The 57,671-nt window shown below is 42.4% G+C and carries 53 protein-coding genes, 4 tRNA genes and 1 other annotated feature (2 of these 58 running past the window's edge); of the genes, 37 read left to right on the top strand and 20 right to left on the bottom strand.

Annotation, left to right across the window (positions count from 1 at the left end; all coding sequences use genetic code 11):
• Positions 1–896, top strand: partial view of a YkvI family membrane protein gene (locus AKG37_RS11615; RefSeq protein WP_077233715.1) — the 3' portion only. Its footprint begins 160 nt before the window's first position; the window shows 896 of its 1,056 coding nt (coding positions 161–1,056); its start codon lies off the left edge, out of view; its stop codon occupies positions 894–896.
• Between the two features lie 25 nt (positions 897–921).
• On the opposite strand, the gene AKG37_RS11610 is transcribed toward AKG37_RS11615, so the two are convergent.
• Both AKG37_RS11610 and AKG37_RS11605 read right to left on the bottom strand, forming a co-directional pair.
• Positions 922–1,332, bottom strand: coding sequence for a hypothetical protein (locus AKG37_RS11610; protein WP_060698949.1), 411 nt, complete (start codon positions 1,330–1,332; stop codon positions 922–924).
• Positions 1,333–1,347: 15 nt separating this feature from the next.
• Positions 1,348–2,667, bottom strand: coding sequence for a hypothetical protein (locus AKG37_RS11605; RefSeq protein WP_060698948.1), 1,320 nt, complete (start codon positions 2,665–2,667; stop codon positions 1,348–1,350).
• A 293-nt stretch (positions 2,668–2,960) separates the two neighbouring features.
• Between AKG37_RS11605 and AKG37_RS11600 the strand changes: the two genes are divergently transcribed.
• The 8 genes from AKG37_RS11600 to wrbA all read left to right on the top strand — a co-directional run bounded on the left by AKG37_RS11600 (position 2,961) and on the right by wrbA (position 8,416).
• Entirely contained in the window at positions 2,961–3,167 is a 207-nt protein-coding gene (locus tag AKG37_RS11600) for a DUF951 domain-containing protein (RefSeq protein WP_060698947.1), read from the top strand.
• Between the two features lie 216 nt (positions 3,168–3,383).
• Positions 3,384–4,484 carry a redox-regulated ATPase YchF gene (gene ychF / locus AKG37_RS11595; protein WP_060698946.1) on the top strand — a complete coding sequence of 367 codons (1,101 nt, stop codon included), beginning with the start codon at positions 3,384–3,386 and terminating at the stop codon, positions 4,482–4,484.
• Between the two features lie 108 nt (positions 4,485–4,592).
• A complete protein-coding gene (gene rpsF / locus AKG37_RS11590; RefSeq protein WP_024424058.1) occupies positions 4,593–4,880 on the top strand; it encodes a 30S ribosomal protein S6 in 288 nt (95 codons plus the stop codon).
• A 36-nt stretch (positions 4,881–4,916) separates the two neighbouring features.
• Positions 4,917–5,459, top strand: a complete 543-nt coding sequence (ssbA, locus tag AKG37_RS11585) for a single-stranded DNA-binding protein SsbA (RefSeq protein WP_007497456.1) — start codon at positions 4,917–4,919, stop codon at positions 5,457–5,459.
• A 40-nt stretch (positions 5,460–5,499) separates the two neighbouring features.
• Positions 5,500–5,739, top strand: a complete 240-nt coding sequence (gene rpsR / locus AKG37_RS11580; protein WP_008359105.1) for a 30S ribosomal protein S18 — start codon at positions 5,500–5,502, stop codon at positions 5,737–5,739.
• A gap of 434 nt (positions 5,740–6,173) precedes the next feature.
• Complete coding sequence (locus tag AKG37_RS11575) at positions 6,174–7,124, top strand: ring-cleaving dioxygenase (RefSeq protein WP_060698945.1); 951 nt, start codon at positions 6,174–6,176, stop codon at positions 7,122–7,124.
• The gene (locus tag AKG37_RS11570; protein ID WP_060698944.1) at positions 7,124–7,729 is read left to right on the top strand and encodes an alpha/beta hydrolase; all 606 of its coding nucleotides are present in this window, start codon (positions 7,124–7,126) and stop codon (positions 7,727–7,729) included. Before AKG37_RS11575 ends, AKG37_RS11570 begins: the two co-directional genes overlap by 1 nt.
• A 72-nt stretch (positions 7,730–7,801) precedes the next feature.
• The gene (wrbA, locus tag AKG37_RS11565) at positions 7,802–8,416 is read left to right on the top strand and encodes an NAD(P)H:quinone oxidoreductase (RefSeq protein ID WP_193391711.1); all 615 of its coding nucleotides are present in this window, start codon (positions 7,802–7,804) and stop codon (positions 8,414–8,416) included.
• A gap of 48 nt (positions 8,417–8,464) precedes the next feature.
• Here wrbA and katX read toward each other — a convergent pair whose 3' ends face one another.
• Positions 8,465–10,075 carry a catalase KatX gene (gene katX, locus AKG37_RS11560; protein WP_420805464.1) on the bottom strand — a complete coding sequence of 537 codons (1,611 nt, stop codon included), beginning with the start codon at positions 10,073–10,075 and terminating at the stop codon, positions 8,465–8,467.
• Between the two features lie 84 nt (positions 10,076–10,159).
• On the opposite strand from katX, the gene AKG37_RS11555 reads away from it, so the two are divergent.
• From AKG37_RS11555 to rsiV, 3 genes are all read left to right on the top strand, one after another.
• The gene (locus tag AKG37_RS11555) at positions 10,160–10,816 is read left to right on the top strand and encodes a hypothetical protein (RefSeq protein ID WP_060698942.1); all 657 of its coding nucleotides are present in this window, start codon (positions 10,160–10,162) and stop codon (positions 10,814–10,816) included.
• Between the two features lie 149 nt (positions 10,817–10,965).
• A complete protein-coding gene (locus tag AKG37_RS11550) occupies positions 10,966–11,460 on the top strand; it encodes an RNA polymerase sigma factor (protein WP_060698941.1) in 495 nt (164 codons plus the stop codon).
• A complete protein-coding gene (rsiV, locus tag AKG37_RS11545; protein ID WP_060698940.1) occupies positions 11,461–12,318 on the top strand; it encodes an anti-sigma-V factor RsiV in 858 nt (285 codons plus the stop codon).
• 40 nt (positions 12,319–12,358) lie between these two features.
• Here the strand turns inward: rsiV and AKG37_RS11540 are convergent, their stop codons facing one another.
• Complete coding sequence (locus AKG37_RS11540; protein ID WP_060698939.1) at positions 12,359–13,285, bottom strand: manganese-dependent inorganic pyrophosphatase; 927 nt, start codon at positions 13,283–13,285, stop codon at positions 12,359–12,361.
• Between the two features lie 224 nt (positions 13,286–13,509).
• Here AKG37_RS11540 and AKG37_RS11535 point away from each other — a divergent pair, with 224 nt between their 5' ends.
• The 3 genes from AKG37_RS11535 to rplI are packed head-to-tail and all read left to right on the top strand — an operon-like array spanning position 13,510 to position 16,981.
• Positions 13,510–14,535: a YybS family protein gene (locus tag AKG37_RS11535; protein WP_237697728.1), complete on the top strand. Its 1,026-nt coding sequence runs from the start codon at positions 13,510–13,512 to the stop codon at positions 14,533–14,535.
• Positions 14,536–14,555: 20 nt separating this feature from the next.
• Positions 14,556–16,535, top strand: a complete 1,980-nt coding sequence (locus tag AKG37_RS11530; RefSeq protein WP_060698938.1) for a DHH family phosphoesterase — start codon at positions 14,556–14,558, stop codon at positions 16,533–16,535.
• Positions 16,532–16,981, top strand: coding sequence for a 50S ribosomal protein L9 (rplI, locus tag AKG37_RS11525; protein WP_060698937.1), 450 nt, complete (start codon positions 16,532–16,534; stop codon positions 16,979–16,981). Before AKG37_RS11530 ends, rplI begins: the two co-directional genes overlap by 4 nt.
• Before the next feature lie 41 nt (positions 16,982–17,022).
• Here rplI and AKG37_RS11520 read toward each other — a convergent pair whose 3' ends face one another.
• The 12 genes from AKG37_RS11520 to AKG37_RS11470 all read right to left on the bottom strand — a co-directional run bounded on the left by AKG37_RS11520 (position 17,023) and on the right by AKG37_RS11470 (position 34,979).
• On the bottom strand, positions 17,023–18,237 hold the full coding sequence (locus tag AKG37_RS11520; protein WP_060698936.1) for a CynX/NimT family MFS transporter: 1,215 nt from the start codon (positions 18,235–18,237) through the stop codon (positions 17,023–17,025).
• Positions 18,238–18,259: 22 nt separating this feature from the next.
• Positions 18,260–18,403 (bottom strand): YycC family protein, encoded by a 144-nt coding sequence (locus tag AKG37_RS18570; protein ID WP_008347524.1) that lies wholly within the window; start codon positions 18,401–18,403, stop codon positions 18,260–18,262.
• A 71-nt stretch (positions 18,404–18,474) separates the two neighbouring features.
• Positions 18,475–19,209, bottom strand: coding sequence for an alpha/beta hydrolase (locus AKG37_RS11515; protein ID WP_060698935.1), 735 nt, complete (start codon positions 19,207–19,209; stop codon positions 18,475–18,477).
• A gap of 97 nt (positions 19,210–19,306) precedes the next feature.
• The gene (locus tag AKG37_RS11510) at positions 19,307–20,272 is read right to left on the bottom strand and encodes an iron-hydroxamate ABC transporter substrate-binding protein (RefSeq protein ID WP_060698934.1); all 966 of its coding nucleotides are present in this window, start codon (positions 20,270–20,272) and stop codon (positions 19,307–19,309) included.
• A gap of 98 nt (positions 20,273–20,370) precedes the next feature.
• A complete protein-coding gene (locus AKG37_RS11505; protein WP_060698933.1) occupies positions 20,371–21,996 on the bottom strand; it encodes an ABC transporter substrate-binding protein in 1,626 nt (541 codons plus the stop codon).
• A 123-nt stretch (positions 21,997–22,119) separates the two neighbouring features.
• Positions 22,120–22,341 (bottom strand): MbtH family protein, encoded by a 222-nt coding sequence (locus AKG37_RS11500; protein WP_060698932.1) that lies wholly within the window; start codon positions 22,339–22,341, stop codon positions 22,120–22,122.
• Positions 22,342–22,361: 20 nt separating this feature from the next.
• On the bottom strand, positions 22,362–29,510 hold the full coding sequence (locus tag AKG37_RS11495) for an amino acid adenylation domain-containing protein (RefSeq protein ID WP_060698931.1): 7,149 nt from the start codon (positions 29,508–29,510) through the stop codon (positions 22,362–22,364).
• Between the two features lie 15 nt (positions 29,511–29,525).
• The gene (locus AKG37_RS11490; RefSeq protein ID WP_060698930.1) at positions 29,526–30,434 is read right to left on the bottom strand and encodes an isochorismatase family protein; all 909 of its coding nucleotides are present in this window, start codon (positions 30,432–30,434) and stop codon (positions 29,526–29,528) included.
• Positions 30,435–30,452: 18 nt separating this feature from the next.
• A complete protein-coding gene (locus tag AKG37_RS11485; protein ID WP_060698929.1) occupies positions 30,453–32,072 on the bottom strand; it encodes a (2,3-dihydroxybenzoyl)adenylate synthase in 1,620 nt (539 codons plus the stop codon).
• A 24-nt stretch (positions 32,073–32,096) separates the two neighbouring features.
• On the bottom strand, positions 32,097–33,278 hold the full coding sequence (gene dhbC / locus AKG37_RS11480) for an isochorismate synthase DhbC (RefSeq protein WP_060698928.1): 1,182 nt from the start codon (positions 33,276–33,278) through the stop codon (positions 32,097–32,099).
• Positions 33,279–33,304: 26 nt separating this feature from the next.
• Positions 33,305–34,090, bottom strand: coding sequence for a 2,3-dihydro-2,3-dihydroxybenzoate dehydrogenase (locus AKG37_RS11475; RefSeq protein WP_060698927.1), 786 nt, complete (start codon positions 34,088–34,090; stop codon positions 33,305–33,307).
• A 4-nt stretch (positions 34,091–34,094) separates the two neighbouring features.
• Complete coding sequence (locus tag AKG37_RS11470; protein WP_060698926.1) at positions 34,095–34,979, bottom strand: alpha/beta hydrolase; 885 nt, start codon at positions 34,977–34,979, stop codon at positions 34,095–34,097.
• A 503-nt stretch (positions 34,980–35,482) separates the two neighbouring features.
• Between AKG37_RS11470 and AKG37_RS11465 the strand changes: the two genes are divergently transcribed.
• Positions 35,483–35,725, top strand: coding sequence for a hypothetical protein (locus AKG37_RS11465; protein ID WP_060698925.1), 243 nt, complete (start codon positions 35,483–35,485; stop codon positions 35,723–35,725).
• A gap of 151 nt (positions 35,726–35,876) precedes the next feature.
• Here AKG37_RS11465 and AKG37_RS11460 read toward each other — a convergent pair whose 3' ends face one another.
• On the bottom strand, positions 35,877–36,734 hold the full coding sequence (locus tag AKG37_RS11460; RefSeq protein WP_060698924.1) for a hypothetical protein: 858 nt from the start codon (positions 36,732–36,734) through the stop codon (positions 35,877–35,879).
• Positions 36,735–36,843: 109 nt separating this feature from the next.
• Between AKG37_RS11460 and AKG37_RS11455 the strand changes: the two genes are divergently transcribed.
• From AKG37_RS11455 to AKG37_RS11430, 6 genes are all read left to right on the top strand, one after another.
• Positions 36,844–37,800 carry a DUF4885 family protein gene (locus AKG37_RS11455; protein WP_060698923.1) on the top strand — a complete coding sequence of 319 codons (957 nt, stop codon included), beginning with the start codon at positions 36,844–36,846 and terminating at the stop codon, positions 37,798–37,800.
• A 219-nt stretch (positions 37,801–38,019) separates the two neighbouring features.
• The gene (gene dnaB / locus AKG37_RS11450; protein ID WP_003214779.1) at positions 38,020–39,384 is read left to right on the top strand and encodes a replicative DNA helicase; all 1,365 of its coding nucleotides are present in this window, start codon (positions 38,020–38,022) and stop codon (positions 39,382–39,384) included.
• 129 nt (positions 39,385–39,513) lie between these two features.
• Complete coding sequence (locus AKG37_RS11445; RefSeq protein WP_060698922.1) at positions 39,514–39,927, top strand: VOC family protein; 414 nt, start codon at positions 39,514–39,516, stop codon at positions 39,925–39,927.
• Between the two features lie 271 nt (positions 39,928–40,198).
• The gene (locus tag AKG37_RS11440) at positions 40,199–41,488 is read left to right on the top strand and encodes an adenylosuccinate synthase (protein ID WP_060698921.1); all 1,290 of its coding nucleotides are present in this window, start codon (positions 40,199–40,201) and stop codon (positions 41,486–41,488) included.
• Positions 41,489–41,624: 136 nt separating this feature from the next.
• Positions 41,625–42,758 carry a DUF418 domain-containing protein gene (locus tag AKG37_RS11435; RefSeq protein ID WP_060698920.1) on the top strand — a complete coding sequence of 378 codons (1,134 nt, stop codon included), beginning with the start codon at positions 41,625–41,627 and terminating at the stop codon, positions 42,756–42,758.
• A gap of 15 nt (positions 42,759–42,773) precedes the next feature.
• Complete coding sequence (locus AKG37_RS11430) at positions 42,774–42,983, top strand: hypothetical protein (protein WP_060698919.1); 210 nt, start codon at positions 42,774–42,776, stop codon at positions 42,981–42,983.
• Positions 42,984–43,013: 30 nt separating this feature from the next.
• Here the strand turns inward: AKG37_RS11430 and AKG37_RS11425 are convergent, their stop codons facing one another.
• On the bottom strand, positions 43,014–43,538 hold the full coding sequence (locus AKG37_RS11425; protein ID WP_060698918.1) for a peroxiredoxin family protein: 525 nt from the start codon (positions 43,536–43,538) through the stop codon (positions 43,014–43,016).
• A 343-nt stretch (positions 43,539–43,881) separates the two neighbouring features.
• On the opposite strand from AKG37_RS11425, the gene AKG37_RS11420 reads away from it, so the two are divergent.
• From AKG37_RS11420 to AKG37_RS11370, 11 genes are all read left to right on the top strand, one after another.
• Positions 43,882–43,957, top strand: a tRNA-Lys gene (locus AKG37_RS11420).
• 6 nt (positions 43,958–43,963) lie between these two features.
• Positions 43,964–44,035 (top strand) — tRNA-Glu (locus AKG37_RS11415).
• Positions 44,036–44,116: 81 nt separating this feature from the next.
• A tRNA-Asp gene (locus AKG37_RS11410) sits at positions 44,117–44,193 on the top strand.
• A gap of 27 nt (positions 44,194–44,220) precedes the next feature.
• A tRNA-Phe gene (locus tag AKG37_RS11405) sits at positions 44,221–44,293 on the top strand.
• 347 nt (positions 44,294–44,640) lie between these two features.
• Entirely contained in the window at positions 44,641–45,348 is a 708-nt protein-coding gene (gene yycF / locus AKG37_RS11400; RefSeq protein WP_060698917.1) for a response regulator YycF, read from the top strand.
• A gap of 7 nt (positions 45,349–45,355) precedes the next feature.
• Positions 45,356–47,194 (top strand): cell wall metabolism sensor histidine kinase WalK, encoded by a 1,839-nt coding sequence (walK, locus tag AKG37_RS11395; RefSeq protein WP_060698916.1) that lies wholly within the window; start codon positions 45,356–45,358, stop codon positions 47,192–47,194.
• On the top strand, positions 47,184–48,569 hold the full coding sequence (gene yycH / locus AKG37_RS11390) for a two-component system activity regulator YycH (protein ID WP_060698915.1): 1,386 nt from the start codon (positions 47,184–47,186) through the stop codon (positions 48,567–48,569). The genes walK and yycH overlap by 11 nt, the downstream gene beginning before the upstream one ends.
• Entirely contained in the window at positions 48,556–49,419 is an 864-nt protein-coding gene (locus AKG37_RS11385) for a two-component system regulatory protein YycI (protein WP_060698914.1), read from the top strand. Before yycH ends, AKG37_RS11385 begins: the two co-directional genes overlap by 14 nt.
• Positions 49,420–49,425: 6 nt before the next feature.
• Positions 49,426–50,220 carry an MBL fold metallo-hydrolase gene (locus AKG37_RS11380; protein ID WP_060698913.1) on the top strand — a complete coding sequence of 265 codons (795 nt, stop codon included), beginning with the start codon at positions 49,426–49,428 and terminating at the stop codon, positions 50,218–50,220.
• Between the two features lie 78 nt (positions 50,221–50,298).
• The gene (locus AKG37_RS11375; protein WP_420805463.1) at positions 50,299–51,489 is read left to right on the top strand and encodes a S1C family serine protease; all 1,191 of its coding nucleotides are present in this window, start codon (positions 50,299–50,301) and stop codon (positions 51,487–51,489) included.
• A gap of 68 nt (positions 51,490–51,557) precedes the next feature.
• Positions 51,558–52,022: a GNAT family N-acetyltransferase gene (locus AKG37_RS11370; RefSeq protein ID WP_078061010.1), complete on the top strand. Its 465-nt coding sequence runs from the start codon at positions 51,558–51,560 to the stop codon at positions 52,020–52,022.
• Between the two features lie 39 nt (positions 52,023–52,061).
• On the opposite strand, the gene AKG37_RS11365 is transcribed toward AKG37_RS11370, so the two are convergent.
• Both AKG37_RS11365 and AKG37_RS11360 read right to left on the bottom strand, forming a co-directional pair.
• Complete coding sequence (locus AKG37_RS11365) at positions 52,062–52,943, bottom strand: ABC transporter ATP-binding protein (protein ID WP_060698911.1); 882 nt, start codon at positions 52,941–52,943, stop codon at positions 52,062–52,064.
• Complete coding sequence (locus AKG37_RS11360; RefSeq protein WP_060698910.1) at positions 52,944–53,633, bottom strand: ABC transporter permease subunit; 690 nt, start codon at positions 53,631–53,633, stop codon at positions 52,944–52,946.
• A gap of 189 nt (positions 53,634–53,822) precedes the next feature.
• Positions 53,823–54,093: a binding site (T-box leader), on the top strand.
• Between the two features lie 112 nt (positions 54,094–54,205).
• Here AKG37_RS11360 and AKG37_RS11355 point away from each other — a divergent pair.
• The 4 genes in view from AKG37_RS11355 to AKG37_RS11340 are tightly spaced (at most 19 nt apart) and all read left to right on the top strand, a layout consistent with a single transcriptional unit that may run on beyond the window.
• Positions 54,206–55,066 (top strand): SAM hydrolase/SAM-dependent halogenase family protein, encoded by an 861-nt coding sequence (locus AKG37_RS11355; protein WP_060698909.1) that lies wholly within the window; start codon positions 54,206–54,208, stop codon positions 55,064–55,066.
• Positions 55,067–55,080: 14 nt separating this feature from the next.
• Complete coding sequence (locus AKG37_RS11350; protein ID WP_060698908.1) at positions 55,081–55,638, top strand: ECF-type riboflavin transporter substrate-binding protein; 558 nt, start codon at positions 55,081–55,083, stop codon at positions 55,636–55,638.
• Positions 55,639–55,657: 19 nt separating this feature from the next.
• Positions 55,658–57,373, top strand: coding sequence for an ABC transporter ATP-binding protein (locus AKG37_RS11345; RefSeq protein ID WP_060698907.1), 1,716 nt, complete (start codon positions 55,658–55,660; stop codon positions 57,371–57,373).
• Positions 57,364–57,671, top strand: partial view of an energy-coupling factor transporter transmembrane component T family protein gene (locus tag AKG37_RS11340; protein WP_034621942.1) — the start only. Its footprint extends 523 nt past the window's final position; 308 of the gene's 831 nt are visible here — the first part of the coding sequence; its start codon is at positions 57,364–57,366; its stop codon lies beyond the right edge, outside the window. The genes AKG37_RS11345 and AKG37_RS11340 overlap by 10 nt, the downstream gene beginning before the upstream one ends.

Below are 57,671 nucleotides of genomic sequence, written 5' to 3'. Positions count from 1 at the left end.
TGGTGTTAAAAATTAGTTATGAGGTGCGTGCTGATCACTTTGTTCCAGTGCTGGAGCGGCTTGTCGGTCCATGGCTGGCTAAGGTGTATGATGTTTTAATTGTCCTTTATTTATTCACGACAACGACGGTCATGATTGCGGGAGGCGGGGTGACTCTTGAGATGTATCATGTACCTTTTTGGTTCGGCATCGGTGCGTTTTGTTTGTTTTCATTTATGATTTTTTTCTGGGATGTGAAAGGGCTTTTATCTGTGAATGCTTTCATTATACCAATTTTGGTGGCGGGGCTCATCTATGCGTTTGTTTTTTATTATATGAACCATGATCATATGTGGCGGATTGATTTTGGGCAGCAGTACAACTGGCCAGCCAGCATTGTCTTTGCTTCTTTGAATATATTATCTGTTGTGGCTGTACTGTCTTCGGTTGGGAAAGAAATGAAAGGACTCGGTGAAGCCAAAGTGGCGAGTATATTAAGCGGTCTCATTTTTGGTGTCATCTCGTACGTGTATAACGAAATACTGGTTGATATTTCTGGAAGCCTTTCAGCAGAAGGAATTCCTTTGTTTACAGTATTAGAAGGGGCGCCGACGTCTCTGTTTGTGTTTATGACCGTTGTTCTTTGTTTAGCGATTTATACGACGACAGCCGCAGGGTTATTTGGATTATCCAGCCGGATGCTTTCTTTAGTACGGATGCCTCGCTGGCTGGTTGTATTGGTGATGCTGCTTTTGATGGCGCCTTTAACATCTCTTGGATTTGCAGATTTGATTGCTTTCTTGTATCCAATTTATAGTTTGTTAAACCTTTATTTGCTCGTCTGCTTAATGCTCTATCCGATTCTAAGTAAAAAGATATTTTCTCGCTCTAAAAATTATATTGATAAAATAAAATAAGCACACCTCTCTTTAAGAGCTGTGCTTATTTTATTTGAATGGAATCAATAGCATCTTTAATATCATCATAGACGGGCAGTTGCTTGAGACGTTGGAGGCGATCTTCTAATTCTGATATGGCCTGTCCTTTTAAATGCTGGGAGATGTGTTGTTTGACAATGGTCGTCTGGTTTATCAGGTCTTCTGTTTTAGACAATTGATACTCCAAGTGCACGCGTGTGTTTGCTAATTCGTCATGCAGCCGCATTTTGAGCAGCCGTTTGAGATCCTTGCGTTGTCCTTCTCTACGCATGGCCTGTATGGCGGCTATTTCTTCAGGAGACTGCGTTTGTGTATGTGGTGCCGATTGATTTTCGAATACAGACATGGAGCGGCGGGCACTCACATTTTGCAAGAAACGCTGGGCGTCACTAGGAGGTTTATTGTGATTGATCATGCGGTGACTCCTTTCTTAATGAATTCCCATTTGCATCGCAAGTCGTTTATCTGCCTTGGCGTAGTCATTCCCCATTGTGTACATATGTCTTGAAAGGGTAGAAAGCTCTTGTTCGTAATCTCTCAGGGTGTACAAGGCATTTAGTTGTTTCTCGTGTGAATAAAAGGAGGAGTGCGCTTGTTCCATCCTCACTTCTTCTATCAGAGCTTCTACATCACTATGACTTAATAAATCATAGTGGCCAAAACCAACGAGTCCTTTGAGCTCTTGTTTCACATGATGGACGGCGTCTTTTACGCTTTCATCGATTCCATCGATTTTTTCGAATATAGTGTGTACTTCGTGTTCAATCATACTTTCCAGATCATAAGAAGAATTTTTAAGTAAATGGGATTTTATGATAATTTCAAGTCCGTTTTGTGCATAGGCACGTCCTGAATGAATTTCTTGCAGCAGCATGGCTGTAAAACTTGTATTATGATCAAGCTGTTCATCTAAAATACGGGCAGATCCATTCGAGTGGAATGAATATCCATTTACTTTAAATTCTCCAGAAACAAGCGCTAAAAAAGCATTTGTATCAAAGGATTCGTTCCATTCTATATTCATAGATGCAAAAGCTGATTTTAAAAAGGTGTCAATTTCTCTTTTTTTGTATTTAACGGATTCTTGGACTGAGCCTTGATTCCGTGGCGGTACGGTGTACTTGACTTGACCTACTCCGTGATCATGACGATTGATTAAACCGACATAATGACTAGGCTGGATATATTCAGTCAACATGCGTGTATATTGACCTTGCTGCGCCTTCTGCTGAATAGAAGGCGATAGGCTGCTCCATATATTCGGGCTATCAAAGGTGACAGCTTTTTTAACAGCTGGCTGCTCTGTGACAACATAAGCACAAACAGCACCGGCAAGGGCTTGTCCAGTGAGATAGATACCTGCATTTGGATGCTTTTGACTGACTTGCTCTATGTATTCCTTCCCTTTAAAAAAGACATGATCTTGATTGCTGTCAAGGGACTTTCTTTCAATTGGAAAGGCATAATCCGTTTTGAGCAATGACTGTGCTGCGTTTTGTACATCTTGTGGTGATGTCACCGTCATTTGATCTGGCAGCGGACAGTGAAAAGCAACGATAAATTCGTCTGATTGCTCAGGCCGCATCGTTAAACCATATAATTTATGATCGATTTTTAGAAAATCGTGGACAGTGAGCGTTTGCTGACCTACTTCTATCGTATGGTGCTGCTGGTAGTTGTCTATGTTTCCAGCATGATCGGATATGATTTTATATTCTTGATCAGTTAATCTATCCTTTCGATTGACCATCGTACCTGCTCCTCACATAACATTTATGCAGATATCATAAATCAAAAAATATGGAAAAACCACATCGTTCTACCAATAAAAACCTTTTGACCTACAGTGTTTGTGACAATATTGAAAAAAAGCGGATTTTAAGTAACTATTGGTCACAAATAAAATGATCTAAAAGAAGGGTTTTTTCTATATAAAAGAAATGGGTGAATGATTGAAAGAGGCTCTTTGTTTTGTACATTGCCCTCCATCGAAGTTTTTTTGTACAATAGATGCAATGAAGTGAGCAAGAGAGGTGAAGGCTGATGGCGGACAAAGCGTTCGGGTTACATGATGTCGTTGAAATGAAAAAGCCCCATCCATGTGGTGCCAATCGGTGGAAGATCATTCGTTTGGGCATGGATATCCGTATTAAATGTGAAGGATGCGGGCACAGCGTGATGATTCCAAGAAGAGATTTTGAACGAAAAATGAAGAAAATTCTCGTCAAGCATGAGGAGCCAACTGCTTAAGTAGGCCTCATGCTTTTTTTATTAAATTTGTCTTTTCTACAGCAGAGCCAGGTGCAATTTCTCGTTTTAAAGCATTGATTTAATCTTTTTGACGATGTTTCTTCTATTGAAAATGCATGATGGTTAGCTTGTCTTTTCATGTAAACCTACTTATAATTGCTCTAGGTTCATATTACGCAGTATAACGAGCACGTTTGATATAGAGGAGATGAAAGAATGGCTTTAACAGCTGGTATTGTTGGCTTACCTAACGTCGGGAAGTCAACGCTATTTAATGCAATTACACAGGCTGGAGCGGAGTCTGCTAACTATCCGTTTTGTACCATTGATCCAAACGTTGGTATTGTAGAAGTTCCAGACGAACGTTTACAAAAACTTACAGAATTAGTGCAGCCGAAAAAGACAGTTCCAACTGCTTTTGAATTCACTGATATTGCGGGTATTGTCAAAGGTGCATCTAAAGGTGAAGGATTAGGAAATAAATTCCTTTCTCACATTCGTCAAGTAGATGCGATTTGTCACGTGGTGAGAGCTTTTGCTGATGACAACATTACACACGTAGCTGGTAAGGTTGATCCTGTGGCAGATATTGAAACGATTAATCTCGAATTGATTTTGGCTGATTTAGAAACAGTTGAAAAGCGTTTAGCTCGTGTGAGTAAACTTGCAAAACAAAAGGACAAGGAAGCAGTAGCTGAATTTGAGATTTTGTCGAAGCTAATGAACGCATTTGAAGCTGGGAAATCGGCAAGATCTGTAGAATTTACTGATGAGCAGCAAAAGCTTGTGAAACAGCTTCATTTACTCACATCTAAACCAGTTCTTTATGTAGCAAATGTGAGTGAGGATGAAGTAGCAGATCATGACGGCAACGAATATGTGAAGCAAATCCGTGAGTTTGCTTCTGGTGAAAATGCTGAAGTCATCGTCGTTTGTGCGAAGATCGAGTCTGAAATTGCAGAGCTTGAAGGAGAAGAGAAGCAAATGTTCCTTGAAGAGCTTGGTATTAATGAGTCAGGGCTTGATCAGCTAATTAGAGCATCTTATTCGCTTCTAGGATTAGCTACGTATTTCACAGCAGGTGAGCAAGAGGTACGCGCTTGGACATTTAAAAAAGGAATGAAAGCGCCAGAGTGTGCTGGAATCATCCATACAGACTTCGAACGTGGATTTATTCGTGCTGAAACGGTTGCGTATGAAGATTTACTAGCTGGCGGAAGTATGTCTGCTGCAAAAGAAGCAGGAAAAGTTCGTCTAGAAGGTAAAGAATATATAGTGAAAGATGGAGACGTCATTCATTTCCGTTTTAACGTATAGGTTCTTGTCATAGGCCAAGTGATTTGTTATAATATACAATTGTGAGTAATATAATTTATTGCTCCTTGCCCGTTTAGGGCCGCTTAGACCAAAAGGAGGTGCAATCAGATGAGAAAGTACGAAGTTATGTACATCATCCGCCCAACAGTTGACGATGAGGCTAAAAAAGCAGTTATCGAGCGTTTCAATAACGTGTTAACTTCTAATGGTGCGGAGATCACTGGAACAAAGGATTGGGGTAAACGTCGTCTTGCATACGAAATCAACGATTTCCGTGACGGTTTCTACCAAATCGTAAACGTTCAATCTGACGCTGCAGCAGTTCAAGAATTTGACCGCTTAGCTAAGATCAGTGACGATATCATTCGCCACATTGTTGTTAAAGAAGAAGTATAAATCATTGAAATATATATTTAAAGGTGGTCTTTCAATATGCTAAACCGTGTTGTATTGGTCGGAAGACTAACAAAAGACCCTGAGCTTCGCTACACGCCTAATGGTGCGGCTGTAGCCACGTTTACTCTAGCTGTGAATCGTACGTTTACGAATCAATCTGGAGAGCGTGAAGCCGATTTCATTAACTGTGTTACTTGGAGAAGACAAGCCGAGAACGTGGCTAATTTCTTGAAAAAAGGAAGTCTTGCCGGTGTAGACGGTCGTTTGCAGACAAGAAACTATGAAAACCAGCAAGGACAGCGTGTCTTCGTGACAGAGGTTCAAGCTGAAAGTGTTCAATTTCTTGAACCTAAGAGCGGCGGTGCTGGTTCAGGTGGATACAGCGGCGGTGGCAATAGCGGAGGCCAGTATTATGGCGGTAGCCAAAATGATCAGAATCCATTTGGAAATGAACCAAGTCAAAATCCATATGGCAATCAAAACAACCAAAATCGTAATCAGGGAAATAGCTTCAATGATGACCCATTTGCGAACGATGGTAAACCGATTGACATCTCCGATGATGATTTGCCATTCTAATTGATCTGAAAAAATGACTAAAGGAAAGGTGTGAAAACAAATGGCAGGTGGACGCAGAGGCGGTCGTGCGAAACGTCGTAAAGTATGTTTCTTTACTTCTAACGGCATCACGCACATCGATTACAAAGATGTTGATCTTCTTAGAAAGTTTGTTTCTGAGCGTGGTAAAATTTTACCTCGTCGTGTAACAGGAACTAGCGCTAAGTATCAACGTAAATTAACTTTAGCGATCAAAAGATCACGTCAAATGGCATTACTTCCATACGTTACTGGTGAGTAAGTCGTTGACTTAAAAAGCGGAGAGCCTTGAGCTCTTCGCTTTTTTTAGTAGATATTAAAAGTTTAAACTGATCAAGTGAATATATTAATGATGTTTCCCATATCAGCATTTTTGCTTTATATTTAGGGTTTTCTATATTTTTTTATATCTGTCAATGTAAAGGAGAAGGATGCATTTCAGATGGCAAAAGCCTATTAAAAAAAGAAAAAATTGCTGCAATAATCAAGGTAAGCAGAGCTGTTTATGGAAAAGCGGCTCTGCTTTTTTAAAAAGAAAAACAAAAATCGTTGACATTTATTTAAAAACATCATATCCTTAATTCGAGATAAATATATTTTTTTGGTTTAATATCTCGAATTCGAGATAATATAAAGGCGTCAGTAAAGACATAATGAATATAGGCTTGTTACTTCATGATTAGGAGGTCATTAGAAGTGAAAAAAACAGAAGGAATTCATCATATTACAGCTATTGTGGGTCATCCTCAGGAGAACGTTGATTTTTATGCAGGTGTTTTAGGGCTTCGTCTCGTGAAGAAGACCGTAAATTTCGATGATCCAGGCACATACCATTTATATTTTGGAGATGAAGGCGGCTCTCCAGGGACGATTATTACATTTTTCCCTTGGCCAGGTGCACAAAAAGGACAAATTGGCGCAGGTCAAGTAGGTGTGACAACATATGTTGTACCGACAGGCGCTTTCTCATTCTGGAAGGGACGTCTTGAGCAGTTTGATATCTCTTATGAAGAAGTTGAACGCTTTGGTGAAGCTTTTCTCTCATTTGAAGATCCACATGGCTTGTTGATTGAGCTTGTAGAGCGTGCGGAAGGAAAGCAAAATGAGTGGGTATTTAACGGTGTCACACCAGATGTAGCGATTAAAGGGTTTGGCGGAGCGGTTTTATTAACTTCGCAGCCGGAGCAAACAATGCAGCTGCTAGAGCAAACGATGGGACTTGAACGAGTCGGTGAAGAAGGAGACTATGTGAGATTCCGTTCGTTTGGTGAAATAGGCAATGTCATTGATGTGAACATCACACCTGTTCCAAGAGGACGTATGGGTGTTGGAGTTGTGCACCATATTGCATGGAGAGCAACAGATGATCAGGATCAATTAGATTGGCAAAGACATATTGCACAAAGCGGGTATCAAGTGACACCTGTACAAGATCGAAATTATTTTAATGCCATTTATTTTAGAGAGCTTGGGGGCATATTATTTGAGATTGCTACTGATCCTCCAGGGTTTGCACACGATGAATCAGTGGAAACAATGGGTGAAGCATTGAAACTTCCACCGCAATATGAGGCGCAGCGCCGTCAGATTGAACAAATTGTGCTGCCAATTGAAGTGAGAGAAATTAAAGGGAAAGGAGATTCGTGATGAAGCATCTTTTTCGAAAAGGAAAGAATGAACAAAGACCTGTCCTGTTATTACTGCATGGAACTGGCGGAACGGAAGAAGATTTATTGCCGCTTGCAGATTTAGTAGATTCTGATGCATCTGTTCTTAGTGTGAGAGGAAATGTGTTAGAAAACGGCATGCCGCGTTTCTTTAGACGTTTGGCAGAGGGTGTATTTGATGAGCAGGATTTAATTGAGCGTACAGAGGAGCTGTATTCATTTATCGGAGAAGCAGCCGATGAATATGGGTTTGATCGTCACAATGTGGTGGCTATCGGATATTCTAATGGGGCGAACATTGCTGGAAGCTTGTTATTCCATTATGGGGATGCTCTAAAAGGAGCCATCCTGCATCATCCAATGGTTCCAAGACGCGGGGTTTCATTGCCTTCATTAGAGGGGAAACAAGTCTTTATAGCAGCTGGTGAAAATGACCCAATGTGTCGTCCAGAGGAATCGCAGGAGCTGGAGCAATTGCTGCAGGGTGCGGGTGCTTCAGTTACACTTCATTGGGAAAATCGCGGACATCAGTTAACAAGAGAAGAAGTCGATGCTGCAGCTTTATGGTATCGTCGTCAATTTTAAATAAGGTGGGGAATACAGGTGGGATTTTTACAGAAGCTTTTTGGGCAAACTAAACCAAAGGAGATGGAACAAATGGAAAACGTAAAACTAGCGATTATTTATTATAGTTCAACAGGTACAAACTATCAGATGGCAAAATGGGCTGAGGCAGGAGCGAAAGCAGCTGGTGCTGAAGTTAAAGTATTAAAAGTTGCGGAATTGGCACCAGAAGCAGTTGTTGCATCAAATCCAGCATGGAAAGCACACTTAGATGAAACAAAGGATGTTCCAGAGGTTCAATTGAGTGATTTAGAGTGGGCAGATGCCATCATCTTTAGCATGCCGACACGCTTCGGTAACCTGCCAGCTCAAATGAAGCAGTTCTTAGATACGACAGGCGGCTTGTGGTTCCAAGGTAAATTGGCAAACAAAGCAGTAAGTGCGATGACTTCTGCTCAAAATGCAAATGGCGGACAAGAGCAGACGGTTCTCAGCCTTTATACGACGATGTTCCACTGGGGAGCTATTATTGCCGCTCCTGGATATACAGATGACTCCTTATACGGTGCAGGGGGCAACCCTTACGGCGTAAGTGTCACTGTTGACCAAAATGGAAAAATCCAAGAGGATGCAGAAGCAGCTGTAAAACATCAGGCAAAACGTACAGTCAATGTGGCAGAATGGATCAAAAAAGGTCAAAACGCTTAATAGATATATACAAAAAGAATGCAGCCAATCAGCTGCATTCTTTTTGTATTAATAAGGATCTGATGGTGTGCTGTTGTTGATGGCATCGTCTACGGCTTGTGCTGCGCCTGTAGAGCCTATAGGTCCGCTCGGCTGTTCTTGTTTAAAGGCTTTTAAGCCGTCAGCGACACGCTTTCCGTAATCAGGGTCTGCTTTTGTAAAGTTTTCGATCATCTGGTCTTGAATGTCCTTTTGACAGGTGGCAAGGGTGTTGACTAAGTTCTTAATCAGTTCTTCGCGCTCCCAATCATTGAAGCTGCGATACGTTTCTCCCGCTTGTCCAAAATTGTTCGGCCGGTCAATGGCTTCTCTTTTGACTTCACCCTCTACAAAAGGTGTATGATCCTGTCCATCTTGCTTCGCTTCTTTTAATCCGCCGAGGATGGATGGTTCATAATTCACATGGGGGTTTTGCCCTTTGCCTTGATCGACATGGTATTCCATTTGCCCATCTCGCTGGTTGGTAGCGACATGCTTTTTCGGTGCATTGATCGGCAGCTGTAAATAGTTTGGTCCGACACGATATCGCTGCGTGTCAGAGTAGGAGAAGGTGCGGCCTTGAAGCAATTTATCATCTGAGAAATCCAATCCGTCTACAAGAACCCCAGTCCCAAAGGCAACCTGCTCAACTTCTGCAAAATAATTTTCTGGATTTTTGTTTAACACCATTCGTCCGATTGGTTTCCATGGATAGTCATCCTTGTACCATAGCTTTGTCGGGTCAAGCGGGTCGAAGTCGAGGTGAGGGTGGGCATCATCCTCCATAATCTGTGCATATACCTCCCATTCAGGATAATCCCCTTGCTCAATGGCTTCATATAAATCCTGTGTGGCATGATTAAAGTTTTCACCTTGAATCGCTTGAGCCTGTTCCTGGGTTAGGTTGCGAATCCCTTGCTTCGGTTCAAAATGATATTTCACCAGCACTGCTTTTCCCTCATGATTGACCCATTTGTACGCATGAACACCTGAGCCTTGCATGTGACGGTATGTCGCTGGAATGCCCCAAGGTGAGAAAAGAAATGTCACCATGTGTGTCGCTTCAGGTGATTGCGAGACGAAGTCAAATATGCGCTCGCCATCCTGACGATTTGTGACAGGATCAGGCTTGAAGGCATGAACCAAATCTGGGAATTTCAACGCATCTCGGATAAAGAAAATTTTTAAGTTGTTCCCAACGAGATCCCAGTTGCCTTCTTCTGTGTAAAATTTAATCGCAAACCCTCTTGGATCACGCAATGTTTCTGGCGAATGACCGCCATGAATGACGGAAGAAAAACGAACGAAGACAGGCGTCTTTTTCCCTTTTTCCTGAAATAATTTCGCTCTTGTATAGGTGGAGATCGGTTCATCTCCAAATGTGCCGTAGGCTTCAAAATAACCGTGAGCTCCAGCTCCGCGTGCATGAACGACACGTTCAGGGATGCGTTCACGATCAAAATGACTGATTTTCTCTAGGAAATCGTAGTTTTCTAGCGTAGTGGGTCCTCTATTTCCCACAGTTCTCATATTTTGATTGTCTGTGACGGGATGACCTTGCCGATTCGTTAACGTATCTTCAGACTCTGAAGATGATTTAGGCTGTTGATCTTCTTTCAATTCGAATCCCTCCTTCAATATCTCTCTAACAATATGGTCATGTTGCTCCCTATTTCATACAAGGATTGATATAATGAGTAAAAACTTTCACGAGGAGCGACCCAGATGATTCGATTACACTGCCTTCATGCCCATCCGTCCAATATTCCTTACATCGAAGACGCTTTTCCCGGGAAATCATTTGACGTGCATCACATAGTCGATTCATCATTTATGGAACGAGCCAAACAAGATCCCGCATTTGACCTTCATCATCAGCAAGCCTATGCTATCGATCGACTGATGCAAGAAAGAGAGGCTGATCTGATCTTATTAACGTGTACACAATACATTGCGGCATTAGGAGATCAGCAGCATCTTTTTCAACAACCGATTGTGCCGATAGATGAGCCTTTATTTGAGCAGATTTGTGAGAGAAAGGGGCCGCTTCAGCTAGTGTTTTCAAACCCTGACACAGTCGAAGGAACGATGCATCGTTTGTATGCATATGCACAAGAACGGGGAAAGCAGGTTGAGGCAGAAATACTTGTGCTAGAGGATGTCTTTCATCTTTGTTTAAACGGTGAGATGGAAGCCTATCATGAGCGTATCATGGTGCAGCTGAGACGATCTGTGAAGCAGCATAGGGAAATTTGTGTGATGCAGCTCTCGATGGTACATGCTGCACAACAGGTGGAGAAGGAGACAGGCGTGCCTATCATACATCCGCTGTCCTCCCTAAAATCCTTTGTCCATCAAAAAATAGTGGCTGCGAAAGAGTGAACCCATCAGGTTCACTCTTTTTGTATAGAACCGTAAATACAATGACATGTTAAAAAAATAAGCGAGCACAAACTATTTTCAGAAGATGCGCGTCTATCCAATGTAAGAAATAACAGATGCGCATTTAAGATAAAGGAGCTCTTTGTAAAATGAAGAAACAAAAGATTGATGATCAATTTGCGGATTACGTAATGGAGCATAAACACAGTTTTTATCGATTGTCCTATAGCTATGTCAAAAACCCAGAGGATGCCATGGATGTTGTCCAAGAGGCCATTCATAAAGCACTCAAATCTGTTCACCGATTAGAGGATGCAAGTAAGATGCATAGCTGGTTTTATAAAATCGTGGTGAACGCTGCGCTAGACTTTTTACGAAAGAAGAAACGGGTGCAAGTGACAGACGATGACACACTTGAATTCTTATCAAAGGGAGAGTCAGATGTCTATGAGGATCAAGACGTCAGACGGGCTATAGAGGACTTGCCGGAGATGTATCGGACGATCATTATATTGAGATTTTTTGAGGATTTAAAACTGGAGGATATCGCCCAGATACTCGAAGAAAATGAAAACACCATTAAAACAAGATTATACAAGGCGTTGAGGCTTTTAAAAGTAGAATTATCGCAGGAGGAAGTTTAAATGGATAAGCATTTGGAACAGTTAAAAGAGGAATATTTAGAAATTCCAATTCCGCCAGAATATGATGCTATGGTTGAACGGACGTTAAAACGAAAAAATAGAAAACCTCATTTTCAGCAATGGACCATCGGACTTGTTGCTGCAGCTGCTCTTTTTGTCACGACTGTTAATGTCAGTCCACAAGCAGCAAGAGCGATTTCAGAGGTACCTGTCATTGGCGAGCTGGTGAAAGTTGTGACGTTTACAGAATTTAAAAAGAGCGATCAAGGAACGGATATTGATCTCAAAACACCACATGTTTCAGGGCTTGGGGATAGAGCATTACAAGACAGTCTGAATCAAAAATATTTAGCTGAAAACAAAAAGTTGTATCAAGATTTTGAAAAGGAAACAAAGGGTTATAAAAATGGTCATTTAAGTGTTGAGAGCGGTTATGAAGTGAGAACGAACAATGATCAAATCCTTTCACTAGGTCGATACAAGGTGACGACTCAGGCTTCTGCTTCAGAGGAAATGACATATGATACGGTTGATAAGAAAAACCATGTCCTTATTACATTACCAAGCCTATTTAAAGATGATCGTTATATTGATGTGATTAGTGAAAATATTAAAGAACAAATGAAGAAACAGATGAAAGAGGATTCAAACAAGATCTACTGGATTACCAAGCAAGATACGGTTGATCCATTTAAGAAAATTCAGCCGGATCAAAACTTCTATATCAATTCAAAAGGGAAGCTTGTGATTTCTTTTAACGAATATGCTGTGGCGCCTGGTTACATGGGTGTTGTTGAATTTACGATTCCAACAAGTGTGCTGAAGGATATTCTCGTTAGTGATATGTATATTCATTAAAAAAAGACTGCTGAGTGATTCAGCAGTCTTTTCGTGTAGATTAAGAAAGTGCGTCTGTTAGTGCAGGTACGACCTGTTTCTTTCTTGATACAACACCTTTTAGTAAAGCTGTGTTGTTTTCAAGAGTGACGTTAAATGCTTTTTCAACTTTTGCTGCTTCGGCACCGAGTGCAAGAGCAAGTGAGTCGTTTTCTAAAATGTCTGTGATGACTAGAACAAATAGATCAAGACCTTTTGCTGCAATGACTTCATTGATTTTCGCTTCAATGTCAGCCTGTCTTGCTGTTACTTCTGCGATATCTACTGTATTGACTTGCGCAATTTCCACTTTGCTATTGCCTAGCGCAAATTCTTTTGCATCAATGGTAATTAATTCTTGAACTGTTTTTTGGCTTAGGTCAGCGCCTGCTTTCAGCATATCTAGGCCATAAACTTCTGGGTCTACCCCAGCGATTTTAGCAAGCTCATGCGCAGCATCAATGTCTTGCTGTGTGCATGTTGGGGATTTGAATAGTAAGGAATCAGAAATGATCGCAGATAAAAGCAAACCAGCGATTTCTTTTTCAATTGTCACTTGGTTTTCTTTGTACATTTTGTTTAAGATCGTTGCTGTACATCCTACAGGCTCAGCACGATAGTAAAGAGGTTCACTTGTTTCAAAGTTGGCAATACGGTGGTGGTCAATGACCTCAGTCACTTGTACTTGATCAATATCGCTTACACTTTGCTGGAATTCGTTATGATCGACAAGAATGACTTGTTTTGTTTCATTTGCAGCCGTTTCAATGAAACGAGGTGCTTCTTGTTTAAAGAAATCTAATGCGTATTGTGTTTCTCCATTGATTTCTCCAAGTCTGACGGCCTCTGCCTGAACGCCGATTTTGTTTTTTAGATCAGCGTAAGCAATAGCAGAGCAAATCGTGTCTGTGTCAGGATTTTTGTGTCCGAATACGAGTGTTTTTCCCATGTGAATTCTCCTTCTTACATTTATTGATGATGCTTCTATTCTAACAGCTTTTGACCTTGAATTCAGGGTTTATAGCTAAGAATTATCTTAAAAATTGTAACATGCTGTTTAAAAACTTGCATGTGCGATTTCATATTGGTGTTCCACGTGAAACGTTCCCAGGATAGCCTGCATTTTACTTGCGATTTGCCGCTATGGTAAAATAAAGGTTGGGGCAAGACATGATGGAGCTTACATCATACGTATACATAGAAGTACACATTGAGCAAGATATAGAAAAAGGATTGGATAGAGGTGAAGGTGTGAAACAAACAAAAGCGTTAGTAGAGGGCGCAATCATGATCAGTATTTTCTCGGTCATGACGCTGTTTTATCTGTACGTGCCGCTATTATCGATTATTTTCTTTCTAGCTGCTCCGATTCCAATCATCCTCTATACAATTAGACACGGCTTGAAAAAAGGAGTTGCTGCTGGCGCTATTGGCATAGTGATCAGCTTTTTAATTGGGTCTATAAATGGTCTCATGACTGCGCCAATATTGATTGCTGTCGGATTAGGTATGGGTGTTTTTTACAGAAGACGGCAGCCTGGGAATGCCATCATAACAGGTGCGCTGATTTATTTATTCAGTTTTCTCATCTCCTTTGTTGTCAGTGTTCAGCTCTTTCAGATCGATATCATGAATATGGCGAAAGAGTCGATTGAGCAAATGATGCCGATGGTAGAGAGTACCTTAAAGCAATCCGGTGCGTCTGAGAAGGACATTGCAAAGCAGCTGAAGCAGTTCAGAGAGATTCAGGATACGGCATTAAGTGCTTTACCTGTAGCGCTATTAATTTGTGTCACAATGATGTCATTTGTGAATCACTGGTTCGTTCGGCCCTTAATCAAACGGTTCGTTCCAGACATGCCAGTCTTGAAGAAATTTAAGGATATGCGGCTGCCAAAAAGCATGGTATGGTATTATTTACTCACGTTGCTTTTGATGTTGATTCAGACGGAAAAAGGCAGCTTTTTATGGCTCGTTCAAACGAGTGCGTTTCAAATTTTATTTATACTGGTGCTTATTCAGGGACTTTCTTTTATCTTCTATTATTGCCACGAAAAAAATATCTCAAAAGTGGTACCGATATTCGCTGTTGTGTTAGCGGTTCTCTATCCGCCAATCGGTACGATTGTGCGTATTATAGGAATTGCTGACATAGGCTTTGATTTAAGAGAAAAAGTAAAAACAAATAATTCACTCTGAATGTTGAGGAGTTGATATCAGTGCCAAGCTTCTATAGAAAACCTGTCATCAAGTATCCGATCATCGCATTAATTGTCCTTGCGGTGGTCACAGTCCTCCTCAACCTTTATTTTAATTGGATCATAGGAGCGGTTGGTCTTTTCGTTCTTGCGGGTGTGCTCTACTTCTTAAAGTGGGCAGACAGGCAAGTGCAAAAAGAAATTGATTCGTATATTTCAACATTATCCTATCGAGTCAAAAAGGTTGGAGAAGAAGCATTAATGGAGATGCCAATTGGTATTATGCTGTTTAATGACCAGTATTATATCGAATGGACGAATCCATTTCTCGCTTCGTGCTTTCATGAAAGCACGCTTGTCGGCAGATCCTTGTACGATACATTCGAGTCCATTGTGCCGCTTATTAAACAAGAGGTCGAAACAGAAAATGTGACGCTGAATGATCGGAAATTCAAAGTCATTATTAAACGGTCAGAGCGCCTTTTATATTTCTTTGATGTCACGGAACAGGTGCAGATTGAAAGACAGTACGAAAATGAACGAACGGTATTATCTTATATCTTTCTAGACAATTATGACGATGTCACGCAGGGCCTTGACGATCAAGTGCGCAGCGCGATTAATAGTGAAGTGACGTCTCTTTTAAACAATTGGGCACAAGAATACGGTATTTTCCTGAAGAGAATTTCGTCTGAACGATTTATGGCGGTTCTAAATGAAAGCATCTTAGCCGAGCTTGAAGCGTCGAAATTCTCCATATTAGACGAGGTTCGTGAGAAAACAGGGGCACATAGTGCGACGCTTACTCTGAGTATCGGAATTGGTGCATCCGTTCCTTCTTTAAAAGAGCTTGGAGTACTTGCACAGTCGAGTCTTGACCTTGCCCTCGGACGAGGCGGAGATCAGGTAGCCATTAAACAGCCGAATGGTAAAGTGAAATTCTACGGCGGAAAAACGAATCCAATGGAGAAACGGACACGCGTACGCGCACGGGTCATTTCTCATGCTTTAAAAGAAATTGTATCTGAAAGCGGTAATGTCATGATCATGGGACATAGATTCCCAGACATGGACTCAATCGGTGCATCCATCGGGATTTTAAAGGTCGCCCAGGCCAATGGAAAAGAAGGCTATATTGTTATTGATGCCAACCAAATTGGAGACAGTGTTCAACGCTTAATTAGTGAAATTAAAAACTATGAAGAGCTTTGGTCACGTTTTATCACGCCAGAGGAAGCTATGGAGCTTGCAAAGGATGACACACTGCTTGTGGTCGTAGATACACATAAACCGTCCCTTGTCATGGAGGAACGACTGCTGAATAAGATTGAAAACGTCGTGGTCATTGACCATCATAGACGAGGCGAGGAATTTATCCGTGATCCTTTACTTGTTTATATGGAACCGTATGCTTCATCTACAGCAGAACTTGTGACAGAGCTCTTAGAGTATCAGCCGAAGAAATTGCGGATTAATATGATTGAGGCTACGGCGCTTCTTGCTGGGATCATCGTTGATACGAAGAGTTTCTCCCTCAGAACGGGGTCAAGAACGTTCGATGCAGCATCCTACCTTCGTGCGAAGGGAGCAGATCCTGTCCTTGTGCAAAAGTTCTTAAAAGAAACAGTCGATCATTACATCAAACGGGCAAAACTCATTCAGCATACTGAGCTGTATCAAGATCAGGTAGCAATCGCTTCATTGCCGTCAGACAGCTCTGAGTATTATGATCAAATTACGATTGCACAGACGGCTGATTCCTTGCTATCGATGAGTGAGGTAGAAGCGTCATTTGCTGTCGCTAGACGAGATGACGATACGGTATGCATTAGTGCAAGATCATTAGGGGATATCAACGTTCAAATTATCATGGAAGCGTTAGATGGCGGCGGTCATTTGACTAACGCTGCAACCCAGATTTATGGTATAACCATTGAAGAAGCGGTAGAGAAGTTAAAGGCTGCCATAGACGAATATTTCGAAGGAGGGGTTCAAAGATGAAAGTCATCTTTCTAAAAGACGTAAAAGGCAAAGGGAAAAAAGGCGAAGTCAAGAATGTAGCAGACGGATACGCTCACAACTTTCTCATCAAACAAGGGTTAGCTGTTGAAGCAACTCCAACGAACCTAAGTGCATTGGAAGGGCAGAAAAACAAAGAGAAAAAGAATGCCATCGAAGAGCTTGAACAAGCAAAACAACTAAAAGAAACACTTGAGGCGTTAACAGTGGAACTCACTGCTAAATCAGGTGAAGGCGGCCGTTTGTTTGGTTCAATTACAAGCAAACAAATCGCTGATAAATTGCAAAAGGATCATCAAATTAAACTCGATAAGCGTAAAATCGAACTAAATGACGCGATCCGTGCATTAGGTTATACAAATGTACCGGTGAAGCTTCATCCAGAGGTACAAGCAACGTTAAAGGTACATGTGACAGAGCAGGCATAAATAGAAAAGAACCCGTCTACGAGGAGGCGGGTTCTTTTTTTTTATGAAGGATCTGAAATATAGACACTGCGTCCGGCACGCATACCGGATAAAAACATGAAAAATAGGATGATGATAAAGATGATAATCGATGGTGTCCATGTATGTGTGAAATCAAAAAGGATACCGATCATGAATGGACCAACAGCGGCTAATAAATAACCGAGAGACTGCGCCATTCCAGAGAGGGCAGCTGCTTGTTCCATATTAGTTGTTCGTAATCCGATAAATGTGAGGGCAAGACTGATACTGGCTCCTTGTCCAACGCCAATCAATAGGACAGAGATGACAAGAATAGGTGTCGATCCTCCGAGAAGAAGTCCAATCATGCCGAGTAAATACACAAGGACAAGGCCGACGACAAGCGGTCTTTGCGTTTTTAATTTTTCTGCAAAAACGGGCGTTAAGAAGGTGGATGGCAGACCAGTGAACTGCATAATAGACAGCATCCATCCAGCTGTCGCCAGATTCATTCCATGTGATGTTAAAATATCAGGAAACCATGCGATACTGCTGTAGAAAAGGAATGATTGCAAGCCCATAAAAAAGGTCACCTGCCATGCGACACGTGAACGCCATATTGGCTGTGCTGCGAGTGAAATGCTTTTGACGGCCGCTGTGTCCTGATGAAGAAGCTGCGGCGCCCACACCATCATAGCAAGAAGGGCAAGTCCAGCCCATACAAGGAAAGATGTATTCCAGCCGCCAGGCATCGTATGACTGAGTGGAACACTAACACCTGATGCAAGTGCAGCAAAGACTGACATTGAGGTCGTGTAGACACTTGTCATCAATCCAGCATGTGCAGGAAATTTATGCTTCACGAGCCCGGGTAGGAGTACATTACAAATCGCAATTCCTACGCCGACTAGCGCTGTTCCGACCATTAAGAAGGTGATGGTGCCTAACGAGCGAATCACAATCCCAAATAGAAGGACAGCAAGTCCAAGCCAAAGAGTTCGTTCATTGCCAAGGCGTTTTCCGATTTTAGGTGCAATTGGAGAAAGCAATGCGAATGAGAGCAGTGGTAATGTTGTGAGAAAACCAGCAAGTCCATTTGAAAGCTGCAAATCGGAACGAATTGCGCCGATAACAGGGCCAACGGACGTAATGGCAGGCCGCAGATTAAATGCAATGAGTAAAATCCCAGCAATCAGCAAGACAGTTTGCCCTGTACTGCGAGGATGTAATGTTGATTTTTCTAGTTGTTGTTTCATGAATGTAAACTCCTTTATTTCTTTAAGAACGATCTTTCTTCTGTTCAAGCTCCGCTAATTTAGCTAATAAAATGTGCTGCGGCATATGCATAATTTGCTCTAACGGTACATTGAGTGATGCAGCAAGCTTTTGTGCGGTATCGGCTGAGATTTGTAAAGGTCTCATGCGCAAATCCCTCCCTTTCAATCTATACGTTCCAATATACCATATCGACTTTGTGCCTTGCTGATAAAAAATTAGCGTTTTCTTTTATAAAAGCACTTAATGGCCGATAAGAAATTTTTTTGAAATTGTTTTAGGTGATGGCCCTCTCCTTGTTCGATGTGAAAGTGCAGCTGCCATTCCTGCATCCCTTTCTGTAATAGAAGGTCATGCAGTTGTTTGTTGAATAAAGGCATGTGCTGTTGTACAGATGTTTTGCCTTTCCCTTCTTCACTGCCTACCGACAAATAGACAAGGTGACCCAGACACTGAATGTTTTGTTGTTTAGCAAATGGTAGAAAATCTTGATACCAAAATGACCCGGAGAGGGATGCGATGTTTTTAAAAAGGGCAGGGTGCATGAATAAGGTATAAATAGCAAATAGTCCACCTAATGAAGCACCTATGTGACCATGTTCATCACAAGTCTCTTTAACTGGGTATTCTCTTTTGATATATGGGAGCAAATCATTCGCTAAAAATGACACATACGTCTGTGCCTCGCCTTTAAAGTCAGGGAATCCAGAACGCAGTGATGCTGCTTTCCATGGTGTATATTCATCGAGTCGATTGAAGGGGTGTATGCCGACAATGATGATAGGCGAGATGGTTTTGGCTTCGATCATGTTTTCGATCTCTAGCAGGCGGGTTCTAAACAAAGAAGAGCCATCTTGTACAAAGACAGCTGGAACATCAACAGAGGTATCCGGTGGAAGGTAAATATCAAGCTGACGCCCGTTAAACTCGTCATATAGAAACGTTCCGTTCATATGTAATCTCTCCTCCAAGTTTTCAAGCTACGCTGAAAAGAAGACAAAGGGCTAAAAATAAAGATCATTTTAGCCCTTTGTCATTAGTCACATCTTTTTAGTTGTTTTGATCTAACCATTTGACAGCCTTATCAAGGAAGGTGGTTTTGCTCAGTGCTGTTCCTCCTTGAAGCATAGGGTCAACGACATTTTCATTGATGTGCCCATTTTTCACAGCCTTTAGGCTTGTCCAAATTTTATTTTGCTCTAAGTCCTTCAATGCATTTGGATTCGATGAGTTTTCCTCTTTAGAGAACTGAACAAAAATATAGTCAGGATTTAGTTCTCCTAGGCGCTCCAATGAAATCAATGCTTGTGCTTTGGCTTTTTTGATATCACTTGGTGCTGTAAATCCTAAGTCGCCATATAAAGTAGAGTTGAAGTATACGTCTTCAGGGTACACGTATAGGTCGCCTTGTCTAATGCGTAAAATGACAGCTGTTTTGTTGCTGCTTTTGTCTTTCAAAGTTTCTTTCGCTTGTTTGAGATCTTTCTGATAATCAGAGATGATGGTTTTGGCTTCTTTACTTTTTCCAGTCAGTTCGCCGAGTAATAATAGATTGCTTTCCCAGTCAGAAGAGACATGGGATACTGGGATCGTTGTTTTAACTTTATCTAGTTTTTTAATTGTTGCAGGCGGGAACTTGGTTGATCCGAGTATCACGTCTGGTTTTAGTTTTAAGATTTTTTCTAGGTTCGGTTCTGTTTTTTCACCGATGCCTTCTGTTTTTGCTGTGATGTCTTTAAATAATTCAGGGAAAGTGCCGCCTACAGTAGAAGCACCAATAGGCTCAATACCAAGTAGTTTTGCATCTTCCATTGATTCTAGGCTTCCAGCAATGACGATTCGTTTCACTGGTGTTTTGAGTTTGTACGTTTGATCTAAGTAGTTGATGTTTGTTTCTGCTGCTTCAGCTGACTTGCCTTTGGTTGTGTTTGAAGCAGGTTTATTTTCTGCAGCACCACAGGCTGCTGCGGTGATCGTCATGATACAAAGGATAAGCAATGCTAACCATTTTTTCATTTGTTTTCTCCTTTAACTGATAATTGTTCTCAATTAAAGATTGTAGTAGTCTTTCGTCCTTTTATCCATAGACAATGATCTGTCGAATGATGGACTTTTTACGGAAAAAAAGATAAAAGGTCCTGAATGACTCGTTGATGACTGGCTGCTGTGTATTCGCGCCAAGGGTCAGAAGTAAGCGGATAGACTGCTTGATGCGTCACAGCCTTGAGATTTTGCCAAGCCTCCTGCTGCTTTAATTTTTGATAAAAAGCAATGGTTTTTGGCTCTTTATGCAACAAGAGAAAGATGGCATCTGGGTCTAACTGCTGTATAGAGTGAATGCTGATTTTTTTTTCTATTAGCTCACCATCATTCTGAAAAGCTGGCAGAAGGCCAATGTCATGAAAAATTACTTCTGACATGGTGCGATTTACGGACAAGTAAAGCTGATCTTGAAAGATACGAAGAGGGAGGATGGTTTTTGGTTGATGATCGATAAGGCATGCCTTTTTCGCTTGAATGACGAGTTCCTCGTAAGAAAGCAGCCATTCTTCTGCTTCCCTCGTTTCGTTTAAGAACATAGCTGTTTGTCTGAATTGAGCGCGCCAATCCAATTGTGTGAATGGAACAAAGTGAACAGGACAGATCGTTTTCAACACTTGTTTTTCTTCCGCTGTCACATGATCATTAGCAATGATCAGTTCAGGTTTTGTTTCCTTTAATTGCTGTAAATTGGTTTCAGCGTGCTCGTTGATACGATGTGCACTCAGGTGAATCGGAATTTCTTCTGCATAATGCTCAAAATCATGTGCTGTCCATTTAGGGTGAAGAGGGGCAGCATATGGGATGATATGAATGGGTGTGAGCTGACCGAGTATGGAATGTCCATAGGCCGCAATTTTTCGTTGACGGCTTTTCATATAAGTAGATGGGGTGATGCCCGTTTTTTTCTTAAAGATGCGGCTGAAGTAATATGGATCTTGATAGCCGATTTCCAGTGCAATATCTTTGAGTTTTGCATTGCCTTTCGCCATTAACTGTTTGGCTCTAGCCATTCTTTTTTTGGTGATATAATCAGTCACACTCACATCAAAATGCTTTTTAAATAGCTCACTGTAATGATTGGCGCTGATTCCAGCCATTTGAGATAGACTTGTAAGGCTGAGGGGTTCTTCAGAATGCTGATCGATATATTGTTTTGTTTTAAAAAGGGCGTGTGCCGTGTCACAAATATCTTCTTTATGCAGTGTGAAAAGCTGTAAAATGAGCTGTTGAAAAAGAGTTTGGCTTCTAAAAAAGCTAATGGATTCAGGCTTTTGCCATTCCTCTGTCATGTCGGACAGTAAAGAATGAATTTGTTCAATCGAGCTAATATCGATAAATTGCCATACATTCAGTAAAGAACGGGCATGATCAGTTGATACTTCTCCTATGTTTTGATCTTGCATCGTGTAGAGCTGAAAGCGAAACAGAAAGAGCTCGTGTTTTTGATAAGGCTCTGTTTTCAGCATAAATGTTTCCCCAGGCATGATCGTATAGAGTGTCATATTTTTCAATCGCCATTTTTGATCGTTCAATGTGAGTAAACCGCTGCCGCTTATGCTGAAAAGAAGGCAGAATGTATCTGATAGCTGCTGCTCCGTATGCGGAAGCTCTGCATTATTTATTTTCTCAGTATATGTTAATCGATAGATGAATTGTTCGGCATTTGCCTTTGTACGTAATTGATTGTTGTTTCCCATAAAACCACCTGATCTCTTATTGATTGATAAATATTCTCAATTGAATTGTAGCAGAAAGAGCTGAAAGATGGTGATGTTTATTCTGTCAAAAAAGCACCCTGATGGAGATCAGGGTGCGATGATTTATTCCGTTTTTGCTAGTGCAGGTTCTTTTGATAAGCTTAATGGCCGTAAGTCCTGCCAGTGTGTCTGAATATAATCGATGCAGGCATTTCTAGTGTCTTCACCAAAGACTTTTTCCCATCCATCTGGCACTGGTGCAAATGATGGCCAAAGTGAATGCTGTCCTTGTTCATTGACAAGCACAAGAAATACACCGTCTTCACGATCAAAGGGATTTGTCATTTGTCATCTCTCCTTTATTCTTAGTGCTTTTGTTTGACCCGATGCAGTGCGTTGTCTAAGATGACACCAATTTCTGCTAGGGGTTTAGGCTGGCACATGTCTTTGTGCCGGCAATGAATGTCGTGCTGTTCAATTGTTCCGTTGATATAAGGTGCCCATGCTTTGGGATCAATAGGTGTAAACCAATCTGGGATAATGGTAGATCTAAAGAATAATATGTCTCCCTGATAAGTTTTTGGCTGATATTCTCCGAGCAATCGAACTGAATTGACGTAGGTTTCTTTTAGATTTCTAATGGCATCTTCACTTAAGCTTGCTAGTGCACTTCCATCTTTTTTCAAGATGTCGATAGCACTTTTCATCGTGAGAGGTTCACCTGTTAAGGTATCTGGATCATAACCACCGAGCGCGAGAAGAGCGATTAGTGCTTCTTCTTCATCAGGTGCTTCTTTAATCGGTAAGAAATGGTTCGGATAGGCATCCAGCATCGCAACGAGAGTGATTTCTTCACCTTGCTGCTGGAGCTGTGTAGCCATTGCCTGTACAACGTTTCCACCTAATGACCAGCCAAGAAGATGATAAGGGCCTTTTGGCTGAATGGTTTGGATGTGCTTGATATAATCCGCAGCCATATCATCTAGTGTGTGCGGGTAGTCATCCTTTCTTGCGATTCCTCGTGCCTGTAATCCATAAATAGGGATGTCTTTCTCTAATGTATTCAAGAGACCGGCATAGCACCAGCTAAGACCACCTGCTGGGTGAACACAGAAGAGTGGATATCTTTCTCCATTTGTTCGCAGCGGCAGCAAGATTTCTAGTGCGTTTTCATCGCTTCCTGTTTCTAGTTTCTCTGCCAAACTTGCAACATTTGGTGCTTCAAACAATGTTCCAATGCTTAGTTTGACACCAAGTGCATCACGAATGCGGCTGATTAAACGAACCGCAAGTAATGAATGCCCGCCAATGTCAAAAAAGCGATCGTCAATGCTGATTTTAGGCAAATCAAGCACCTCTTCAAAGAGATGACATAGGATTTCCTCTTTCGGGTTTCTTGGGCCGCGGCCATCCGCTTGCTGTAAATGCAATTGAGGTGCCGGCAGTGATTTTTGATCAAGCTTCCCGTTTGCTGTAAGCGGCATGGTATCAATCTGTACATAAGCCGCGGGCACCATGTAATCAGGAAGACTGGCTGCCGCAAAATGACGAAGGGTCTCTGTATCGAAACGGTCTTCTTCAGTTGTGACGACATAAGCGACTAAGCGTTTGTCACCAGGCTGATCTTCTCGCATAATGACGGCAACTTGTGCAACTGCATCGTGGCGTGCCAGAACGGCTTCGATTTCTCCAAGTTCAATGCGGAATCCACGTATTTTAATTTGATGATCAGCTCTGCCAATGTAATCAAGTGCCCCATCATCTGTCCAGCGCGCGAGGTCGCCTGTACGATACATCCTTGTGCCAGGTGCTCCATAAGGATCGGCAGGGAATCGATCTGATGTCAGGTCAGGTCTGCCTAGATAACCTCTTGCAAGGCCAGCTCCAGCTACATACATTTCACCTGTCGTCCCAGGGGGAACAGGCTGCAGGTATTCATCCAGTACATAAACGTGTAAATCAGGAATCGGCTCGCCTATTAAACTGCTGGATTTCTTTGTAATCATGTCTCGATTGAGCACATTGTACGTAACGTGTACGGTGGTTTCTGTAATGCCGTACATGTTAATTAGCTTTGGCTTACAGTCTGAGTGACGGCTGTACCAATCTTCTAATCTGCTAAGCTCTAATGCTTCACCGCCAAAGATGACATAGCGGAGTGATAATGATTGACCAAGTGTTTGTTGTTCCTTGTCTATCTGCATGAGCTGATAGAAGGCAGAAGGTGTTTGATTGAGCACAGTCACCCCTTCTTCGACTAGAAGCTGCAGCATCTCTTCAGGAGAGCGAGAGATGGTATGAGGTACAATGACAAGTCGGCCGCCATATAAAAGTGGTCCCCATATTTCCCATACTGAAAAGTCAAAGGCATACGAATGGAACATTGTCCAAACATCTTCTTCATCAAAATGGAACCAATGTTCAGTAGATGTCAGAAGACGGATGACATTTTGGTGTGGGATGACTACTCCTTTTGGTTTTCCTGTAGAACCGGATGTATAAATAATATAGGCCGGATGCAGAGAAGATAGCGGTTCAATTCTGTCTATATCAGTCGGATTGTGATTCGGCGTAGTCAACAATTGATCGCTCGTTTCTTTTTCATCTAGCAAAATCAAATCGCAATCAGCAGGGAGATGCACTGCAGCTGCGTTTGTTGTGATGCTGCAAACTGGTTTGGCATCTTGTATCATGTATGCCAGCCTGTCTGCTGGATAGTCAGGATCAAGCGGAACATAGGCTGCGCCTGCTTTATGAACGGCTAATAAGCTTACGAGCATATCGATTGATCTTGGCAGGGCAAGTGCAACGAACTGTTCTGGTCCAACGCCTCTTGCTATTAATAAATGAGCAAGACGATTGGCTTTGTTGTTTAACTCACCGTAGGTAAGCTGCTCCTTGCCATACGTTACAGCCACTCGATCAGGGTATTGCTTCGCCGTTTTTTCAAATAAGGCTGGGAGACTATGTGTTTGGTCTAACTGAGCGAATGTCTTTTTATCAGGGAGAAATGTTTGCCGCTCTTTATCTGATAAAATGTTCACTTGACCAATCGACAGGTGTGGGCGCTCAGTCACTTCTGTTAAAAAGCGCTTCATTCTGTCAGCGATTGCTCGAATGGTACTTTCTTTAAATACATCTGTACTGAATTCAAACAAACCTGTTAATCCTGCTGCTGATCCAGTTTCAGTTCTTTGTTCTGTCAATTCGATGGTCAGATCAAATTTAGCTGACCCTACTGGTTTCACGTAAAGATCTGAGTCAAGCTGTGTCAGCTTCATTTCCGCCTTCGGTGTATTTTGGAAGGCAAGCATGACTTGGAACAATGGATTACGTGATCTGGATCGGGTTGGATTTAGGATTTCGACTAATCGTTCAAATGGCAGGTCCTGATGCTCATAGGCTGCTAAGTCAACGTCTCGCACTCGCTTCAATAGCTCACTAAAGGTTGGATTACCATCTGTATTGGTACGTAATACTAGCGTGTTCACAAACAAGCCTACAATGTCGTCAAGTGCATCGTCATTCCGTCCAGCAATTGGACTGCCGATAGGGATATCTGTCCCCGCTCCAAGGCGTGTCATTAATGCTGCAAGTGATGCTTGAAGCACCATGAACAAACTCACTTGATGCTGCTTGGCAAGCTCAAGGAGGTTCTGATGTAAAGCGGGTTCAATCGTAAAGTCTATCGTAGCACCGTTGAAGCTTCCTTCCTGTGGCCGCGGGAAGTCATAAGGCAGCTCAAGTTCTTCAGGCAGGTCATGTAAGGCATCTTTCCAATAGCTGAGCTGCTTGGCAAATAGACTATCTGTCTCTTCTTCACTACCCAACAGCTTCTGCTGCCAAATAGCATAGTCAGCATATTGAACAGGTTCTGCTGGCAAGGAGATGGATTTTCCTTGTATACGGGCTTCGTAAGCAGCAGCTAAGTCTCTCGTCAATGGTGCAAGTGACCAGCCGTCACCAGCGATGTGATGCAGCAATAGAAGCAGCACGGATCGGTTTGCATCAAGCGTGAATAACTCTGCTCGCAGTGCAGGTTCCTCTTCAATTTTAAAGCTATAGCGAATGGCTTCGTTTAACTGACTCTCAATTTGTTGATCGGTTGAAGCTGTGACATGGAGCTCAGGCTGAACACTTTTCGGATGTAAAATGACCTGTCTTGGCATGCCATTCTTATCTGGAAAAATGGTTCTAAGGGTTTCATGTTTTTCAGTGATATCTGCCAGAGCACCAATTAGAGCTTTTTGATCTAGTGTACCTGTCAGTTGAATGACAAGTGGAATATTGTAAGTTGGACTTGGCCCTTCAAGGCAATGCAGGAACCAGAGCCGTTTTTGGGCAAAGGATAACGGGATTTCCTCTGGCTTGTCTTCTACCTGAAGCGGCGGCCGAATGTCCTTCGCTTTGTCAATATGCTGCGCAAGATCAGCAACCCGAGGAGATTCAAAAATGGTACTCATGCTTAGGTCTGCGCCAAGTGTATCGCGTATACGTCTAAGCAGACGAGCGGCGAGTAAGGAATGTCCTCCTAAGTCAAAGAAACTATCATCTATGCCAATTTGAGATACGCCAAGGGTTTCTGCAAATAAACTACATAACATGTCTTCTTGTGGTGTTCTAGGTGTACGCTCAGAACTAACTAAAGACATATTTGGTACTGGTAATGCTTTGCGATCGATTTTGCCGTTTGGTGTAAGTGGAAGTTCTGGCAAAACGACAACAGCAGAAGGCACCATGTAATCAGGAAGTAATGAAGCCACAAACTGTCTGAGCTCTGAAGGGTGTAGAGAAGAGCCGTCTGTCAGCACAACATATGCACAAAGCAGCTGTTGTCCAGGTTGATCCTCACGAACGATAACAGATGTATGCTTAATGGCTTGGTGCTGCATAATCACGGTTTCAATTTCACCTAGTTCAATACGGAAGCCGCGTATTTTAATTTGATGATCGGCACGGCTGATATAATCAATCGAACCATCTTCACGCCATCTGGCTAAATCACCAGTACGATACATTCTCGTGCCGCTTGTGCCGAATGGATCAGCGACAAAACGTTCAGCCGTTAAATCATATCGTCCAAGATATCCTCTAGATACTCCTTCACCAGCAATATATAGTTCACCGATTGACCCTGCTGGGACTGGGTTTAGTCCTTCATCTAAAATATAAACGCTCGTATTCCAAATTGGTTTACCAATTGCTGGTCCGCTATTCTCTTGATGTGCTGTGACATTTTCCATCGTAGACCAGATCGTCGTTTCTGTAGGTCCGTACAAATTGGTAATGTCGCATTGAAGAGATTGCAATGTATGCAAAAGGGAGGCAGGGAGTGCTTCTCCTCCAACAAGAACTCGCATACCTGTAATCACGTCAGGATATTCATCTGCCAATGCATGCCACAGCGTTGGTGTTGCCTGCATGATTGTGACATGATGAGAACGAATCATATCTGAAAGCTTTGCTGGATCTTGTATGGTTTCTTTTTTTGCCAATAAAATAGCAGCCCCATGTAATAGCGGGAGGAACATTTCCAGCCCGGAAATATCAAAGGCAATGGTCGTTACGGCTAATAGTTGGTCTTCTTGATCTAATAAAAATGAATCTTGCATGGACAATATAAAGTTGATTACATTTCGCTTTGTTACAACAACACCCTTTGGTTTGCCTGTCGATCCTGACGTGTAGAGGATGTAAGCCGGGTGATGCGGGGAACCCTCGCTCCAGGTCGGATTGAGATGAGAACTGCCTGCTATCTCCTGATGAACAACTGCATCATCCAGTTGAACAATGTGCGGATGGTCCAAACCGTCTGCTGTCTCTTTGACTGTGAGCAGGCACGCCGGTTTGGCATCATCTAGCATGTAGGCGACACGATCGTTAGGGTAATCTGGGTCTAGTGGCAGATATGCAGCTCCCGTTTTGACGACGGCTAATAGACTTACGACCATATCGATGGATCGAGGCAGAGCAATTGCGACGAATTGTTCTGGTCCAATGCCGAGCTTTTTCAAATAATGAGCTAATTGATTTGCCCGCTGATTTAGCTCTTCGTAGGTCAAAGTGATTCCTTCAAACTGTAGTGCTTTAGCTTCTGGCGTTATGTTCACTTGTTTTTCAAATAGTTCCCGTAAAGATTCCTTTGGTAATTCTCGTTTTGTATCATTCCAGTGATTGAGAATGGTCTCTTTTTCTTCAGACAAAAGAAGGTTGAATTGACTAATCGTCTGATCTTGCTCCAGTCCGGTTATTTCCTCTAGCAATTGAAGAAAACGATGCTGGTGAGCGTCAACTGCTTGCTCTTTGTAAACGGCAGGGTTTGCATCAAAGTCGATTTGAAATCCGTTCCCATCCGCGCGGTCGTATATGTTGATCGATATATCATCCACGGGTCCTGCCGAAAGATTATGTGCTTGACCAATGCTCTGATCGAACTGGAGATCATAATCAAATGGCATGATATTGATCTGTGGGCCAAATAATCGCTGATTTCTTCCGATAAGTTTAAAGTCTCTCCGCATGTCCTCGTGACGATATCGTTGATGAGGACGAATGGCTTTTAGCTCATCAGATACTTGGCGAACAAGTGCTGAGAGCGTCATTTCTGGTTTACATGTTAAACGAAGTGGTACTAGGTTCATGACCATTCCGGGTGTTTGTAAGGCGCACGATCCAAGGCGCATCATCACAGGTAATCCTAAAACAATATCATGCGCACCAGTCATACGGTGCATATAGAGTGCGGATGCCGCAAGAATCATTTCATGCCACGTACCACCGAAGGCTAGAGCATTTTTTTTCATTTTGCTTACCTTTGCGGCATCGTAGCTAGCTGTTTTTCGGATAAAATGATCCGACGTTCTTGGGGCAAGCTCCGCAAGGCTGACAATTTCAGGTTGATCAGCAAAGCGATTTTTCCAAAACGCTCGATCATCTTCAGATCGATTGGACTGTTGATAAGTGATCTCCTCTTGAACTACGTCATGTAAGACTCCAAATGTTTGAGGAGGCACAGATGTCCCTTTCGATAGAGCGGAATAGACCTCAGCAACACGACGTGCAATGAGCGAAAAGGCGAATCCATCAATGGCAATGTGATGAATGCGCTGATACCAAATAAATCGATCGTCAGCAAGTTGAAAAAGTACTTCACGGAATAATACATCTTTCTCTAAAGAGACTGGTGTTGAAAGATCTGCCTTCATCCATGCTTTAGCTGCATCAAGCGGCTGTTGTTCATTTTGTAAATTGATAAATTGAAATGGAATTTCTTTCTTAGATGTCAACCATTGCTTTGGACCGTCAGTATCCTCAACGAAGCGCATATACAAGGAATCTGCTTCTAAGACAGTCTTTCTAATGGCTGCTTCAAAGTGTATGGGGTCAATAGGACCTTTAATATCTATATACTCAGCTGTATTGAAAATAGGATTAGATGGATCAAGCTGCTGCGCATACCAAATGCCTGATTGGGCACCGGTTAGTGGGAATGAATCGACTGACTGGATCGACAAGGGTCTATACCTCCTTTACAAATAATCGATATTTGGAATAGATGGCTGTTTCTCTGGGAAAAGAAGAGTCCGCCAATGAGCGAGTGTTGGATTTGCTGCAAGCTCAACGAAATTGACTGTTGCTCCTTGTTGTCTCCACTTTTCTGCTAGGCTCATCATTCTAATAGAATCAAGCCCAAGGTAGACGAGATTCTCGTCAAGCGGTATTTCATTCGGCTCCATTTGGAGATACTCAGCTACTTGCTGAAGAATGGCCTCAAAGGATAGGTCATCACTTTCTGCTTCCTGTCCTGTTAAACGACGAATGATTTGATTGGTTGTTGTGGTGACTGCACAGCGTTCAGCTGCATAGGTCATCGCCATTTTGTGATGCTTAAGTGAAAAGTCAGCGACGGCATCGGCGACAAAAAAGGTTTCAATATCGAGCATGAATGCTTCTGCGGCTGTCAGCATACAGCCAATATGTGCATATACGCCAGTAATGATCAGTTGATCACGTCCGCCTTCTTGAAGAATATCCAAAAAATTAGATTTCTTGAATGCACTATAACGCCATTTTGTCAGCATTGTATCTTCCTCAGATGGAGCAAGCTGATCAATGATTTTTGTCAATGCTTCATCATCACCAAGTCCAGGTCCCCAAAAATCTGTTAATAGGGCACGATCCTTCGGGTCTTGGTCGCCAGGCTGTGCTGTATAAACGACTGGAATGCCAAGTTCATTGCATGTATCACGTAATTGTTCAATATGCTGAACTAATTCTGTAATCGGTGATGTATCTTGTTGAAATGCATTTAAAAAATATTGCTGCATGTCATGTATCAGCAGAACAGCACGTTTCGGATCTGGTATCCAGTTCACTTTATTTTCGGGTAAATCTTGTGTGCCTGGCATTGGATACGCAGGAATAGTAGGGATTGCCATGGTTTTCACTCCTCATTTTTATACGTTGGCAGTATGGGTTGCAGCTAATTCTCTTAATGCTTTTTTACTGACTTTGCCTACACCTGTTTGTGGGAACGCATCAATCCATTCAATGCGGTCAGGAATTTTATAGGCTGCGAGCCCGCGATCTCTTAGAAATGATTTTAAGACGTGCGGTGCTGGTTTGTTGTTTCCTTTCGCAATGACAAAGGCACATGAGCGTTCGCCAAGAAATGGGTCTGGCATGGATACCATGGCGGCATCATGAATGTCAGCATGCGCAAGTAAATGGTTCTCAACTTCTTCAGCGGCAACCTTTTCGCCGCCACGATTGATTTGATCCTTGTCTCTGCCTTCTACAACAACATTTCCTTCTTTGGTTAATCGCACGATGTCACCAGTTCTGTAAAAGCCATCGGGTGTAAATGCTTTTTTGTTTTGTTCATCGGCTTTATAGTAGCCGCGAATCGTATAAGGTCCTCTTGTTAAAAGGTGTCCAGCCACTTCATTTGGAACGGGCTTGTCCTCATCATCTACCACTAGTACCTCATCATATTCAGACATCGGGCGTCCTTGTGTATGAATAATGACATGTTCAGGATCATCTAATCTGGTATAGTTGACCAGACCTTCTGCCATGCCAAAAACTTGCTGTAACTTACATCCAAGGGTAGGCATCACTCGTTTTGCTGCCTCAGCACTGAATTTAGCACCACCGACTTGTAAGACCTCAAGGCTGGATAAATCATCTGATCGATGAGGAGCGGCCTCTAGCCAAATCAATGCGATAGGTGGAACGACAGCGGTAATGGTCGCGCGTTCTTTTTCAATGAGTGGAAAGACAACATCAGGGCTTGATCCAGGTGCAAGAACGACTCTTCCGCCTGCGTATAACGTTCCAAGGACTCCAGGCGAGCTTAATGGGTAGTTGTGCGCAACGGGAAGTGTAGCTAGATACACACTATCTTGTGTGAGCTCGCACACCTCATTGCTTTTCCAAAGACTATAAATATAGTCATCATGTGTACGAGGAATCAGCTTAGAAAGGCCTGTGCTGCCTCCAGATAACTGAAGAAATGCAATATCGCTTGCCTCTACATGAATGTGCGGATCAAGTGCTGGATCCTTGCGCAGATCATCCAAGCCAAGGAATTCCTCAGCTTCCCCTGCAACAATGACATGAGATAATGAGGGAAGCTTTTCTTTCACTTGACGCGCGAGTGATCGATAATCAAAGCCGTCAGCGATATCTGGTATGACATATGCGTCTGCTTCGGCAAATTCAATAAAATAAGTGATTTCACTGCTTCTATGAGATGGCAGCGAGAAGACGGGTAAAGCACCGATTCGAAATAAAGCGAAAATGACTTCAAAAAAAGCAGGAATATTCGGAAGCTGCACGACAACTCGACTTCCTTTTTGAATTCCAAGCTGATGAAAACCGGCAGCAAGACTGCTGACGCGCTCATCGAGTTCTTGGTAGCTCATGTGCGTATCAGCGTATGTAATCGCTGTTTTATTTCCTAACGATGCGGCACGTGCACGAAGCATACCGCCAAAGGTTTCCCCACGCCAACAGCCGTTTTCACGGTAGCGTTTTGCAAATTCTTCTGGCCATGTAGGTGGTTGAACAAACATGTTTTTGTCATCTCCTAAATATTTTTATCGCTGATGGATGCCCATCGCATGAAGCATCGTGTTGAATTTTGCAGATGTTTCAGCTAGCTCTTCTTCTGCCTTTGATCCTTTGACCACCCCTGCACCAGCAAAAAGGCGAAGTGACTGACCCTCAGCTTCTGCACAACGAATGGTGACAATCCAATCACCATCACCATTTTCATCTGCCCAGCCGATCATTCCTGTGAAAAATCCTCGATCGAAGGGCTCGATTGCTTGGATGGCTTCACGTGCATCTGCTGTAGGTGTTCCGCATACTGCAGGTGTTGGATGAAGGCTCAGCGCTATATCAATTGAGGACACATTTGGATCTGCTAATTCACCTTTTACGACAGTAGATAAATGCCACATCGTTTCTGTTTGTATGACGGATGGTGATGCAGGCACATCTAGTGTATGACAGTAAGGAGCAAGCGCTTTAGTGACAGCTTCGACAACCACTGCATGCTCGTGTAAATCCTTCGCTGAAGTAAGGAGTTCATCGTGACGGCGCTTGTCTTCTACTGGATCTGAACTGCGGGGCCGAGAACCAGCGAGTGGATTGGAAATCACAGATGAACCAGTTTTTGAAAGAAGCAGCTCAGGACTTGCCCCAAGAAGTGTTCGCTTTTCGGAAGATGCCGGGTCAGCTACATTTGTAGCAAACGTATAGCCAGTCGTATTATGACGAGCCAGTCGTTCGAGTATTGCTTTCGTATGAATTTCTTGATTTGATTTGAGATGGAGAGATCGAGAGAGTACGATTTTGCTAAGCTCTCCGCTCTCAATTTTAGCTAACCCTTCGTTCACACCTTCCATGTAGACATCTGGAGCAGGGACAGGTGTCACCTCATAGGATGGAGATACCTCTTCAGGTTCCTCATCAGCTTGTTGAAATTCGAGTGGATCACTAAACTGTACATGGACTGGCACATTTAAACGAACGGGCTGTACCGGATCAAACGGGACAGCACCAGCAACAATCGGTGCTTGAATACCAGCTTGTTTGGCAGCGTCAAATACGTGCGCTACCTTTGTGGATAGTTCATTTAGTTGATTGGTTTCAATATGCTTGAATATCCCTTCGGCAAGTATCGTGCGTTTAGGGGAAGCAAGGAAAAAAGCGCCTGGCTGATAGTCTTGAAGCAACTGTACTTTTTCTTCTGACGACAATAATGAATGTTTCATGAAAAGGCCTCCTTTTGAATGAAATGCTAGATTCCGAGTGTTGCGCCACCATCAATCGTGAGATTCTGCATCGTAATATGACTGGATTGCTCAGATGCAAAGAAAATGACTGCATCAGCGATGTTTTGAGGATCAGCGATTTTTTGTAAAGGAATACCGGTTTTATACGTCTCTAATGAGCCTTTAATCACCTGATCTTCTCCTTGTTCATCAGCCCATAAAGCCCATTGCATAGGTGTTGCGGTAGAGCCAGGAGAGACGACGTTGCATCTGATTCCGTAGGCTGCCAGCTCTAATCCAAGTGTTTTTGTAAAGGAAGTAGCTGCTGCTTTCGAAGCGGCATAGGCAGCCATATTCACTCTAGGGATGGCACCTGCGTTAGAGCTGACGGTCACAATGACCCCATCTGATCTTTTCATCATGTATTTGGAGACAGCTTGAGATACGTAAAAGACTCCATGTGTGTTGACTGCGAAGGTTTGTTGCCAGTCATCTGCACTAAGCTGGTCAATGGAACTGATTCGAAGAATGCCTGCTACATTGACCAGTAAATAAATGGGGCCAAGCTGCTGTTCAATTTGATCGACAATGTGCTGTACAGAAGCTTGATCGGTGATGTCACCTGGATAGGCAAAGGCACGTATCCCGTCATCATTCATTTGTTGGACGTTGCTTTGCAGCTGGTCTTCATTTGCATCAACTGCTGCAATAATCGCACCTTCTTCGGCTAGTCTTTTTGCGACTGCTTGTCCAATACCTTGTCCTGCGCCTGTGATCAGGGCAATTTTTTGAGATAGACCACTGTGTTTCATGTGTTCACTGCCTTTCCTTCATGTCTGTGGTTGTGAAAGAATCATCATGATAGAGTGCAAAACGAAAAGCGTAATTCATCAGCACTGGTAAAACGGACGTATGTCCTTCTTCAGGGAACTCGTGATAGGCCGTATGCAAGCCATATGAAGATAAAGGCAGCATCCGATTTACTAGTGCATGTGCATGATCATTCATTTGACATGGATGATGTTTTTCTAACTCACCTACACCTACAAGTAGCCTGACATCCATAGGCACCTGACGTATATGGCTGGTGAATTGATGTTCTTTTTCTAGAAATAATGTTTTGTTCCAGTGGATAGAAGGACTGCCTGCAATATATGTCTGATAAGCATCAGGGTGCTCAAATAGTGTGTTTAATACAAAAAGACCACCAAGAGAATGCCCAAATAGTGTTTGACGACTCTGGTTGATCGGAAAGCGCTGCTCGATATAAGGCTTTACCGTCTTTTCTATAAAAGAAAAGAAAGAAGAGGCGCCGCCATATGTATGAATGGAGAAGTCCTTTCTTTTGCCCCCAATGGAAGCGTCAGGGCCGGTAAGAGTGAGATCATAATGCCTAAGCGGATGGTAGGGCGCTTCTGTCTGATAGCCAATCCCAACAATGATGGCAGGTACGACACCTGTTTTTTCAGGTCTTCTTGACTGTAAACGAATGGCTTCGACCATTGTGCCAAAAAGTGAATTCCCATCAAGCACGTACATGACCGGAAAACCAGCCGCTGGAGGAGTAGTATTCGGTTTAAATATAAAAAGTCTGTATGGGTATGCTGTGATATCCAGTTGTTCCGTCCCAGGTATAAAAAAAGGACGGCTTTCTCCAAAAAGTGAATCCTCAGTACCCATTCCTTCAGGGCGTTTGGACATATGTAAAAAATCCCCTTCCTCAAATTGACCCTTATACGATGAAAAAAGCAGGCTTGCGGATATAGGGTGAGTTTAGTAATAGAATTCAAATGAAAATGGTTCTCAATGATCACGCAAGCAAATCAAATGATAATGGTTATCAATTACGAAGTCAAATATTCATAAAGTTGTGTAATTGATGATTTAATCCCAATATTCAGAAAATAAAGGACTAACTAACTACCAAATGATTGGAAATAGGGAATGTCGGACTGTGTCATTTAAACGGAGGAGAAATACCAAAAGGCCTTGACCGTCTCGGGATATTTACCATTTTCTTCTGTTTGATTCAGGAATAAATATAGGTTTTTCTTCTTGAAATCATTTTAAGGAAAAATAAGTCTATAGACCTGCTTGTATTTTAAGGAAAAAAGAGGAGGATTTTATGAAAAGCTGGTGATCATATCTCACAACTTATTCAATATCTTGCATAAATTCATATACAATTTTCTATGGAAGACAAGATGGAAGGGAATGTAGGCACAATGAAAACCACCCCATTAGGAAAACTGAAGCTAAAACTGCTTGAAAATCAACTCAAACTGAAAAATACGTTTACAATGGAAGAATATCATGAAATGAAGCAATCATTGCATGAAATACGGATGATATTTGCAGCCTATGAACAATGGGATTTGTACCAGCGGGCCACCGATTTGATCACCATCCTCCTCTTTCAACACGCCATCAAAGAAAACCACCACTAACACTATGAGCAGCGTATTTCTTTATGAAAGGACAGTGCTGCTTTAAGAGAGGCAAAAGATATATAGCATCAAAAATACGGCAATTAAAAAAGTAAGGGATGTCCCCTTACTTTTTGATCAATCGGTGTACATGTCTGTAAACACCATTCAATTAGAATCCATCTGTGACATCATATTCATAACGGATATCGGCTTTGACATTGCTCATAGTGGATCTCGCTGTAGCTTTTGCATTGTACTTAAAGTTCCATTTTTGAGCCACTTTTAATTCATCTTCCAGTGAAATACGATAAGAACCACTTGTTGCAGATGAAAAAAGTGATGTGTACCAAATATTACTTTCACTAGCCATCAGTTTGTGTGTAACATTCCCTTGGTTTGGTGTTTGGGTACTAGTTGTCGTAATTGATTTTACGATAGCGTTGTTAGGAATAGAAGAATTGGTCGTTAAATCCATTGTAATGACAGAAGAATCAACACCTGCTAGGTTCAAAGAAGAATTCCCCAAGTTGGTAGCAGTCCCGGTAAAATTGAATGTCCCATTCCCAGATTTGATACGATCTTGGATGGAAACAGTAAAGTACATATTCCCTGTATATGAACCACGGGTCACTTTCACAAAATAAGTTTCTGAAGTTGAAGTAACGTCACCAGTATTAGCAAAAATAAAGGGCGTTACTGAATCAGGGTTAATGACTCTTGACCCTGGCTTAGAACTCTTCGAATTATACACTTCGATTTTCATCCCCGTGTATTGCTTATCATATGAACTTCGCACATAAACCCTTTCACCCTTATTAATCGTGAACTGATAATACGCTTCATTTTCACCTTCAGGTAAGATTGTCGTGTCTGGACGACTACTTTTCCAATATCCCATTGAGCTAGCTGTGTTAGGGCTGTTATTTCCCGTAATAGCTGCTTCCGCTGAATTAGATGCAAAAAAACTAGTAACAAGCACTAATGCCAATGCAGGTAATAAAAAACGTTTGAAGATAGTATTTGCCATATTTTAACCCTCCTTGTAATAATTACTATATCGGATCAAAACTAACAAATTTTAACTTAATTGCCGATATATTTAATAATCACTATTTTTTAAAAAAAGGAGAATCAAAATGAATATTAATACGTCATACTCTGCAGGTGCCTCAAACAATCAGAGCCGAATCGACTATAAAGGTCAATCAGCCATTAAAAGTACAAATGAGGTGATGACCGAATCTGATAGACGGATGAAAATATTAGATGAAAAATACGAAAAAATAAATGAACAAAATAAGCGTTTCAAAAATCCTCAAGGCCATATTCACGATAAGTATAGAAATTCTAACTCACCTTACTTCAGGAGTGATCTAACTAAAGTAGAGAGAGAAGCTGCTTATACGATGGAGATTGGCTGGGCTAATTCTGGAAAAGGAGGTCAATATGATTTTAATGACGCCATCTTCCGTAATGAAAAACGGTATGACCCTACCCAAGAAAGTGTAGAAAAGAAAATACTCAATCGTCAAAAGGTCAACGAACAATTACAAGATTTATTCTCTAAAAACGGTATAATCATTCCTAAAAACACCAATTTAACTTTTACCATTGACCCGAATAATTTCAAGCTAGTGGTGAGTGGTTCAACAGACGAATCGCTGATCAGACAAATAGAAGATCTATTAAATACAACCAACAATACAAGAGAATTATTTTTCCATATCATGAAAAGCAGAAATGAAGATTCTACTCAATTCACATCAGATTCTCTTGCCAAATTTCATCTTGTCAACCAAATCAAAACGGTCACAGGCTACAATTTAAAAGATTTAAGCATTGTAAACGGTCAATTTGTAACGGATAACGGGACGAATATTTTTGATCTATACAAAGAAGAACTTCTGAAAAATCCATACACAGCAGAAAATGCACGTATTGCCGCTTCTCATTATGGTGCACAGCTCTTTGATTTAGCCAAAAATGGGTTTGATTCTATTCCCGATTTGGTGTTATCTATTGGGTATCAAAATGGTTCTTTACAAGACATTGGACAAAAAGAGAATTATGGGATTAAGAGAACGATAGATTAACAAAACGTGTATGACAACAGGTACAAAACTAGATAGCGATAATAAAGGACTCTATAACAATCTTGTTACAGAGTCTTTTCTATTGAAATGCGTTGATTTGCTGTTCAACAAAAAATCAACATGGTAATTTTGACTATAGTCGATGTTTTTCACTTTTTTATTGATGAAAATGTTAAAATGATGAGTAGCGTATTTTTTTATGAAAGGACGGTGCTTGGCATGACGGAACTTCTCGATGACCGGCTGCCGCCGCAAAATATAGAAGCCGAGCAGGCCGTATTAGGTGCTGTTTTTTTAGAACCATCTGCGCTAACGCTCGCTTCTGAGGTATTAATTCCAGAGGATTTCTATAGAATGTCGCATCAAAAGATATACAATGCGATGCTTGTACTTGGCGATAGAGGGGAACCGGTCGATCTTGTCACGGTGACATCAGAACTTGCCAATACAGATTTACTAGAAGAGGTAGGCGGGATTTCGTATTTAACTGATATTGCGAACTCGGTTCCAACTGCCGCAAACATTGAATACTATGCAAAAATTGTAGAAGAGAAATCCATTTTAAGACGTCTGATTCGTACTGCGACAACCATTGCACAGGATGGGTATACGCGTGAGGATGAAGTAGAGGATCTGTTGAGTGATGCTGAAAAGACCATTATGGAAGTGGCACAGCGTAAAAATTCAGGAGCCTTTCAAAACATTAAAGACGTTCTTGTTCAAACATACGATAATATTGAACAGCTTCATAACCGCAAAGGCGATATCACAGGGATTCCAACAGGATTCTCTGAGCTTGATCGGATGACAGCTGGATTCCAGCGAAATGACTTAATCATTGTAGCGGCTCGTCCATCAGTAGGGAAAACCGCCTTCGCATTGAACATCGCCCAAAATGTCGCGACCAAGACGGACGAAAGTGTCGCCATCTTTAGTTTAGAGATGGGGGCTGAGCAGCTAGTTATGCGTATGCTTTGTGCAGAGGGGAATATCAATGCACAAAACCTAAGAACCGGTAATCTGACAGAAGAGGACTGGGGCAAGCTGACAATGGCAATGGGGTCGCTGTCAAACAGTGGGATTTTCATTGATGATACACCTGGAATTAGAGTAAGTGAAATTCGCTCAAAATGTCGCCGATTGAAGCAAGAAAATGGTCTTGGTATGATTCTGATTGACTACTTGCAGCTCATTCAAGGAAGCGGACGATCAAGCGATAACCGTCAGCAAGAGGTTTCTGAAATCTCAAGGGCATTAAAATCGCTGGCAAGGGAACTTGAAGTTCCGGTTATTGCCTTGTCTCAGCTTTCACGTGGGGTTGAGCAGCGTCAGGACAAACGTCCGATGATGTCTGATATTCGTGAATCAGGAAGTATCGAGCAGGATGCCGATATCGTGGCATTCCTTTATCGTGATGATTACTACGACAAAGAATCAGAGAATAAGAACATTATTGAAATCATCATTGCCAAACAGCGTAACGGTCCAGTTGGTACAGTATCACTGGCGTTCGTCAAAGAATATAACAAATTCGTCAACTTGGAAAGAAGATTTGACGATGCGGGTGTTCCACCCGGTGCTTAAAGCCCAGCTCAAGAAGCTGGGCTTTTTTTGATTCGTCTACATCGAAAGAATGATGAAAAAACGATCGAAATGAGGAGGAGAGGGAGAAAGAGAGCGGGTATACTCAAAGAAGAAAAGGAGTGATGACTGATGAAATTTCAACAGTTCAAAGCCGCTCAATTACGCATTGCACGCCCAACCGTCAACATGAAAGAGGTTGTTTCTTTTTATGAGGAAGGCTTAGGGCTTAAACGAATCGGCTCATTTGATCAGCATGAAGGGTACGATGGTGTGATGCTTGGGCTTCCTCAACAGCATGTGCATTTAGAAATCACCAGGCATGAAGAGGAAGAAGTTCTGCCCGTCCCGCACCCAGAACAGCTGCTTGTTTTCTATATTCCTGATGCAGAGGAATTTCAGCAAATGAAAGAGAGATTGATCTCATTCGGCGGACGGCATGTCACCTCAACCAATCCATACTGGGATCGAGGAGGAGCTACCATTGAAGATCCAGATGGGTATCGAGTTGTGCTGATGAACACAGAAGGAATCACACCCGTTTAAAAAAGACGCCCATTTTTGGGGGTCTTTTTTTGTTTCGTGCCAATCGCAGTGGTTGAACAGCTGGAAACGATAAAAAGTTGTTTTTGCTTTAAATCTCCTTTTTTAAGCGCTGAAGAAGTGATTAAAGCGCTTTTCTTCATATTTAAAACGAACAAAATTCGATTTCGAGATATTAATGTTCGGATTTCACGTTGACTTTTTCAGTGTGCATTGATAAAATAAATGTGTTTGAAAGAGATAACGTTTTGAAAGGTTAACGGAGGTGCACGATATGTCTTCAGTAGTCGTAGTAGGTACGCAGTGGGGTGACGAAGGAAAAGGGAAAATTACCGATTTCCTTTCAGAAAATGCAGAGGTGATTGCCCGTTATCAAGGGGGAAACAATGCAGGTCACACGATCAAATTTGATGGAGTGACTTACAAGCTACACCTCATTCCATCCGGTATTTTTTATAAAGAGAAAACTTGTGTCATCGGTAATGGAATGGTAGTTGATCCGAAAGCGTTGGTCACTGAGCTTGCGTATCTTCACGAACGGAATGTGAGTACAGATAACCTCAGAATCAGCAATAGAGCCCATGTTATTCTGCCTTACCACTTAAAATTGGACGAGGTAGAAGAAGAGCGGAAAGGGGCTAATAAGATCGGCACGACGAAAAAAGGAATCGGACCAGCTTATATGGACAAAGCTGCTCGTATCGGTATCCGTGTCGCAGATCTATTAGATCGTGAAGTATTTGAAGAGAAGCTTGCACGTAATTTAGAAGAGAAAAATCGTCTTTTAGAGAAAATGTACGATGCAGAAGGCTTCAAGATTGAAGATATTTTAGATGAGTATTATGAGTATGGCCAGCAAGTGAAAAAATATGTCGTAGACACATCTGTTGTTCTAAATGATGCACTAGATGAAGGCCGCCGTGTTCTATTTGAAGGCGCACAAGGTGTTATGCTTGATATCGATCAAGGGACATACCCATTTGTGACGTCATCTAACCCAGTAGCTGGAGGAGTGACGATTGGTTCTGGAGTAGGACCAACGAAAATTCAACATGTCGTCGGCGTGTCAAAAGCGTACACAACACGTGTTGGAGATGGCCCATTCCCGACAGAACTACATGATGAAATTGGCGATCAAATCCGTGAGGTTGGCCGTGAATATGGTACGACAACTGGACGCCCGCGCCGTGTGGGCTGGTTTGACAGCGTTGTTGTCCGTCATGCGCGCCGTGTGAGCGGAATTACAGATTTATCTCTTAACTCAATTGATGTACTGACAGGGATTGAAAAGTTAAAAATCTGTGTCGCATATAAATTGAACGGAGAAATCACAGAGGAATTCCCAGCAAGTCTAAACGAATTAGCGAAATGTGAGCCTGTCTATGAAGAAATGCCAGGTTGGACAGAGGATATTACAGGCGTGAAGAACTTAAGTGAACTGCCTGCAAATGCCCGTCATTATTTAGAGCGTATTTCACAATTAACAGGTATTCCACTTTCCATTTTCTCAGTCGGACCAGATCGTTCACAAACGAACGTTGTCCGCAGCGTGTACCGTCCATAAGAATAGAATGATCAAGCACCAGTAAAATTACACATTTTACTGGTGTTTTTTTGTTTAAATATTCCTTAATTTCAGTAGAACAGGCTTCCGAACTTTACCAAAATATGATAACTGTATAAAGGGAAGGAGCGTTCTAGTGAAAGAAAGAATACGATTATTAGATATTTTAAGAGGTTTTGCCATACTAGGTACATTGGGAACGAACGTCTGGTTTTTTGCATATGCAGGAGATACCTTTGCGACAGATCAGATTGCGGATGAATATGAAAATGGCAGTTTTCTTGAAAGCCTTGTTTCTATGTTTGTTTATGGAAAAATGCTCTCGCTGCTTACGATCATGTTCGGTGTTGGATTAGAGCTGAAGTATCAGCAGGCGAAAAGAAAAGACACGCCTTGGCCGGGGACTTATTTATGGATTCTTTTATTTTTATTCATCGAAGGCTTTGTCCATTTTGCGCTTGTGATGGAATATGATGTGCTCATGAGTTATGCCGTTACGGGTTTGCTTGTGGCTTATATTGTAAGGGGAGGCAGCAGGCGCATCAAAAAGGGCATGATGTTCTCAGGTGTGATTCATCTGCTCGTCATGTCATGTCTGATGGTGTATTCCCTCTCTGAAATGGAGTCAGAATCCTATGACCAAAGCGGTGAATCGGCGCTAGAAGAGCAGCTGCCAGAGACATGGCTCTCGCAGGTTCAAGAACGGTTACAATACTTCTTCATGTACCGTGAAGAAGCGATCTTTATTATTCCAATGAACACATTTCTGTTTTTATTAGGTGTTCGGATGATGAGAGCCGGTGTATTTTATGCAAATGAACGCGGACAATCTCTTCGGAAAATATTGTTCCGAATCGGACTATGGGTTGGTCTGCCGCTGAATGCACTAGTCTTCGTTCCGAACGATCTAGTGGAATTCGCGGTGCGCTACGCCTTTTCACCATTCCTCTCTATTTTCTATATAGCTGTCATTGCGAAGCTCCTAGCACACACGGAGTCATGGTTCATGTGGACTTGGTTTGAATATGTCGGGAGAATGGCGCTTAGCTGCTACATCCTGCAAAATGTCATCTGCTCGGTTCTTTTTTATAGCTGGGGATTGGGTCTAGGCGGTCAAATCAATGCGCCCCTTATCGTCTTGTCATGGCTGTTGATTTCACTTCTGCAAATCGCCATATCAGCAGTTTGTCTAAAGGTTTGGAGAATCGGACCAATGGAATATATTCGTTCGCAGGCACTTCGCCGGGTGACGATGAAGAAAGCATCATAAAGGGGAATAGTAACAATGTTTTTTAAAAAAACGACGAAAAGAGAACAAGCGAATGCACATAAAGCAGCTGTACCAGCATTTATCTTTTTTCTGCTCGCATTAGGAGCACATGCGTTGTACGCGTTTTTCCAAGGTGACAGGCCACCCGTCACTTTTATCATTCTCATGGCGGGGCTCTTTGTTTTTTTCGCCGTAGATTGGCTTTATAACAAAAGACTTGTATAAAAAAGAAGCCCTCATCACAAGGGCTTCTTTTTATTTCACGCTTTTATATTGGCCTTTTAAGTTTTTGCGGATGTACTGGATGATTTTACGCAGTTCGTTGGCGTGCGGTCTGCCAAACGGACTGGTTTGTCTTTGCTGATAGAGCACTTGCCCTTTTTCATTTAATAAGAAATAGGCGGGTTCACCGTGCACCCCGTGATCTTCATAAGGAGCATCTTCCCCGTGATAATGTACTTCATATGCTTTTAATGAAGTAAGGTCATGGTCATACATGATCGGGAAGGACAGACCCTCTTGATCCGCAAATTTTTTCAAGTCATCAGGGTTATCTGTTGAAATCGTCATCAAGTGAATACCCTTGTCTTGAAAGTATGATTGCTGCTGTTCGAGCTCTTTTAATTCTTCTACACATACCGGGCACCATGATCCTCTAAAGAAAACGATCAGGTGCCAGCTTTGATGCTCCTCTAAATGTTTATCGAAATCAATGTGATCGCCCTGTACTGTTGGAAGTGAAAAGTTGGGCATTTTATCTCCTAATTTGAATGAACTCATACTGTTTCCTCCTTTTTCAATGACAATGTCACTTGTTTCATGTATAGCCATTTTTGAGCGGCTTGAAACGTGTCTATGTGCTTGAAAGGGCAGTGGTCATTCAAAAGGTGCATCCAAATTGAAGGCGGTTGCAGTAAAGGAGGCTTTGATAGGAGATATGAAATCCGACACTTTTTTTAAAAAAATGTCGAAAAACGTATTGCCATATGTAATTATTCTATGATATTATAAATCTCGTTGTTGCAAAGGTCTCTGAAACTTGTTAGGATGCGATGTTCCAGCTTTTTTAAAGCGATTGGTTTGACGCAATACAACTTCTTCAGATTTACTTTTCACAAACCGAGAGCCATTAGCTCAGTTGGTAGAGCATCTGACTTTTAATCAGAGGGTCGAAGGTTCGAGTCCTTCATGGCTCACCATGTTTTGGCCCGTTGGTCAAGCGGTTAAGACACCGCCCTTTCACGGCGGTAACACGGGTTCGAATCCCGTACGGGTCATTGATTTACTTTAGCGTTAAGCTAATTTTTCCTCACTTGCTTGGAGGAGCACCACGATTGCTTTTTCAGGCAAGTTACTGAGGTCCGGTAGTTCAGTTGGTTAGAATGCCTGCCTGTCACGCAGGAGGTCGCGGGTTCGAGTCCCGTCCGGACCGCCATTTATACATATTCATCTTTTTGATGATGGCTCGGTAGCTCAGTTGGTAGAGCAACGGACTGAAAATCCGTGTGTCGGCGGTTCGATTCCGTCCCGAGCCACTTCCAAACGCATCTGCAATCGCAGGTGCGTTTTTATTATGAAAAGAAGGCATAAAAAGGGAGAAGCCGGACCTAGGTAGGGCCCGGCTCCATAAGAAGAAGACGTTACATCTATATAGACGTTCAGTGATTGGAAAAGTTTCAATAAAAAAGGAAAAAGTCATCAATTTTTTTGATCGGCGCCTTCCTATCCAACGTTTACTAGAAAAGAAAGCCGTTATTATTTTTATCTTTGCCTCGTAAAACGTTATAATAGACAGTGAGCCTTTTTTTCGTAAACGGAAAAGGCGTAATGAGACATGCAAAATGGAATGACATAGATGCTAAAAATGCAGGAGGAAATCACAATGGAAAAAAAGATTCTCGTCGTAGATGATGAAAAACCGATTGCTGATATATTGGAATTTAATCTAAGAAAAGAGGGCTATGAGGTTCATTGTGCATATGATGGAAACGAAGCCCTTGAAATGGTAGAAGAAATCAAGCCGGACATCATTTTGCTCGATATTATGCTGCCGAATAAAGATGGTGTTGAGGTATGCCGTGAAGTGAGAAAGAAGTATGACATGCCGATTATCATGCTGACAGCAAAAGACTCTGAAATTGATAAAGTCATCGGTCTTGAGCTTGGCGCAGATGATTATGTGACGAAGCCATTCAGCACGCGTGAGCTGCTTGCCCGTGTGAAAGCGAATTTGAGAAGACAAACGGCTACTCCGCAAACAGAGGAAGAATCTGAATCAAATGATATTGAAGTTGGATCACTTGTCATTTATCCAGATGCGTATGTGGTGTCTAAGCGTGAGGAAACGATTGAATTGACGCACCGTGAGTTCGAATTGCTTCATTATTTAGCGAAACATATCGGACAAGTCATGACACGTGAGCACTTACTGCAAACCGTATGGGGTTACGATTACTTCGGAGATGTGCGTACAGTAGATGTGACAGTCCGCCGTCTTCGTGAAAAAATTGAAGACAACCCTAGCCACCCGAGCTGGATCGTGACAAGACGAGGCGTCGGCTATTATTTAAGAAACCCAGAACAGGACTAAGATTCTTATGAATAAAGTAGGTTTTTTTCGCTCGATTCACTTCAAATTGACCTTAATTTACGTGCTGCTGATCATTGTTGCCATGCAGATCATTGGCGTGTACTTTGTGAAGCAGCTAGAGCAGTCCTTAATTAATTCATATGATAATTCCTTGAATCAGCGAATCTACTCGTTATCGTATTACCTAGAACAAGATTCATCGAAAACCAAGGCAGAATTAAAAGAGGATGCTCAAAAGATATTAAACGATTTTAACAACAAAGATGAGTCTAATGAAATTTCTGAAGTCAGCTATATTGATGAAAGCAGAGAGGTCATTGCTTCTGTAAATAACGGCAGTCAAGAGATTGCCGGTAAGAAAATCACTGATCAAATCATTAGCCGTATTTTCGCAGTCGGTAAAGACTACGAGAAAAAATTCTATGATCCTGAATCAAACAAACGGGTGCGTATTTCTGCGACAGCCGTGAAAAATGAGAACCAAGAGACCGTTGGTGTGATTTATGTTGTGTCTTCGATGGAAAGCGTGTTTAACCAAATGCGAACCATTAACACCATTTTGGCGACGGGTACACTCATTGCACTTGGGACGACCGCTCTACTTGGTATCTTCATCTTCAGAACGATTACTCATCCTATTTCAGATATGAGAAAGCAAGCAATCGAGCTTGCCAAAGGGAATTTCTCCAGAAAGGTTCGGAAGTATGGACATGACGAGATTGGCCAGCTTGCGACGACCTTTAACCATCTAACGAGAGAGCTGGAGGAAGCTCAGCTGATGACGGAGGGTGAGCGGAAAAAGCTTTCTTCTGTCATTGCCTATATGACGGACGGCGTCATCGCGACGAATCAAAACGGGGCAATTATTCTATTAAACAGCCCTGCACTAGAGCTGTTAAATGTTTCACGTGAAACAGCACTAGAGATGCCGATTACGTCCTTGCTTGGCTTAGAGGAAACTCACACATTTGAAGATCTAGTCGAAAATCAAGATTCCATGCTGATCGAAATTGAACGCGAAGATCAGCTGGCTGTTTTGCGTGTGAATTTCTCGGTCATTCAGAAAGAGCATGGGAAAATTGACGGTTTAATTGCGGTCATTTATGACGTCACAGAGCAGGAGAAAATTGATGCTGAACGCCGTGAATTCGTCGCAAACGTATCGCATGAGCTGCGCACACCGCTGACAACGATGCGAAGCTACCTTGAGGCTTTGGCTGAAGGGGCGATTGGTGATAAAGAGCTTGCGCCAAGATTCCTCAGTGTCACGCAAAATGAAACTGAGCGGATGATCCGGCTTGTCAATGACCTGCTGCAGCTGTCTAAGTTCGACAGCAAGGATTATCAATTCAATCGTGAGTGGACGAACTTTATCAGGTTTATCTCGCTCGTCATTGATCGTTTTGAAATGACGAAGGAGCAGCATGTCGATTTTATCCGCAACCTGCCGCAGCGTGAAATATATGTGGAAATCGATCAAGATAAAATTACACAGGTGCTCGATAATATCATTTCCAATGCCATGAAGTACTCTCCAGAGGGTGGACACATCACGTTTACCGTTGATCTGGACGAGGAGAAGGGCCTTGTGTTATTCAGCGTCAAAGATGAAGGAATTGGTATTCCGAAGAAGGATATGGATAAAATCTTTGAACGTTTTTATCGAGTGGATAAAGCGCGAACTAGAAAGCTTGGCGGAACCGGCCTTGGTCTTGCAATTGCAAAAGAAATGGTTCAGGCTCATGGCGGAGATATTTGGGCTGACAGCATTGAAGGAAAAGGAACAACGGTGACCTTTACCCTTCCGTACAATGAAGAACAAGAGGATGATTGGGATGAAGCGTGAGACCTTTAAAACCATAATATTGACAATCCTAATTGCGATCAGTCTTGTGTTTACGTGGAATATTTGGATGTTCCAGCCCGTCATGCAGGACCAGGCAGACGCCGGCACACAGGTCGTGGAAAAGAAGAAGATTTCAAGTGACGAGCCTAGAAGTCTCATTGATGTCGTGAAGCCGCGTGAGATGTTCATTCATTCAAATGGGGAGCATTTTAAAGTGGATCAAAAGGAACTCTTCCAAAACTTTTGGAATGATGTGAGCCTTTGGGATGTCAAAGAGATTAATGATGTGTCGGATCAATATTCCGAGCAGAAATTTAAGAATTTCTTCTATGGACGCGATGGACAAGGGAAGACATTGGATCTTGTGTTCAATGATTCGATTCCGATTGATATTTTCCAAGCATTGTTCAAATGGCCGAACAAGTCCATTGAATACAACTCGTTTGACCGGATGATCGTGCCATTCGCCCAGCAGGATAAGGCCAATAAGAAAGTGTATCTGGTCTCATACAGCAAAGAAACGGTGCTTGAGCTGACTATTGAGTCCGCCAACTATCGGAATTTAATGGACAGTATCGCAGCCGCTCAAAACGAGATGCCGCGATATGATCTTTATACTTTCTCAACGAATTCTAAACGAGATTTCCTTCTTCCGAGAAAGCAAAAGCAGCTTGAAGCAAAAATGTTCTTTATCGAAACGATTAAGACAAACAAATTCAAAGACGCTTTGTTTACAGACCCAAGCCTTGTCGGTGAGGAATCTAATTTAAACCGGACGGTGTACACAGATGGCACAAGCCGCCTTGAAGCCAATCAAAAAGACCACCGCATTCAATATCAGCATCGCAATATCAATTCCAGCACCGTTTTCCAAACGGGGGATCTGATCAAGCGAAGCGTGAAATATTTCAATGATACAGGAAGCTTTACAGATGACTATCAATACTTTGGCATCAACAGCAACCAGCAGCTGTCCTTTAATATGTTTATGGACGGTTTGCCGATCGTCAACAGTACAAAGCATCCATTTGGGATGACCTCCCTTGAAGTACAATGGGCGAATGATGACATCTTGAATTACAAGCGTCCAAACTATATTCTTGGCAACAAAGCGAGTCAGAGTGAACAGGTCAAACTCATGAATGGGACAGAGCTGAAGGACTTGATCGTCAAGCAGACGAAATATGATGACCTTGAGAAAATTGAACAAATTTTCCCGGCATATCAAGCGGCTTCAACCACAACAGATCAAGATCAGGATCAAGCGATGTTTGTCTGGCTGGAACCCGTATGGTGCATGAAATATAACGGCAAAATCGTCATTTTATCGAAGGATCTGCTGACAGAGGGGAGCGAGAATCATGGAGTGGAATAAGACCAAAACGATCTTTATCCTAGCCTTTCTCGTTCTCGATATCTTTCTAGGGTTTCAATACTTTGAAAAACGGTCAACCGATCATTTTGCCATTATCGAAAAAACAGATACGCTGGAAGAAATGAAGGCAGACGGGATTCAATATGGCAATCTATCAGATGAAGCGAAAATTGGATACCGTATTACAGCTGAAAAGAAGCAATATACGAAAAAGGATGTTGACGGATTAGCTGATCAAAAGGCGAAAAGCACATTCCCGAAAACTGACAAGGATGACCCTGTCACACTGCTTGAAATGACCTTTAATAAACCCGTTGCCTTGCCGAAAAAGGATATCAAAACAGCAGCGACGAACTTAGTGAACCAGCGTTTGCTGGATGGGAAGAATTATAAGCTGTGGAGTATTGATGAAGAGACAGGGGAAATCGTCTTCTTCCAAACATATAAAGGGAAATACATCTTCCAAGAAGGCCTTGATGACACCGAAACCATCGGGAAAATCACCTTAGTCTTAAACGACCAAAACGAGGTCGTCTCATATCAGCAGTCGATGGTGACGTCGATTAATGAAGTGAGAAAAGAAACCCTTGTCCCAGCGCTTGAAACGGTGAAGGATTTATATACGCAAAACATGCTGAGCCAAAACACGAACGTGAAAAAGGTAGAGCTTGGCTACTATACGCAATACCCGGGTGCAAGCACGCAAGTCATGGTTCCTGTATGGCGTGTGGAGCTTGAAGGTGTATCAGCAGGTTCAAAGAAAAAGACAGAGGAAGAATATTTGATCAATGCCATTGATGGCTCAACACTTGATCATATAGAGAAAGATGACAAATCTTCAATGGAGTGAGAGAACATGAGCTTGCAGTTCAGTGTACTAGCGAGCGGAAGTACGGGGAACGCTTTTTATTTAGAAACAGACGAGCATGCCTTTTTAGTGGATGCTGGTTTAAGTGGCAAGCAGATGGTCGAACTGCTTGGTCAAATCGACCGCAAGCCTGAAGACTTGGACGGTATTTTTGTGACACATGAGCACTCTGATCATATTAAAGGGCTTGGTGTCATGGCGAGAAAGTACAAGCTTCCTGTCTATGCAAATGCGAAAACATGGAAGGCGATGGAGTCCCATATCGGAAAGATTGACACAGAGCAGAAATTCCACTTTGATATGGAAACCGTTCAATCCTTTGGCGGTCTCGATGTCGAGTCATTTGGCGTCTCGCATGATGCGGCAGAGCCTATGTTTTATGTGTTCCATTATGGAGGGCGCAAACTTGCTCTCATGACGGATACAGGCTATGTGAGCGATCGTATGAAAGGTATTATTAAGTCAGCCAATACGTTTGTCTTTGAAAGCAATCATGATGTCGGTATGCTGCAAATGGGCCGATATCCATGGAGCATTAAGCGAAGAATTCTGAGCGATGTCGGACATGTTTCAAACGAAGATGCGGCTCTTGCGATGACAGACGTGATTGGAGAAGCCACCTCACGCATTTATTTGGCTCACTTGAGTCAAGACAACAACATGAAGGATCTAGCCCGTATGGCGGTCCAGCAGACGCTTGAAATGAAGGGCTTTGTTGTGGGGGACGGCTTTGATTTATTTGATACGGACCCGAAAAAAGCAACCCCGCTTTGCGCGGTATGATTTTTACAATCGAATGATTAAGATAAGAGCTTCTTACCAACACTATATACATCATCTATTCACTGAAAGGAAGGAAACATAGTGGATTATCGCGATGTAGAGTGGAAACCGAGACGAAGCAGAAAGGGTTATTTCCTGTCTGGTTTGATCGGTGTATTGGTAGGAGCTTTTTTAATGGGATTCTTTTTTCCCTATGTATCTGGACAGAACGGCAGTCTCTTTGGTTGGCAGCAGAACGGAGATGGACAAGTATCACAAGGATCTTTAAAGACTGTGAATGTGAACGTCAATGATGCTGTCACGAAAGTAGTGTCGAACATGTCAGATACGGTGGTCGGCGTCATTAATATCCAAAAGTCGAGCTTTTGGGAGGAAGGCGGAGAAGCAGGCAGCGGGTCAGGTGTGATTTATAAAAAGAAGGGTGATACCTTTTATATTGTCACAAACCACCACGTCATCAAAGGCGCCAACCAGCTTGAAGTGAGCCTTCATGATGGGACAAGAATTGGTGCCAACCTTGTCGGCAGCGATCAGCTCATGGATTTAGCGGTACTCACTGTCAAAAGTGATAAGATCAAGAAAACCGCAGCCTTTGGTAACTCAGATCATGTGAAGCCAGGTGAGCCAGTCATCGCTATTGGAAATCCATTAGGGCTTGAATTCGCAGGCTCTGTTACACAAGGAGTCATTTCAGGCACGGAGCGAGCGATTCCTGTTGATTCAAATGGGGACGGACAGACGGATTGGAATGCAGAGGTACTGCAAACAGATGCCGCCATTAACCCTGGAAACAGCGGTGGTGCTCTAATCAATATAGACGGAAAAGTGATCGGCATCAACTCAATGAAGATTGCTGAATCTGAGGTAGAAGGAATCGGGCTGTCTATTCCGGCGAACCTGGTCATTCCTGTCATAGAGGATTTAGAGCGCTACGGAGAAGTGAAGCGTCCATATCTTGGCGTTGGTATGAAATCGTTAGCGGATATTGCGAGCTACCATTGGCAGGAAACGTTGAAACTGCCTTCTAAGGTTACAGCAGGGGTCGTTGTCATGAGTGTAGAGCCTTTATCTCCAGCAGGAAAAGCAGGACTAAAAGAGCTGGATGTCGTAACTTCATTTGATGGTAAGAGTGTACAGAATATCGTAGATCTTCGTAAGTACTTGTATCAAAAGAAGGTCGGTGACAAGGTAAAAGTGGAGTTTTACCGAAGCGGGAAGAAAAAATCAGCAGAGATCAAACTTTCTCAAACCGACCGATATGGCGGTTAACCAGTTCCATCAAGGGGCTGGTTTTTTTTGCATGACTGCCATATGATGAAGGAAAGGGGGAGGTACAATTGATTACACTACAACCGATGTCACAAACGGATTATGATGCATTGATAGATAAGTCCATTCAGCGGTACGCGGAAGAAAAGGTACTCGCAGGGACATGGGAGAAGGAAGAATCACTGGCAAACGCAGAAGAACAATTTGACAGGCTGCTTCCAGAAGGTCTTCAGACAGAGCATCATGAGCTGTGGAATATCTTAAATGGAGAAGAAGCGATTGGATGGGTTTGGCTTTGCTATGACCCGGATCACCCGCAGCACGAAGGATTTATTTATAACTTTATTTTATTTGAAGCTTATCGGGGAAAAGGATTTGCAAAGCAGGCCATTGCGGCATTAGAGGAGCAGGCGAAGTCATTAGGTGTGCAAAAACTTTCGCTCCATGTCTTTGCTCACAATCAAATCGCCCGTTCGCTGTATGAGAAAACAGGCTTTGCAGAAACCGGCATTTACATGAGCAAACCTTTATAAAAAAGAAGAAGTACCGTGCGGAAAGCGTACGGTACTTTTTTATGAGGACATCATGGCATCCTGAGCCGTGACTCTGTATAAATCGACTTTGCACTTCACGAAAGCGCGGATGATCGCTGGAACTTGAGCTTCTGAACGAATTAACAATGAGGTCTCGTCATCACTGATCACAAGATCTGTTCCGACAGTTTGTAAGTACTGCGTGAGAACAGGTTTCACCTCATCATCGATCCATGCATGCTTGAAGGTTGCACGTATGTTTGAGGATGTGATGGTTTTCTCTTGAGGATGAGTATGGGGGGACACTAATTTTCCTTCAGAAATAAATGCAGTTTTGGTACAAATACCATTTGTGAACCTTGGGCGGTCAGCAGTTAAAAAGACAGTTTTCCCTTCATGCTTTAACGTTTCAATGACCCTTTGAATGTGCAAAATAGAATCTGCATCAATATCGGCAAAAGGCTCGTCGAGTAAAATAAATTCAGGCTGATGGGCGATGGCCTGCGCCATTCCAAGCCGCTTTTTCATACCAGGTGTGAAGGCACCGACCTTCTCCTGATGATAGCGATGTAAACCAACAAATTCGAGCAGTTCTTCATAATCACTTGTTTTCTGGCGTGTCCCGGTGATTTTTGATAAATAGGCAATATGCTCAAGTGCCGTGAGCCCTTCATATAAATCCGTATATTCAGGAAGAACACCGATATGCTGCCTCACTTTTTTTAGCGAAGGCATATTCATCACCTTAAATGTACCAGAGGTTGGGCGAGAGATACCTGTAATGATATTGAAAAACGTCGTCTTACCAGAACCCTTTGGTCCAATGAGTCCGAAAATATCGCCTTGATTGACATCAAGGTGAATATGATCTATTGCGACTTTTGTACGATATTTTTTTGTTAGTCCTTTTGTATGCAGCATCTATACATCCCTCCTTTGAAACAGCAGTGCAGTTCCAATGAGTAAGACAACGGTCATGATTGTATTCATGAGGACATAGGTCAGCGGTTCACTCCAGCGCGCATAATAATAAGGCGTCATATATTGGAACCAATGAATCATTCGTTCTGAAGAAAGAACAGAAATCGCACTGACGATCGGGAAAAGAAAGGAAAACAACATCCCAACAAACATTGATTTCTGCGGTGTTGGAAAGAGCATGGATAAAAATAAGGCACAAGAGATGCCAACACTGATAAAGGTTAAGATTTTTAAGGCATCAGAGAACAGAAACCGGTGTGAAATCAACATATTCAGTACATATGTCGTCATAATGCAGCTAAGCCAAAACAGCATCAGTCCAAGATATTTTCCAATGATAATGTTCAAACGGGTTGTTTTACTGACGAGAAAACGAATGGTTTTCAAATGAATCTCGCGGCTTAAAATATCATGAGACAACAAAAAAATGAGGAAGAAACCAAATAATGAAATCACCAGTTCATTCCCAATAGAATAGGGGTCCTTTGCCTGTTCCCACTTTCCTTGATAAGCAGCAATAAACGGAAGACTTGAAACAAAAGTAGATAAAATGAAAATAATAACAATTGTTAAAATAGATTTTGTGCTTTTGAAGAGCTGCTTAAACTCATTCATACAGATGGTCCACACACGCTGTACCTCCCTTCATCTTTATTATACCGCTAGAAAAGAAAGACACCATATCTCGCTCTTTAACATTTGTTTAAATTTTATAAAAAGAAGACTCTTCCAGTATCAGTTAACCCACTTTTAAAAATGTTCAGAAAAATATCTTGATTTCTCAAAAAACATCATGTATGATAGCTTTAATTCAAGATAATACAGGCAATGACGAGAGAAAGTACAATCATCAATTTTTCCACAGAGAGCTTCGGCAGCTGAAAAGAAGCAAAAATAATGATTCGAAAAATGGTCTCTGAGCCTCGTGCTGAACATATCTATGATATTAGTAGGTGACGACGAGAGTTGGTACTCGTTATCAAAACCACAGTATATGAGCCAGATTGGAGCTTTGTACTTGTAGAGGCTGTTTAGCGCGAGCAAACAGTAAATAAAGGTGGTACCACGAGACAAATACCTCGTCCTTATGATTCAAAGATAAGGATGGGGTATTTTTTATTGTCCACTTTTTTTTCATACAATTGTTCAAATGTTCCACGTGAAACACCACATCCATTTTTTCAAATGAAAGGGAGATTGACATGAGTGAACATGCATTGGTTTTACAATCAGATTTCGGCATTGATGACGGAGCTGTCAGCGCAATGTACGGAGTGGCAAATACGGTCAGCAGCGGCATCCGCATTTTTGATTTAACACACAATATTCCACAGTATGACATTTGGGAGGCTTCTTATCGCCTGCTTCAAACCGTCACATACTGGCCAGAAGAGACGGTATTTGTATCCGTCGTTGACCCAGGTGTTGGGTCAGAGAGAAAGAGTCTTGTCGTCAAAACCACAAGCTCGCACTATATCATTACCCCAGATAACGGGACACTCACGCATGTCGCGCAGGATATTGGCATTGTGGAAGCCCGTTATTTAGACGAAACCATCAACCGGCTGCCAAAGTCGGGAAAATCACATACATTCCACGGGAGAGACATTTATGCGTATACAGGGGCGAGAATTGCTTCAGGTGTGATTTCTTTTGAAGAGGTTGGGCCACAGGCGAATATTGAGGAGATTATCCACCTTCCAGTCGTACAGGCTTATGCGGAAGAAGATGTGATCACAGGGACAATTGATATTCTAGATGTAAGGTTCGGAAACCTGTGGACAAACATTCATCACACGCTATTTGAACAGCTATCAATTAATTATGGGGATGCAATAGAAGTTACCATTGCCAACGGGCCGAAAAATGTGTATAAAAATATCATGACCTATGGACGATCTTTTGCCGATTTAAAGGTAGGCGAACCACTCGTATATGTCAATTCACTCGACCATTTAGGCGTGGCGATCAATCAAGGGTCATTTGCAAAGGCTTATAACATCGGTACAGGCACAGGCTGGCGCCTTTCGATTCGCAAAGCTCCGCGCATTATATACGAATAAGAGGAGGATACATCATGGCAGGAAAACAACTTTCAACGAAAACTGTCGTTGCCATCGGAATTGGCGCAGCCGTCTTCGTCATTTTAGGACGCTTCGTTTCGATTCCAACTGGAATTCCGAACACACAAATTGAAACCTCATACGCATTCCTTGCATTAATGGCCGTGTTATTTGGACCTGTTGCAGGCGCACTGATTGGTTTTATTGGACATCTCATCAAAGATGCGACCACATTTGGTCCTTGGTGGAGCTGGATTATTGTTTCGGGTTTAGTAGGTTTGATGATCGGCTTCATTTCCAACCGTTTAAAAGTAGAAGAGGGAGACTTCGGCTGGAAGAAAATCACGCTCTTCAACGCCGTACAAGCAGGCGCACAGGCATTAGGCTGGTTTGTGATTGCTCCGGTACTTGACATTGTGATCTATGCAGAACCTGCGAACAAAGTATTTGTTCAAGGCATCGTGGCAGGGATTTCGAACATCATCACTGTCGGTGTACTAGGAACCATCATCATTGCGGCTTATGCGAAAACGAGAAGCAAAAGCGGCAGCCTATCGAAAGAAACATCATGAAGCAAGGTGGAACACATAAATGAAGAAACCGATGATTCAATTCGAACATTTCGGATTCAAGTATCGCAGTCAGGCAGAACCAACATTAAAAGACATCAACCTGACTATCTATGAAGGAGAAAAAGTTCTCATCGCAGGCCCGTCTGGATCGGGAAAAAGCACACTAGCCCATTGTATCAATGGGCTAGTTCCTGCGTCTTATAAAGGTTCTATGGAAGGAAGTCTTCACATCGGCGGGAAAAATGCAGAGAAAGAGAACATATTCTCCCTCTCACAGCTTGTTGGAACGGTGCTTCAGGACCCTGATGGACAATTTATCGGGCTCACCGTTGGAGAAGACATCGCGTTTACGCTTGAAAATGATCAAGTCTCACGTGAAGAAATGAAAACACGTGTCGAGGAAGCGGCAAAATTAACAGAGGTAGACGGCAAGCTGGCATCGTCCGTGCATGAGCTGTCAGGTGGTCAAAAACAACGTGTCGCTATCGCTGGTGTACTTGTCAACGATGTCGACATTTTGCTGTTTGATGAACCACTTGCAAGCCTTGACCCCGCAACAGGAAAAGAAGTGATCGATCTCATTGATCGACTGCAAAAACAAACGAAAAAAACCGTCGTGATGGTTGAGCATCGATTAGAGGACGTCCTCTTCCGTCATGTGGACCGGATCATTGTCGTCAATGACGGAACGATAGCTGCCGATATGACACCAGATGAATTGCTCGCCTCAAACGTATTAGAAGCGGCGTATTTACGTGAGCCTTTATATGTAAAGGCCATGAAATATGCAGGTATTCCGGTTGCGCCAGGAGATCAGATCGCTGATTTACAGCGTCTCACCTTAGACGACGAGGCAAAAGAGAAAATCGAGCAGTGGATGGAAGCAACTGAGCAGCAAGTCGAACAGGATGCAGTGCAGGATGTGCTAGAAGTGCGCGAGCTAAGCTTTGACTACCCAACAAGACCAAACACGCTGAGCAATATCTCTTTTACCGTCAAAAAAGGAGAAATGATCAGCATTGCAGGAGCTAATGGCGCAGGTAAGACAACATTGTCCAAGGTGCTCTGTGCGTTTGAAAAGCCAACAAAAGGGACCATTCTTTTAAATGGTGAAGACATTACAGGAGATACAATCAAACAGCGCTCTGAACGAATCGGCGTCGTCATGCAAAACCCAAATCAAATGATTTCAAAACAAATGATCTTTGATGAAGTCGCACTCGGTCTCGTTTTAAGAGGCGTAAAGGAAGACGAGATCAAGGAACGGGTGGAGCGGGTTCTGAAGGTGTGCGGACTGTTCCCATTTCGGAACTGGCCGATCTCAGCCCTCAGCTTTGGACAGAAAAAACGTGTCACCATCGCGTCTATTCTTGTATTAGAGCCAGAAATCATCATTTTAGATGAGCCAACCGCCGGACAGGATTTTAGACATTATACAGAGATGATGACGTTTTTAGAGCAATTAAATCAGCAGGGTGTCACGATTTTAATGATCACCCATGATATGCATTTGATGCTCGAATACACAACAAGAACCATTGTCATTTCAGATGGAGAAAAAATTGCAGATGATACACCAGCCAAAGTGCTGACAGATCAGCTGCTTGTCCAAAAGGCGAGCTTAAAGGAAACATCGCTGTATGAACTGGCGCTGAAAGCAGACTGGCCAAATCCAAATGAACTCGTGGATCGCTTCATTGAGGTTGACAGAAAGGAGCGAATGACATGGCTGTAGACATGCTGTCCTATATTGACCGCCCGTCACCGATTCACCGGCTGACAGGTGCAACCAAACTCATTTGCTTTATCCTCTGGTCATCCGCAGCGATGCTCACGTATGATACAGGCGTTTTAGTGTTTATGCTAGCCGCAAGTATCGTATTCTTTCAGATGTCGAACGTACGATTTCGTGATATTTCCTTCGTGGTGATCGTCCTGGCGATTTTTCTAGTGATTAACAACATCGCCATCTACATCTTTGCACCGCAGCAAGGTGTCGCCATTTACGGAGCGAAGCACGAGCTGTTTCATAT

Origin of the sequence: Bacillus australimaris (assembly GCF_001307105.1) — a bacterium.
In the GTDB taxonomy this organism is placed as follows: domain Bacteria; phylum Bacillota; class Bacilli; order Bacillales; family Bacillaceae; genus Bacillus; species Bacillus australimaris.
Note: the sequence above shows the minus strand (reverse complement) of the source record. Positions and strands in the feature narration are given on the sequence as shown.

Bases quoted from the DNA above. Each gene is read 5' to 3' on its own strand.
- AKG37_RS11610 (WP_060698949.1), bottom strand. From the start codon at position 1,332: ATGATCAATCACAATAAACCTCCTAGTGACGCCCAGCGTTTCTTGCAA.
- AKG37_RS11605 (WP_060698948.1), bottom strand. From the start codon at position 2,667: ATGGTCAATCGAAAGGATAGATTAACTGATCAAGAATATAAAATCATA.
- AKG37_RS11600 (WP_060698947.1), top strand. From the start codon at position 2,961: ATGGCGGACAAAGCGTTCGGGTTACATGATGTCGTTGAAATGAAAAAG.
- ychF (WP_060698946.1), top strand. From the start codon at position 3,384: ATGGCTTTAACAGCTGGTATTGTTGGCTTACCTAACGTCGGGAAGTCA.
- rpsF (WP_024424058.1), top strand. From the start codon at position 4,593: ATGAGAAAGTACGAAGTTATGTACATCATCCGCCCAACAGTTGACGAT.
- ssbA (WP_007497456.1), top strand. From the start codon at position 4,917: ATGCTAAACCGTGTTGTATTGGTCGGAAGACTAACAAAAGACCCTGAG.
- rpsR (WP_008359105.1), top strand. From the start codon at position 5,500: ATGGCAGGTGGACGCAGAGGCGGTCGTGCGAAACGTCGTAAAGTATGT.
- AKG37_RS11570 (WP_060698944.1), top strand. From the start codon at position 7,124: ATGAAGCATCTTTTTCGAAAAGGAAAGAATGAACAAAGACCTGTCCTG.
- wrbA (WP_193391711.1), top strand. From the start codon at position 7,802: ATGGAAAACGTAAAACTAGCGATTATTTATTATAGTTCAACAGGTACA.
- AKG37_RS11555 (WP_060698942.1), top strand. From the start codon at position 10,160: ATGATTCGATTACACTGCCTTCATGCCCATCCGTCCAATATTCCTTAC.
- AKG37_RS11550 (WP_060698941.1), top strand. From the start codon at position 10,966: ATGAAGAAACAAAAGATTGATGATCAATTTGCGGATTACGTAATGGAG.
- rsiV (WP_060698940.1), top strand. From the start codon at position 11,461: ATGGATAAGCATTTGGAACAGTTAAAAGAGGAATATTTAGAAATTCCA.
- AKG37_RS11540 (WP_060698939.1), bottom strand. From the start codon at position 13,285: ATGGGAAAAACACTCGTATTCGGACACAAAAATCCTGACACAGACACG.
- AKG37_RS11535 (WP_237697728.1), top strand. From the start codon at position 13,510: ATGGAGCTTACATCATACGTATACATAGAAGTACACATTGAGCAAGAT.
- rplI (WP_060698937.1), top strand. From the start codon at position 16,532: ATGAAAGTCATCTTTCTAAAAGACGTAAAAGGCAAAGGGAAAAAAGGC.
- AKG37_RS11520 (WP_060698936.1), bottom strand. From the start codon at position 18,237: ATGAAACAACAACTAGAAAAATCAACATTACATCCTCGCAGTACAGGG.
- AKG37_RS18570 (WP_008347524.1), bottom strand. From the start codon at position 18,403: ATGAGACCTTTACAAATCTCAGCCGATACCGCACAAAAGCTTGCTGCA.
- AKG37_RS11515 (WP_060698935.1), bottom strand. From the start codon at position 19,209: ATGAACGGAACGTTTCTATATGACGAGTTTAACGGGCGTCAGCTTGAT.
- AKG37_RS11510 (WP_060698934.1), bottom strand. From the start codon at position 20,272: ATGAAAAAATGGTTAGCATTGCTTATCCTTTGTATCATGACGATCACC.
- AKG37_RS11505 (WP_060698933.1), bottom strand. From the start codon at position 21,996: ATGGGAAACAACAATCAATTACGTACAAAGGCAAATGCCGAACAATTC.
- AKG37_RS11500 (WP_060698932.1), bottom strand. From the start codon at position 22,341: ATGACAAATCCCTTTGATCGTGAAGACGGTGTATTTCTTGTGCTTGTC.
- AKG37_RS11490 (WP_060698930.1), bottom strand. From the start codon at position 30,434: ATGGCAATCCCTACTATTCCTGCGTATCCAATGCCAGGCACACAAGAT.
- AKG37_RS11485 (WP_060698929.1), bottom strand. From the start codon at position 32,072: ATGTTTGTTCAACCACCTACATGGCCAGAAGAATTTGCAAAACGCTAC.
- dhbC (WP_060698928.1), bottom strand. From the start codon at position 33,278: ATGAAACATTCATTATTGTCGTCAGAAGAAAAAGTACAGTTGCTTCAA.
- AKG37_RS11475 (WP_060698927.1), bottom strand. From the start codon at position 34,090: ATGAAACACAGTGGTCTATCTCAAAAAATTGCCCTGATCACAGGCGCA.
- AKG37_RS11470 (WP_060698926.1), bottom strand. From the start codon at position 34,979: ATGTCCAAACGCCCTGAAGGAATGGGTACTGAGGATTCACTTTTTGGA.
- AKG37_RS11465 (WP_060698925.1), top strand. From the start codon at position 35,483: ATGGAAGGGAATGTAGGCACAATGAAAACCACCCCATTAGGAAAACTG.
- AKG37_RS11460 (WP_060698924.1), bottom strand. From the start codon at position 36,734: ATGGCAAATACTATCTTCAAACGTTTTTTATTACCTGCATTGGCATTA.
- AKG37_RS11455 (WP_060698923.1), top strand. From the start codon at position 36,844: ATGAATATTAATACGTCATACTCTGCAGGTGCCTCAAACAATCAGAGC.
- dnaB (WP_003214779.1), top strand. From the start codon at position 38,020: ATGACGGAACTTCTCGATGACCGGCTGCCGCCGCAAAATATAGAAGCC.
- AKG37_RS11445 (WP_060698922.1), top strand. From the start codon at position 39,514: ATGAAATTTCAACAGTTCAAAGCCGCTCAATTACGCATTGCACGCCCA.
- AKG37_RS11440 (WP_060698921.1), top strand. From the start codon at position 40,199: ATGTCTTCAGTAGTCGTAGTAGGTACGCAGTGGGGTGACGAAGGAAAA.
- AKG37_RS11430 (WP_060698919.1), top strand. From the start codon at position 42,774: ATGTTTTTTAAAAAAACGACGAAAAGAGAACAAGCGAATGCACATAAA.
- AKG37_RS11425 (WP_060698918.1), bottom strand. From the start codon at position 43,538: ATGAGTTCATTCAAATTAGGAGATAAAATGCCCAACTTTTCACTTCCA.
- yycF (WP_060698917.1), top strand. From the start codon at position 44,641: ATGGAAAAAAAGATTCTCGTCGTAGATGATGAAAAACCGATTGCTGAT.
- walK (WP_060698916.1), top strand. From the start codon at position 45,356: ATGAATAAAGTAGGTTTTTTTCGCTCGATTCACTTCAAATTGACCTTA.
- yycH (WP_060698915.1), top strand. From the start codon at position 47,184: ATGAAGCGTGAGACCTTTAAAACCATAATATTGACAATCCTAATTGCG.
- AKG37_RS11385 (WP_060698914.1), top strand. From the start codon at position 48,556: ATGGAGTGGAATAAGACCAAAACGATCTTTATCCTAGCCTTTCTCGTT.
- AKG37_RS11380 (WP_060698913.1), top strand. From the start codon at position 49,426: ATGAGCTTGCAGTTCAGTGTACTAGCGAGCGGAAGTACGGGGAACGCT.
- AKG37_RS11365 (WP_060698911.1), bottom strand. From the start codon at position 52,943: ATGCTGCATACAAAAGGACTAACAAAAAAATATCGTACAAAAGTCGCA.
- AKG37_RS11355 (WP_060698909.1), top strand. From the start codon at position 54,206: ATGAGTGAACATGCATTGGTTTTACAATCAGATTTCGGCATTGATGAC.
- AKG37_RS11350 (WP_060698908.1), top strand. From the start codon at position 55,081: ATGGCAGGAAAACAACTTTCAACGAAAACTGTCGTTGCCATCGGAATT.
- AKG37_RS11345 (WP_060698907.1), top strand. From the start codon at position 55,658: ATGAAGAAACCGATGATTCAATTCGAACATTTCGGATTCAAGTATCGC.